The sequence below is a fragment of the Sorangium sp. So ce1036 genome (genome assembly GCF_051369805.1).
Classification (GTDB): Bacteria; Myxococcota_A; Polyangia; order Polyangiales; family Polyangiaceae; genus Sorangium; species Sorangium cellulosum_F.
The window spans coordinates 8394892-8452562 of record NZ_JBBMOX010000001.1 but is presented as its reverse complement, the minus strand read 5'-3'; the positions used below and the strand labels follow the sequence as shown (position 1 = coordinate 8452562).

General features: G+C 72.8%; 45 protein-coding genes and 1 pseudogene (2 of these 46 only partly in view). 22 read left to right on the top strand and 24 right to left on the bottom strand.

What is annotated here, in order from left to right:
* The 6 genes from WMF31_RS31815 to WMF31_RS31790 all read right to left on the bottom strand — a co-directional run.
* Positions 1-848, bottom strand: partial view of a dipeptidase gene (locus tag WMF31_RS31815; RefSeq protein ID WP_436605545.1) — the 5' portion only. It extends 229 nt beyond the left edge of the window; the window shows 848 of its 1077 coding nt (coding positions 1-848); the start codon lies at positions 846-848; the stop codon falls past the left edge of the window.
* Positions 845-2305 carry a serine/threonine-protein kinase gene (locus WMF31_RS31810; protein WP_436605544.1) on the bottom strand — a complete coding sequence of 487 codons (1461 nt, stop codon included), beginning with the start codon at positions 2303-2305 and terminating at the stop codon, positions 845-847. Before WMF31_RS31810 ends, WMF31_RS31815 begins: the two co-directional genes overlap by 4 nt.
* 31 nt (positions 2306-2336) lie before the next feature.
* Complete coding sequence (locus WMF31_RS31805; protein WP_436605543.1) at positions 2337-4877, bottom strand: transglycosylase SLT domain-containing protein; 2541 nt, start codon at positions 4875-4877, stop codon at positions 2337-2339.
* A gap of 357 nt (positions 4878-5234) precedes the next feature.
* A complete protein-coding gene (locus WMF31_RS31800; RefSeq protein ID WP_436605542.1) occupies positions 5235-5639 on the bottom strand; it encodes a c-type cytochrome in 405 nt (134 codons plus the stop codon).
* Positions 5640-5976: 337 nt separating this feature from the next.
* Positions 5977-6441: an SRPBCC family protein gene (locus WMF31_RS31795; protein WP_436605541.1), complete on the bottom strand. Its 465-nt coding sequence runs from the start codon at positions 6439-6441 to the stop codon at positions 5977-5979.
* Between the two features lie 114 nt (positions 6442-6555).
* The gene (locus tag WMF31_RS31790) at positions 6556-7887 is read right to left on the bottom strand and encodes a SprT-like domain-containing protein (protein WP_436605540.1); all 1332 of its coding nucleotides are present in this window, start codon (positions 7885-7887) and stop codon (positions 6556-6558) included.
* Between the two features lie 153 nt (positions 7888-8040).
* On the opposite strand from WMF31_RS31790, the gene WMF31_RS31785 reads away from it, so the two are divergent.
* Both WMF31_RS31785 and WMF31_RS31780 read left to right on the top strand, forming a co-directional pair.
* Entirely contained in the window at positions 8041-10092 is a 2052-nt protein-coding gene (locus tag WMF31_RS31785) for a sulfatase-like hydrolase/transferase (protein WP_436605539.1), read from the top strand.
* Positions 10093-10097: 5 nt separating this feature from the next.
* Entirely contained in the window at positions 10098-12092 is a 1995-nt protein-coding gene (locus WMF31_RS31780; RefSeq protein ID WP_436605538.1) for a sulfatase-like hydrolase/transferase, read from the top strand.
* 222 nt (positions 12093-12314) lie between these two features.
* Here WMF31_RS31780 and WMF31_RS31775 read toward each other — a convergent pair whose 3' ends face one another.
* Positions 12315-13223 (bottom strand): LysR family transcriptional regulator, encoded by a 909-nt coding sequence (locus tag WMF31_RS31775; protein WP_436605537.1) that lies wholly within the window; start codon positions 13221-13223, stop codon positions 12315-12317.
* 118 nt (positions 13224-13341) lie between these two features.
* Between WMF31_RS31775 and WMF31_RS31770 the strand changes: the two genes are divergently transcribed.
* The 10 genes and pseudogenes from WMF31_RS31770 (at position 13342) to WMF31_RS31725 (ending at position 21845) form a co-directional block, all read left to right on the top strand.
* Positions 13342-14052 carry a type 1 glutamine amidotransferase domain-containing protein gene (locus WMF31_RS31770; RefSeq protein ID WP_436605536.1) on the top strand — a complete coding sequence of 237 codons (711 nt, stop codon included), beginning with the start codon at positions 13342-13344 and terminating at the stop codon, positions 14050-14052.
* 129 nt (positions 14053-14181) lie between these two features.
* The gene (locus tag WMF31_RS31765) at positions 14182-15402 is read left to right on the top strand and encodes a formimidoylglutamate deiminase (protein ID WP_436605535.1); all 1221 of its coding nucleotides are present in this window, start codon (positions 14182-14184) and stop codon (positions 15400-15402) included.
* Positions 15403-15553: 151 nt separating this feature from the next.
* Positions 15554-16075 (top strand): hypothetical protein, encoded by a 522-nt coding sequence (locus WMF31_RS31760; RefSeq protein ID WP_436605534.1) that lies wholly within the window; start codon positions 15554-15556, stop codon positions 16073-16075.
* The gene (locus tag WMF31_RS31755; protein WP_436605533.1) at positions 16072-16662 is read left to right on the top strand and encodes a hypothetical protein; all 591 of its coding nucleotides are present in this window, start codon (positions 16072-16074) and stop codon (positions 16660-16662) included. Before WMF31_RS31760 ends, WMF31_RS31755 begins: the two co-directional genes overlap by 4 nt.
* A gap of 689 nt (positions 16663-17351) precedes the next feature.
* Positions 17352-17910: pseudogene (locus WMF31_RS31750) on the top strand (IS5 family transposase); the annotation flags it as partial.
* Positions 17911-18049: 139 nt separating this feature from the next.
* A complete protein-coding gene (locus WMF31_RS31745) occupies positions 18050-18280 on the top strand; it encodes a VF530 family DNA-binding protein (RefSeq protein ID WP_436605532.1) in 231 nt (76 codons plus the stop codon).
* A 654-nt stretch (positions 18281-18934) separates the two neighbouring features.
* Positions 18935-19270 (top strand): RNA recognition motif domain-containing protein, encoded by a 336-nt coding sequence (locus WMF31_RS31740; protein WP_436605531.1) that lies wholly within the window; start codon positions 18935-18937, stop codon positions 19268-19270.
* Between the two features lie 347 nt (positions 19271-19617).
* Entirely contained in the window at positions 19618-19800 is a 183-nt protein-coding gene (locus tag WMF31_RS31735; protein ID WP_436605530.1) for a hypothetical protein, read from the top strand.
* Between the two features lie 197 nt (positions 19801-19997).
* Positions 19998-20138, top strand: a complete 141-nt coding sequence (locus WMF31_RS31730; protein WP_436605529.1) for a hypothetical protein — start codon at positions 19998-20000, stop codon at positions 20136-20138.
* A 963-nt stretch (positions 20139-21101) separates the two neighbouring features.
* The gene (locus WMF31_RS31725) at positions 21102-21845 is read left to right on the top strand and encodes a c-type cytochrome (protein WP_436605528.1); all 744 of its coding nucleotides are present in this window, start codon (positions 21102-21104) and stop codon (positions 21843-21845) included.
* Between the two features lie 230 nt (positions 21846-22075).
* On the opposite strand, the gene WMF31_RS31720 is transcribed toward WMF31_RS31725, so the two are convergent.
* From WMF31_RS31720 to WMF31_RS31710, 3 genes are all read right to left on the bottom strand, one after another.
* The gene (locus WMF31_RS31720; RefSeq protein WP_242515888.1) at positions 22076-22828 is read right to left on the bottom strand and encodes a sialate O-acetylesterase; all 753 of its coding nucleotides are present in this window, start codon (positions 22826-22828) and stop codon (positions 22076-22078) included.
* An 837-nt stretch (positions 22829-23665) separates the two neighbouring features.
* On the bottom strand, positions 23666-24493 hold the full coding sequence (locus tag WMF31_RS31715) for a hypothetical protein (protein ID WP_436605527.1): 828 nt from the start codon (positions 24491-24493) through the stop codon (positions 23666-23668).
* Positions 24490-25695, bottom strand: coding sequence for a DUF5924 family protein (locus WMF31_RS31710; protein WP_436605526.1), 1206 nt, complete (start codon positions 25693-25695; stop codon positions 24490-24492). Before WMF31_RS31710 ends, WMF31_RS31715 begins: the two co-directional genes overlap by 4 nt.
* A gap of 7 nt (positions 25696-25702) precedes the next feature.
* On the opposite strand from WMF31_RS31710, the gene WMF31_RS31705 reads away from it, so the two are divergent.
* Positions 25703-26386 carry a hypothetical protein gene (locus WMF31_RS31705; RefSeq protein WP_436605525.1) on the top strand — a complete coding sequence of 228 codons (684 nt, stop codon included), beginning with the start codon at positions 25703-25705 and terminating at the stop codon, positions 26384-26386.
* On the opposite strand, the gene WMF31_RS31700 is transcribed toward WMF31_RS31705, so the two are convergent.
* The 5 genes from WMF31_RS31700 to WMF31_RS31680 form a co-directional block, all read right to left on the bottom strand.
* On the bottom strand, positions 26284-27552 hold the full coding sequence (locus tag WMF31_RS31700; RefSeq protein WP_436605524.1) for a hypothetical protein: 1269 nt from the start codon (positions 27550-27552) through the stop codon (positions 26284-26286). The two genes, WMF31_RS31705 and WMF31_RS31700, sit on opposite strands and share 103 nt — an antisense overlap.
* A gap of 130 nt (positions 27553-27682) precedes the next feature.
* Positions 27683-30265, bottom strand: a complete 2583-nt coding sequence (locus tag WMF31_RS31695; RefSeq protein WP_436605523.1) for a fused MFS/spermidine synthase — start codon at positions 30263-30265, stop codon at positions 27683-27685.
* A gap of 144 nt (positions 30266-30409) precedes the next feature.
* The gene (locus tag WMF31_RS31690) at positions 30410-32113 is read right to left on the bottom strand and encodes a DNRLRE domain-containing protein (RefSeq protein WP_436605522.1); all 1704 of its coding nucleotides are present in this window, start codon (positions 32111-32113) and stop codon (positions 30410-30412) included.
* 350 nt (positions 32114-32463) lie between these two features.
* Positions 32464-33381 (bottom strand): hypothetical protein, encoded by a 918-nt coding sequence (locus WMF31_RS31685; RefSeq protein WP_436605521.1) that lies wholly within the window; start codon positions 33379-33381, stop codon positions 32464-32466.
* Positions 33354-34247: a DUF455 family protein gene (locus WMF31_RS31680; RefSeq protein ID WP_436605520.1), complete on the bottom strand. Its 894-nt coding sequence runs from the start codon at positions 34245-34247 to the stop codon at positions 33354-33356. The genes WMF31_RS31685 and WMF31_RS31680 overlap by 28 nt, the downstream gene beginning before the upstream one ends.
* 281 nt (positions 34248-34528) lie before the next feature.
* Here WMF31_RS31680 and WMF31_RS31675 point away from each other — a divergent pair, with 281 nt between their 5' ends.
* Both WMF31_RS31675 and WMF31_RS31670 read left to right on the top strand, forming a co-directional pair.
* Positions 34529-34858 (top strand): DUF2325 domain-containing protein, encoded by a 330-nt coding sequence (locus WMF31_RS31675; RefSeq protein WP_436605519.1) that lies wholly within the window; start codon positions 34529-34531, stop codon positions 34856-34858.
* 492 nt (positions 34859-35350) lie between these two features.
* Positions 35351-38251: a DNRLRE domain-containing protein gene (locus WMF31_RS31670; protein WP_436605518.1), complete on the top strand. Its 2901-nt coding sequence runs from the start codon at positions 35351-35353 to the stop codon at positions 38249-38251.
* A gap of 19 nt (positions 38252-38270) precedes the next feature.
* On the opposite strand, the gene WMF31_RS31665 is transcribed toward WMF31_RS31670, so the two are convergent.
* The 6 genes from WMF31_RS31665 to WMF31_RS31640 all read right to left on the bottom strand — a co-directional run bounded on the left by WMF31_RS31665 (position 38271) and on the right by WMF31_RS31640 (position 45151).
* A complete protein-coding gene (locus WMF31_RS31665; RefSeq protein ID WP_129345697.1) occupies positions 38271-38489 on the bottom strand; it encodes a hypothetical protein in 219 nt (72 codons plus the stop codon).
* 440 nt (positions 38490-38929) lie between these two features.
* On the bottom strand, positions 38930-39544 hold the full coding sequence (locus WMF31_RS31660; protein WP_436605517.1) for a hypothetical protein: 615 nt from the start codon (positions 39542-39544) through the stop codon (positions 38930-38932).
* An 840-nt stretch (positions 39545-40384) separates the two neighbouring features.
* Positions 40385-40681 (bottom strand): GIY-YIG nuclease family protein, encoded by a 297-nt coding sequence (locus tag WMF31_RS31655; RefSeq protein WP_436605516.1) that lies wholly within the window; start codon positions 40679-40681, stop codon positions 40385-40387.
* Positions 40678-42987 carry a tetratricopeptide repeat protein gene (locus WMF31_RS31650; RefSeq protein ID WP_436605515.1) on the bottom strand — a complete coding sequence of 770 codons (2310 nt, stop codon included), beginning with the start codon at positions 42985-42987 and terminating at the stop codon, positions 40678-40680. The genes WMF31_RS31655 and WMF31_RS31650 overlap by 4 nt, the downstream gene beginning before the upstream one ends.
* An 11-nt stretch (positions 42988-42998) precedes the next feature.
* On the bottom strand, positions 42999-43868 hold the full coding sequence (locus tag WMF31_RS31645) for an SDR family oxidoreductase (protein WP_436605514.1): 870 nt from the start codon (positions 43866-43868) through the stop codon (positions 42999-43001).
* A 233-nt stretch (positions 43869-44101) separates the two neighbouring features.
* Positions 44102-45151 (bottom strand): LLM class flavin-dependent oxidoreductase, encoded by a 1050-nt coding sequence (locus WMF31_RS31640; RefSeq protein WP_436605513.1) that lies wholly within the window; start codon positions 45149-45151, stop codon positions 44102-44104.
* Positions 45152-45705: 554 nt separating this feature from the next.
* Here WMF31_RS31640 and WMF31_RS31635 point away from each other — a divergent pair.
* Both WMF31_RS31635 and WMF31_RS31630 read left to right on the top strand, forming a co-directional pair.
* Positions 45706-46344, top strand: coding sequence for a hypothetical protein (locus WMF31_RS31635; RefSeq protein ID WP_436605512.1), 639 nt, complete (start codon positions 45706-45708; stop codon positions 46342-46344).
* A 207-nt stretch (positions 46345-46551) separates the two neighbouring features.
* On the top strand, positions 46552-47790 hold the full coding sequence (locus tag WMF31_RS31630) for a YncE family protein (RefSeq protein WP_436605511.1): 1239 nt from the start codon (positions 46552-46554) through the stop codon (positions 47788-47790).
* Positions 47791-47862: 72 nt separating this feature from the next.
* Here the strand turns inward: WMF31_RS31630 and WMF31_RS31625 are convergent, their stop codons facing one another.
* On the bottom strand, positions 47863-49233 hold the full coding sequence (locus WMF31_RS31625; protein WP_436605510.1) for an extracellular catalytic domain type 1 short-chain-length polyhydroxyalkanoate depolymerase: 1371 nt from the start codon (positions 49231-49233) through the stop codon (positions 47863-47865).
* A gap of 199 nt (positions 49234-49432) precedes the next feature.
* Here WMF31_RS31625 and WMF31_RS31620 point away from each other — a divergent pair, with 199 nt between their 5' ends.
* Entirely contained in the window at positions 49433-52444 is a 3012-nt protein-coding gene (locus tag WMF31_RS31620) for a hypothetical protein (RefSeq protein WP_436605509.1), read from the top strand.
* Between the two features lie 36 nt (positions 52445-52480).
* Here WMF31_RS31620 and WMF31_RS31615 read toward each other — a convergent pair whose 3' ends face one another.
* Positions 52481-53290 carry an SDR family NAD(P)-dependent oxidoreductase gene (locus WMF31_RS31615; RefSeq protein WP_436605508.1) on the bottom strand — a complete coding sequence of 270 codons (810 nt, stop codon included), beginning with the start codon at positions 53288-53290 and terminating at the stop codon, positions 52481-52483.
* Between the two features lie 181 nt (positions 53291-53471).
* Between WMF31_RS31615 and WMF31_RS31610 the strand changes: the two genes are divergently transcribed.
* The 3 genes from WMF31_RS31610 (at position 53472) to WMF31_RS31600 (ending at position 56130) form a co-directional block, all read left to right on the top strand.
* Entirely contained in the window at positions 53472-54269 is a 798-nt protein-coding gene (locus WMF31_RS31610; RefSeq protein ID WP_436605507.1) for a class I SAM-dependent methyltransferase, read from the top strand.
* A 195-nt stretch (positions 54270-54464) separates the two neighbouring features.
* Positions 54465-55691: a hypothetical protein gene (locus WMF31_RS31605; protein WP_436605506.1), complete on the top strand. Its 1227-nt coding sequence runs from the start codon at positions 54465-54467 to the stop codon at positions 55689-55691.
* The gene (locus tag WMF31_RS31600) at positions 55654-56130 is read left to right on the top strand and encodes a hypothetical protein (RefSeq protein ID WP_436605505.1); all 477 of its coding nucleotides are present in this window, start codon (positions 55654-55656) and stop codon (positions 56128-56130) included. The genes WMF31_RS31605 and WMF31_RS31600 overlap by 38 nt, the downstream gene beginning before the upstream one ends.
* Before the next feature lie 657 nt (positions 56131-56787).
* Here the strand turns inward: WMF31_RS31600 and WMF31_RS31595 are convergent.
* Positions 56788-57099: a hypothetical protein gene (locus WMF31_RS31595; RefSeq protein WP_436605504.1), complete on the bottom strand. Its 312-nt coding sequence runs from the start codon at positions 57097-57099 to the stop codon at positions 56788-56790.
* 464 nt (positions 57100-57563) lie between these two features.
* On the opposite strand from WMF31_RS31595, the gene WMF31_RS31590 reads away from it, so the two are divergent.
* Positions 57564-57671: the 5' end (the start) of a heparinase II/III domain-containing protein gene (locus WMF31_RS31590; protein ID WP_436605503.1), read on the top strand. Its footprint extends 2121 nt past the window's final position; the window shows 108 of its 2229 coding nt (coding positions 1-108); its start codon is at positions 57564-57566; the stop codon falls past the right edge of the window.

Sequence of the window (57671 nt, the reverse complement as noted above, 5' to 3'; positions counted from 1 at the left end):
TGATCGACCTGCGCGACCACGTCGTCGAGGTCGGCCCTCGGCGTGCCGTTCACGAACGGCGCGTGGAAGTTGAGCCCCGCGACCCCGCCGGTCCGGCCGATGATCCGCAGCTGCTCGTCCGTCAGGTTGCGCGGCCGGTCGGCCACCGCGCGCGCGTTCGAGTGCGTCGCGACGATCGGCGCGCCGTGGGCGGCGGCGATCGGGACGAGATCCGCGAACGCGGCGTCCGAGAGGTGCGAGACGTCGATGAGCGCGCCCTGCGCATAGACGCGCTCGCAGAACCGCTTGCCGAGCTCGGTGAGCCCGAACGCCGCGGGCGCGCCCGTGGCCGACGACGACAGCCGCGTGTGCTTCGCGTGGTTCGGGCTGATGAGCCGCACGCCGCGCGCGATGAAGCGGTCGATCTGCGCGATGTCCGCCGCGAACGCGCCGGCCCCCTCGATCGACAGGAACGTGCTGATCTTCCCCGGCTCGGCCCGCCCCGCGCCGAGCGGCAGGAACACCGGGTTCGCGGCCACGATCGCCTCGATGGTGCCGAGGATCGCCTCGGCGTCCTCGATCTGCGGACCCCCGGCGCGCGCCCGGTCGGGCAGGTAGATCGGCAGCACGATGCCGAGGTAGTGGCCCGCGGCGAGCGCCTCCCTGCGGGCGTGGCCCTCGGCGAGGCGCGCGTCGCGCCCCTTGAAGTGGACCTGCCAGGGCACGTCGACGTGCAGGTCGACGACCTGCACCGGGAGCTCGCGGCCGCCGTCGCCGGGCGGGTCGCCGCGCGTCGGCCGCGGCGCGCCCAGCGCCCCGGCGGCGCACGTGACGGCGAGCAGCGCGCGGACACGACCCCCGGCGCTCATCCGCTCACCAGCACGCCGAGCGCGAAGCCGACGCCGAGGCAGACGAGGCCGATGACCGCCACGAGCCACCAGGCGGCGCCCTCCGGGGCCGCGACCTCCGCGGGGAGAGGCACCTCGACGACCCGCACGTCGTAGTGACCGCCCGTGAGCGTGGGCGTGCCCGCGGGCCGCTGCGCGCTGACGTGCGTCGGGCCGGCCGGCGCCGAGAAGGCCGCCGTGGGCGGGATCGAGGGGGTCGGCTGGGCGTTCGAGGGCGTCCTCGCCGCGGGGGGAGCGTCCGGCCACGGCACGCTCGCCATGCTCGCCGTCGAGCCCGAGGGCGCCTGCGGAAACGGCTGCGGTGGCGGCATCGAGGGCAGGTGCTGCGGCTGCGGCGGCGGCATCGAGGACGGGTGCTGCGGCGACACCGAGGGCAGGTGCTGCGGCGGCTGCGGCGGCAGCTGCGATGTCCGCTGCGGCATCGAGGGCAGGTGCTGCGGCGACACGGAGGGCAGGTGCTGCGGCGACACGGAGGGCAGGTGCTGCGGCGGCGGCGGGGACGACGTCTGCGGCTCGGCCCGCCCCGCCGGGGGCAGGGCGCCCGTGCGTTGCGCGATGGCGGTCAGCGTCTGCGCCATCTCCTCGGCCGTCTGGAAGCGCCGGCTCACGTCCTTCGAGAGGGCGCGCTGGAAGAACAGGCTCCAGGCCGCGAGGTGCGGGGCGATCTGCTCGATCGGGCGCACCTCCTTGGCGAGCACCGCGGTGAGCCGCGCGAACTCGTTCTCGGCCGGGAACGGCTGCGTCCCCGTGAGCATCTCGTAGAAGATCACGCCGACGCTCCAGAGGTCGGTGCGCGCGTCGACGCTCTTCGCGTCCTTGATCTGCTCGGGGCTCATGTAGCCGGGCGTCCCGAGCAGCGTGCCGGCGCGGGTCTTGAGGCCCATGCCGCCGGCCGCGTCCATCACCTTGGCGATGCCGAAGTCGAGCACCTTGACGCGGAACCCGCCGCGGGCCTCGCGCACCAGGAACAGGTTCTCCGGCTTCAGATCGCGGTGCACCACCTTGTGGGCGTGCGCCGCCATGAGCGCCTGGAGCACCTCGTGGACGATCGGTACGGCCTGGTGCGGCGGGAGCGGCTTGCCCTGGACGGTGTAGGCGGCGAGCGGCACGCCCTGCAGGAGCTCCATCACGAGGTAGGGCGTGCCGTCCTCGGCGCGGGCCGCCTCGAAGACCGAGGCGATGTTGGGGTGCACGAACCCCTTCGTCGCCTCCGCCTCGGCGAAGAAGCGCTGGAGGACCTGCTCTTCCTGCTGGAACTCGGGGTGCAGCACCTTGATCGCGCGCTTGCCCTCGCCGCGCAGCCCCTCGGCCTCGTAGACGGCGCCCATGCCCCCTTCGCCGAGGAGACGCACGATCCGGAAGCGCCCGTTCAGCACGGCGCCCACGAGCTGGTGAGAGGGGCTCGAGGGGTCGATCACGGCGGGGGACTCTACCAGAGCTCGCGCGCGGTCAGCGGGCCGCGGTCGCCACGGCCGAGCGGGCCGCCGGGCTCGCGGGGAGCGGCGTGCGCAGGGCCTCGCTCGGCTGATCGGCGGCGTAGAGGTGCTCGTAGACGGCGAGGCTCGCGAGCACGCGCTTCGTGTAGAGCCGCGTCTCGTAGTACGGGATGCGCTCGACCCAGAGATCGAAGCTCTGCGACGGGCGCTCGGCGATCCACCGCTTCGGCGCGCCGCCGCCCGCGTTGTAGGAGGGGATCGCGAGCAGGGGGTTGTCCGGGAACTTGTCGCGCAGCACCGACAGGTAGCGGCAGCCGAGCGCGATGTTGACCTCCGGGCGCTTCAGCGCCGCGGCGCTCCAAGGCAGCCCGAGCGGCCTGGCCATGCGCTTCGCGGTCGGCACGATGAGCTGCATCAGGCCGAACGCCTTCGCGGGCGACGCCGCCCGCGGATCGAACGCCGACTCCTCGCGCATGATCGCGTAGGCGAGGCCCTCCGGGATGCCGTGGCGCTTCGCCTCCGCGGCCACGATGCCGGCGAACGGGCGCGGATAGGCGAGCTCCCAGGCGCCGCGCCAGCGCCCGACCGGGTAGTGGTCCACCCAGTCGCCCGCGATCTCGACGCCGTCCTCCGCGGGCGACCCCGTCATCGCGGCGCGCAGGATGCTGTACGACTGCGGCAGCGCGCCCGCGCGCGCGAGCAGGAACGCCGAGGCCCACATCACCTCGCGCGGCGCCGTACGGTTCGTGACGCCGAGCAGCTCGAGCTCGCGCCGCGCGAGCTTCCCCTCGCCCTGGCGCGCGAGCTCGACCGCGCGCGCGAACGCGGGCTCCGCGAAGGCGGGGCTCCGGAGCTCGGCGTCCTCCGCGCTCTCGTCCCGCGCCACGGCCTCGGCCAGGGCGCGCCGGGCGGCCGCGGGGTCGAGCTCGGAGAGCCGCGCGTGGGCGAGCGCCATGTAGAACGTCAGCGGGTAGTCGCGGATCACCTGCTCGAGCAGCGCCTTGCCCCTGTCCGGCGAGCCGGTCTCGATGTGGGCGCGGCCGAGGTAGTAGGGGAGCCTGCCGGCGGCGTGGTACGCGCGCTCGTGCGGGAACCGTTCCAGGGCGCGCTCGAGCGGCCGGATCGCGCCCGCCCAGCTGTCGCGCTCCATCTCGAACAGCGCGAGCTCGAACAGGCCGTCGGCGACCATGTCGCCCGACGGGAAGTCGTCGGGCATGGCGGTGAGCATCTGCACGAACTGCGCCTCGTCCCCGAGCGCGAGCCGCGCGCGGGCGCCGAGGTAGCGCGCGTCGTCCGCGAGCCGGTGCTCCGGGAACTCTTTCTCGAGCATCGCGAAGCGCGCGGCCGCCTCGGCGTTCCGGTCGACGCTGAACGACGCGCGCGCGCCCTTGTAGAGCGTCTCGGGCCGCCGCGGGGCCGGCGCCCCGGCGGGGGCGCCGGGGCCGGCCGGCGGGGGCGCGGCGCAGCGCTCGATCGCGGTGCCGAAGGTGTCCGCGGCCTCGGCCCTCTTCCGCAGGCGCCCGAGCGCCTCGGCGCGCGCGGCGAACGCGTTGCAGGCGAACGCCGAGGGCGCCTGCGCCTCGGGCAGGGCGATCAGCGCGTCCGTGACGGCGAGCGCCTCCTTGTTCTGGCGCGAGGCGAGCAGGGCGTGCGCGCGGTCGAGCAGGGCGGCGGGGCCCGGGTCGAGGAACGGCTTGCGCCGCGCGAACGGCAGCGTCGAGAGGGCCTGGTCCCGGATGTCCTTCGCCTCCGCCGCGCCGAGGCCGCCCGGGGCCTCGTCGAGGATGCGCCCGGCGAGCCGGATCGCCTCCTCGGCGTGCGCCTCGCCCGGGTGGCGGAGCAGCGCGCGGGCGAAGCGGATCGCCTCGGGCACCCACACCGACGCCGGCCAGCGCCGGCCGAGGAACGCCCGCCACCGCGCGGCCGCGCCCTCGATGTCGCCCTTCTTCTCGAGCGCGCCGGCGACGATGCGATCGAGCTCGTCGGCGATCGCGACGTCCGGGGCGACCGCGCTCGCGCGCGCGAGCGCCTCATCGGGCAGCCCGGCTCTGGCGAGGAGCTCGGCCGCCGCGAACCGCGCGTGGTCGGCGAGCGGCCCGCCGGCCGCCGCGACCGCGTCGTACGCCTTCGCGGCGCCCACGGGATCTCCCGCGAGCGCGCGCAGCCGCCCGAGCTGGTAGCGCCACGACCGGGCGTCCTCCGGCGTGAGCGGCGCGGGCGGCGCGGCGAGCGCCTGGGCCAGCGCGGCGGCCGCGCCGGCGTACGCCTCCTCGGCGACGAGCTTCTGCACGGGCGCGAGCCGCGGATCGTCCAGCACGAGGGCGAGGCGCTCGGGCTCGAACACCGGGGCCTCGCCCTGCTCGCCCGGGACGACGGGCCCCGGCGACGCGGCGGCCTCGGGCGACGTGGCCGCAGGGCAACGCGGCGGGCAGGTCGCCGCCCCGCGCTGCGCGGGGGGCGTGCCGGCGCACGAGGCGCCGAGCGTGGCCGTCAGCGCGAGCGCCGAGGTCAGCGCGAGCGCGGCGGCCCCGGAGCGGGCATCCAGCCTGAGCATGCCCTGCACCATACCCCGGATCGCGCGGCCGCACAGCGTTCGAGGCGCGCGGCGGCCGTCCATGGCCGCCCGCACCGGGGTTGCCGGCGCCCCGGGGCGGGTCGGTGGCGCATCCGGATCCCGGCGGAGCGAACGTCAGCGGAACAACAAATCTGACGCGCTGCTGCCATCGCGTCCTGTCGTGACGTGTGCCGTGTTCATTGACGTGTGCTGCGTTGAAGAGGCACTTCCGCGCTGCGGAGGTGGGGTGTCCCGGGCCGCGCCGGGATGGCGCGCCGGCGGGTGGGGATGGGAAGAAGGGGAGGGGTAGAGAAGGGGAGGGGTAGAGAAGGGGAGGGGTAGAGAAGGGGAGGAGTGCTACTGCGCCGCGGCGTCGCAGGCGAGGTAGACCCGGATGGACTCGATCGTGTCGTCGGGGAGCTTGCCGGCACCGTACGGCATCGTGCCGGCCTCGATCTCCTCCATGATCTCCACCGCCTCTGCGCGGACCCACTCGGGATCGTCGACGTTCATGCCGTCGGGCGCGCCGATGCGGGCCGTGGCGCCCACCTTGTCCGTCCCGTGACAGACCACGCATTCGCGCTGGAGCGCGTCATACCCCGCTGTCTGCTGCGCCGCGGAGTCGGGCGGGCACTCGCCGAGCGCTTCTCCGTCGTGGTTGCTGCTGCTGCTGGAGCCGCCACCGTCGTCACCGCCGCAGCCCTGGAGAGCGGCGATCGCGAAGGGCGCAAGACAGAACAGGAGGATCGAACGAATAGGCATCGAAGCACCTCAACAGCTTGTTTGGAGGAAGCGGGGCAAGCCGCGGATCGGGCCTCATCGAGGCAGGCCGGAGCGCGCGGGCGCGGCGGATGGTGCCTGGCGCCGGGCATCGGGTCAACAAAGACGGACGGGCCTCGCGCGGATGGGGTGATGGCGCAAGGCGGCATGCGCCGGCCGGTGGGGCACGCTCGCCGGTGGGTGGTGCTGGCACGTTGTCGCCCAGGTTCGTCCCGGGGTCGTCGCTCCAGGGGCCTGCGCTCCGGCAAGCCCCTTTGTGGCCCACCTGCGCTCCGGCCCCTCCGCGACGACCCCGGGACGAACCTGGGTGACGCGAGCGCTAGCTCGCGCGCCGCCGCTCCAGGTGCGTCTTCATCGCCTTGAGGTCGCCGTGCACGGCCTTCTTGAAGCTGCCGATGAACAGGCGACCGACCGTCTCCATGAACCAGCCCATCCCGGCGATCTCGCCATCCATCCTGAGCAGCGTGCCCTCGCCCTGGGGCTCGAAGATGTAGCGAAAGCGGTACTCCCCTCGTCCGGTGGTGCCCTTCTGCCCGTCGACGAAGAGGTCCAGCGTCTTGCCGGGCTCCGCCGCCGTCACCTCGAATTGCTCGGTCGATTCCTTGCCGAACATCTTCCGGGTCTCACGCCACATCGCGCCCTTGCCGACGGTGTCGCCCGTGAGCTTCTCCACCCGCACGAAGTTGGGCATCCAGTCGCCGAACGAGTCGATATCGGTCGCGAGCCGGAAGACCTCCTCGGGCGACGCATCGAATCGCTCTTCAATCGTGAATCGGAGCGGCATCTCGTTGTCCTCCTGGGCCTCGGCGCAGACGCGGCCATCGTGCCGGAGCCGCTCCTCCCCCGTCAACGCCGGCGGCGCCCGCGCCCGGCGTCGCCACCCGGGCCGCCCGGGGGCTCAGCCCTTCTTGCCCGGCGGCAGCAGCTTGCCCCGCTCGCCGGTCTCGCCCTGCATCGGGCGGTGCAGGACGATCTTGCGGCCCGCCTCGCGGCCGTGCGCGTGCGCCGCCGTCCGCTGGTTGCCCGCGTGGCGCAGGTGCTGCACGTGCGGGTGCCGCCGCCGGTAATAGCTGTCCAGGTCGGCGTCCTGCACCCAGACCAGCCCTTGCTCGGCGGACGCCTTGCGCTCCGCGTTCAGCTTCTCGAGGAACCCCAGCATCACGCCCGCCAGGAACGTGCGGCGGTCCTTGTTGCCCTTCACGCCGAGGCTCCGCTTGTGCTCGCTCCAGAGCTGCTCGGCCGTGTGGTGCAGGAACGCGTGCACGTAGGCCGCCATCTCGAGGTTCGCCGGGGTCCCGCAGATCTCGAGGACGCTGCCCCGCTTGCCCTCGAGCGGCACGTAGACAGGCACCCAGATCGCCTCGACGAAGAAGTGCTTCCCGAGGATGCCCCCGACGATGCGCTCGCTCTCGCCCACGCGCCCGCTCGGCGTGCCCAGGTGCCGGAAGCCGTACTGCCGCGCGGCGCGCGCCTTCGCGACGTCGAGGTTGTACTTCAGCATCAGCCGCTGCGCGGCGCTCATCGCCGACTGCGCCTCGTTGGCGTTCGGGCTCTCGGCGAGCGCGAGCAGCCGCGCGATGCGGTCGAGGATCCGGGCGTCCGCGCCGGCGCCCTCCGCCCCGCCGTCGCCGCGCCCCGGCCCGCCCGGATCGAACGGCGACGGCCCCGTGGCCGGCATCCCGGACGCGTTCGCGTCGATGCCGAGCTTCGCGCACACGTCGCGGAACGCCGGCCCGTGCGCCGCCTCGTCCGTGACGCGCAGCACCTCGTGCACGTACTGGTGCGCCATCTCGTGCTTGAGCACCTCGATCACGACCCCCCACGGCTGCGAGAGGACGAGCGGCCGCGAGATCTCGATCGCGCGCGCCTCCGAGACCCACCGCCCGAGCCGGCTCGCGGCGTCGGACAGCTCGATGGAGGCCGACCGGAGCTTCCGCCGGAAATGCGTGTAGTTGAGGCTCTGGTAGGCCGCCATGAGCTCGCGCACGAGCGCCGCCTCCAGCTCGGCGCCGAGCCGCTTCGCCGCCTCGTGCGGCGGCGCGGGCGCCTGCGCGTCGGGGGGCGGCGCGGGCGCCTGCGCGTCGGGGGGCGGCGCGGGCGCCTGCGCGCCGGGGGGCGGCGCCGGCTCGGCCTGCTCGCTCGTGGTGGTGGACGGTTCGGCCGGCGGCGCGGCGGCCTCCGCGCCCCGCCGGTCGCCGCGCAACCCGTTCAGGAAGAGCTGCTCCGCCATTCGGACGCCTCTCATGGCACGCCCCGGGCGGCTGTCGAAGGGTTTTCGCGTCCCAGGCGCGCCCGCCCGCCCGGCGGCGCCACCGCGCCGTCACCGCCGCGCCGCAGAAACGTTCCAGATGCGCCACGTCCTGGATAAACTCGCGCGCCTGCCGTGTTCCGCTCCAAGGTGTTGAACGAGCTCCGGGCGGCCGAAGCGGACGCCCCCAGCCCTTCCTCGCGCGACGCGGGCCGCGGGTCGGGCCGCGCCGCGGGCGCGGATCGCGCCGCGCCGCGCGCGCGGCTGCGGGCCCTCGCCCGCGCCCGGCGCCGCTACGGCCGCCTGTTCCTGTCGGTCCCGCTGCTGCTCGTCGTCCTCGTGGACGTCCGGATCCGCGGCGATCGCCTGCTCGACCTGAGCGGCAAGCACGTGGCGAGCTACCTCGGCGCGATGATCGAGAGCGCCGCGCTCTGGGGGCTCCTGCTGTACGCGGCCTCGTCGCGGCGGGGCGCGTACCGGTGGATCGCGGCGCTGCTCTTCGTGGCGCTCGCGACGCTGTCCCTGGGCGGCCAGCTCTACTTCCACCGCCAGTACGCGACGTACCTCAACCTCGACGCCACGCTCTTCGGGACCTCGCTCGCGGCGAGCCTCTTCGGCCAGCTCCGGGCCGACGGCGAGCACTTCCTCCGCGCGGTCCTCCCGCCGCTCGTCCTCGCGTGCGCGCTCGTGTGGATGGGCCGGCGGATCGTCCCGCAGCGCCGCACGCCGTGGGCCCGCGCCGCCCGCCTCGCCGCGCCCGCGGCCGTCCTCGCCGCGCTGGCCCTGCCCTGCTCCTACCGCACGGTGCAGGCCTCCACGCCGGACGTCATCTACTTCCACGCCATCGGCGGCCTCCTCAAGGAGCTCGTCGGCGTCCAGACCACGGCGCAGGTGCGCCCCGGGCTCCGCACGCCCCCCGCGCTGCCGGAGGTGACCCCGGCCGAGGGGCCGCGGCGCAACGTGCTCTTCCTCCTGACCGAGAGCGTGCGCGCCGACGCCTCGTGCTCGGCGCGCCCCGCCACGGGCGACGCCGGCGGGTGCCGGGGCACGCCCCGCATCGACGAGGCGACGCCGGGCAGGCTGCCGCTCACGCAGATGCGCTCGAACGCCTCGACCACGGCGATCGGGCTCGCCGTGCTCTGGTCCGGCCTCCAGCCGATCGCGACCCGCGAGGCGCTCCACACGGCGCCGCTGCTCTTCGACTACGCGGACGCCGCCGGCTTCGACAGCGCCTACTGGACGAGCCACCACATGATGTTCGCCAACTCGCGCCTGTACGTGCAGGACCTGCCGGTCACGCACCAGTGCGGCGCGACCGAGCTCGATCCGCTCGCGGACATCGACCTCGGCGCCGACGACCGGCTGCTCACGGATCGCGTGGCGTCGGAGATCCTCACGCTGCGCGAGCCGTTCTTCGCCGTCGCCCACTTCGGCAACACCCACGTCCCGTACCTGGTCGATCCGGAGGACGCGCCGTTCCAGCCCGCCCTGGAGAGCAAGGCGCCGGACGACAACGAGGCGTACCGCAACTTCTACCTGAACGCGGTCCGCCGGCAGGACGCGGCGATCGCGGAGCTCATCCGCTTCGTCCGGAGCGCCCCCATCGGCGATCGCACGGTGATCCTCTTCACCTCGGATCACGGCGAGGCGTTCCGGGAGCACAGTCAGCTCGGCCACACGGGCTCGATCCTCGACGAGGAGATCCGGGTGCCCGCCTGGATCGACGCGCCGCCGGGCACGCTGACGGTCGAGGAGGAGAGCGCGCTCCGGGCGGCGCGGGACGAGCTCGTCTTCCACACCGACGTGACGCCGACGGTGCTCGATCTGATGGGCCTGTGGGACGAGCCGGCGTTCGCGGAGTACCGTGCGGCGATGGTCGGCCACAGCCTGCTCCGCCCGTCGCCGGGGCCCGCGGCGCTCGCGCTCACGAACTGCACCGGGATCTGGGGCTGCGCGTTCAGGAACTGGGGGATGATGCGCGGCAGGATGAAGCTCGAATCCCGCGCCTGGGACACCACCTGGCACTGCTACGACGTGCTCGCCGACCCCGGCGAGCAGCGCGACCTCGGCCCCGCCGCCTGCGGCGACCTGCCCCGGCTCGCGGACGCGATCTACGGCGGCCCCGCCGGCAAGGTCGATGTCCCGCTCCACCTGCGCGCCGGCGCGGCGGGGCCTCGCCGCGACTGAGCCGGATGCCGCTCCCCCGCGCAGAAGACCGCGGCGCGCGCCGCGAGCCGCCCGCGTCCCCCTCGGCCGGCGCCCCGGCGCGCGCTCCCCGCCCTCGCGCGGCGCGGCGGGCGGCGCGGCGCCGGCGCCGGCTGCTCGGCCTTGCCCTCCTCGCCTCGCCGGCGCTCGTCTTCCTCGTCGCCGACGTGGCGCGGCGCGGGCGGCACCTGCTCACGTTCGACCGGCTGCACGCGGCGGGCTACGCCGCGACCGTCGCCGCGTCGATGGCGTTCTGGGCCGTCCTGCTCCACGCCGCCTCGGGGCGCCGCGGCGTGATGCGCCGCGTGGCGGGCGGCCTGTTCGCCGCCCTGTTCACGCTGGCGTGCGGCGTCCAGGGGGGCTTTCACGCCTTCTACAACATCTACTGCTCGATCGACTCCCAGATCCACTCGCGGTCGATCCCCTGGTCGCTGGTGGGCACGCTCCCGCTCGGCGACGCGCGCGTGATCGCCCACTTCGCGCTCGCGATCGGCCTCTCCGCCGCGGCGCTCCGGCTGTGCCGCCAGCGCGTGCGCCCGCGGCGGCTCTCGCGGCGCATCACCCAGGCCCTCGTGCCCCTCGCGCTCGTGGGCGTGACCCAGATCCCGGTGAGCTACCGGGTGATCCAGTCGTCGTCGGCGGACATGATCTACTTCCACGGCGTGACCGCGGTGGTGAAGGAGCACCTCGGCATCACGGACGACTCCCCGGATCTGCGGGTGCAGCGCCGCGATCCGGAGCGCGTCCCGCGGCTCACGGCGCGGCCCGCGCGGCCGCGGAACGTGCTGCTCCTCCTGCAGGAGAGCCAGCGCGCGGACGTGACGTGCGTCGAGCACGACCCCGCGTGCGACCTGGCGACGCCGTTCTCCAACGCCGCGGCGCCGGGCCGGATGCCGCTCTTGCAGATGCGGGCCCACGCCTCGACCACGGCCATCTCCATCTCGAACCTCTGGTCGGGCGTGTCGCCGACGGAGCGCCGCGAGGTGCTCCATTCCGCCCCGCTGCTCTGGGATTACGCGCACGCGGCCGGGTGGGACACGGCGTACTGGACGAGCCAGAACCTCATGTTCGGCAACGCGCGGCTCTACGTGCAGGACATCCCGGTCTCGCACCGCGCGGTGGCGACCGAGCTCGATCCGGGCGCGGATCTCGATTACGGCGCGTATGACCGGCTGCTCACGGATCGCGTGATCGAGGAGTGGGACGATCTGGTCGAGCCGTTCTTCGCGGTCGTCCATTACTCGAACGTGCATTTTCCGTACGTGAGCGATCCGCGCCATTCGCCGTTTCAGCCGAGCGAGCTGAACAAGACGCCCGAGAAGAACGAGCACTTCCTGAACTACTACAAGAACGTCGTGTACCTGTCGGACATGGCGGTCGGGCGGCTCATCGAGCACATCCGGGCCGCGCCGGGCGGGGATCGCACGGTCATCGTGTACACGTCGGATCATGGCGAGTCGTTCCGGGAGCACTGGCAGCTCGGCCACACGAGCTCGCTGTGGGACGAGGAGATCCTCGTCCCCACGTGGATCGACGCGCCGGAGGGGACGCTCACCCCGGAGGAGCGGGCGAGCATCGCGGGGGCGAAGGACGATTTCGTCTGGCACCTGGATCTCGCGCCGACGTTCCTCGACCTGATGGGCCTGTGGGACGAGCCTTTGCTCGCGCCGTTCCGCGCCCGGATGATGGGGCACCCGCTGACGCGGCCGGAGCGCACGGTGGGGCCGGTGCCGCTCACGAACTGCACGTGGCTCTGGGGGTGCGCCTTCCGGAACTGGGGGATGATGCAGGGGCCGCTGAAGATCGAGGCGCGGGAGTGGGACGGCGAGTTCCACTGCTTCAATGTGCTGGAGGACCCGCTGGAGCTGACCAACCTGGGCGAGCAGGCCTGCGCGCCGCTGCCGGATCTGGCGCGGGCGCTCTTTCACGAGATGCCCAACGTGACGCCGCCGGGGAGGCCGGAGGTCGACTGGGGGGATTAGCCTGTCCGGGCCCCCCAGCGCCCACCAACGTAGACGTAGACGTCTGAGCGTCCATCACATCTCGCCTAACCACGCGAAATCCCTCGCATTCGCCCAGAGAGCAAAGTCCAATCATTTCGAGGGCTTGAGCGAGATGTGACGGATGATGAGACGTTCACGTCCACGACCACTTCACGACCACGGTGGTGATCGGTGGCGCGCTCCGGCAGGCGCGCGTTTCGCTCAGCGGGCCTCGTCCAGCAGCGCCGCCTGGACGGCCCGGAAGCGGGCGCTCTGCGTCGCGCCCTTCCGCCAGGCGAGGTGGATCGTGTTCCGGGCGCCCCGGCGCCCCTTGCCGGGCCGCGGCCGCACCACCGCGACCTCTCCCGCCGCGACCGCGTCGGCGATGAAGTAATCCGGCAAGACCGCGATCCCGACCCCCGCGGCCGCGAGCGCGAGCATCTCGTCGAGGCTCCTGATGCGGCACGCGATCCTCGGCGGCAGGGGCTCCTTCTTGCCGAACGCGGCCCGCCACCACGCGGCGTGCATCGCCAGATCCTCGTCGAAGACCACGAACCTGTGCGCCGCGAGCTCCCGCGCCGTCTCCGGGCGGCCGTGCGCTTTCAGGTACGCGGGCGACGCGACCGCCGAGAACTCCTCCACGTAGATCGGCCGCGCCTCGAGCGCCGGGTCGCCCGGGGCGCTCACCAGGATGCCGAGATCGTCGTCCCCCGCGAGCAGGCGCCGCGTGAGCACCGAGGGCACGTCGAAGCGCACGTCGACGACGAGCTCCGGGTGCGCGCGCAGGAGCCGCGCGAGCCGGGGCCGCAGCCACATGCGCGAGAACGGGCCCGGCCCGCCGATGCGCACGACGCCCCGCACGGCGTGGTGGTCGTCCGACACGGCCGCGAGCGCGTCGTCGATGCGCGCGAACGCGTCGCGCAGCGCGAGCACGAGGCCCTCGGCCGCCGGCAGGAGCCGCGCGCTCCGCCCGACCCGCTCGAACAGCGGGACGCCGAGCTGCGCCTCCAGCGCCTTGATCTGGTGGCTCACGGCCGACGGCGTGACGCGGCGGCGCCGCGCCGCCTCGGTGAAGGTGGGCCCCGTGCCCGCCTCGAGCAGCGTGCGGAGCAGCTCGTAATTGATGAGCATCGCTCATCTATAGCGTGAGATCGTCTCGCTGGTCTGCACGGTCGGGGCGGCGCATGCTCCCCTCCGTCGCCGCGGCCCCGAGCGCCTCGGGGCGTCGAGCGCAGAGGAGCGAGCCCCCATGAACACGAGGATTCTCATGATCGTCACGAGCCACGAACGCCTCGGCGAGACAGGGCAGCAGACCGGGTTCTGGCTCGAGGAGCTCGCGGCCCCGTACCGCGCCTTCGTCGAGGCGGGGGCCGACGTCGACATCGCCTCTCCGGAGGGCGGCAGGCCGCCCGCAGATCCGAAGAGCGCGTCGGACCCGTCGGAGGCGGTGCAGTGGTTCCTCGCGGACGAGCGGGCGCAGGCGAGGCTCGCGTCGACGCTCCGCCTCGACGCCGTGTCCGCCGATCACGACGCGTATTTCGTCGTCGGCGGCCACGGCGTGATGTGGGATCTCGCGAGCGACGCCGCGGCGGCGCGGCTGCTCGGCGGGGCGTTCGACCGGGGCAAGGTGGTCGCCGCGGTGTGCCACGGCCCGGGCGCGCTCGTGGGCGTCCGGCTGGCGAGCGGCGAGCCGCTCGTGAAGGGGCGGCGCGTGAGCGCGTTCTCCGACGAGGAGGAGCAGGCCGTCGGCCTCGCCGGGGTCGTCCCGTTCGCGCTGGAGTCGCGGCTGCGTGCGCTGGGCGGGCGCTACGAGCGCGGCCCGATGTGGAAGCCGTTCGCCGTCCGGGATGGCCGGCTCGTCACCGGGCAGAACCCGGCGTCGTCGGCCCTGGTCGCGCAGGAGACGCTCGCGGCGCTGGCCGAGCAGAAGGGGGCCGCTCCCGGCCGGGTGATCGCCTGAGGCGGCGCGCCGCCGGGAGGTGGTGGGACACGCCGGGGGCCCACCGCCCGGTGGGACTGGCCATGAGCGCTCCGGACGACCGGCGCGCCCCGGGTTGCATCGAGCTTCGAGTCGGGGTGCTCTTCGGCGATGAGCACGACGACGGGTGATCCCCCCGGCGCCCCGGGCGGCCGCGCGGCGATGCGGCTGACCGCGCGCGCCATCGAGCTGCCGGCGCTCGCGAGCGCCCACTCCCACGCGTTCCAGCGCGGGATGCGCGGCGAGGCGCAGCGGCCCGGGCCGAAGGGGGCGGCCGGGGCGAGGGCGGCGGCCGGGGCGAAGGGGGCGGACGACTTCTGGTCGTGGCGAAGCGCGATGTACGCGCTCGCCGACGCGCTCACGCCGGAGTCCATTCACGCGATCTCGAAGGTGGCCTATCGCGAGCTCCGCGCCGCGGGCGTCCGCACCGTGGGCGAGTTCCACTACGTGCACCACCAGCCGGGCGGCGCGCCCTACGCGGATCGCACGATCCTCGCGGACGCGGTGATCGAGGCCGCGCGCGAGGAGGGCCTCCGGATCGCGCTGCTCCGGGTCGTCTACGCGCGCGCCGGCGCGGGCCGGCCGCCCGAGGGGGCGCAGCGGCGCTTCTCGGACGGCTCGCTCGACGCGGCGCTCGCCGACGTCGACGCGCTGCGGGCGCGCTACGCGGGCTGCGACGAGGTGCGCGTCGGGGTCGCGCCGCACAGCGTGCGCGCGGTGCCGCCGGCGTGGCTCGGCGAGGTCTCGCGGTACGCCGCGGCGCACGGGCTCATGCTGCACATGCACGTGGCGGAGCAGCCCGCCGAGATCGAGGCGTGCCTCGCGGAGACGGGGCGGCGCCCGGTGGAGCTCCTGGCCGACCACGGCGTCCTGAGCGAGCGCTTCGTGGCGGTGCACGCGACGCACCTCGCGCCGCACGAGCCGGCGCTGCTCGGCGCGGCGGGGGCGTTCGCGTGCCTGTGCCCCACCACCGAGCGCGACCTCGGCGACGGGCTGCCCGACGTGGGCGCGCTGCTCGGGGCGGGCGTGCGGCTGTGCGTGGGGGTCGACAGCCACGTGCTCACCGATCCGTTCGAGGACCTCCGGGGCGTCGAGCTCGGCGAGCGGCTGCGGACGGGGCGGCGCGTGACGCTGCGGGGCGAGGGCGGGAGGACGCCGGCGGAGGCGCTCTGGGAGATCGGCTCGCTGCGGGGGGCCGAGGCGTGCGGGTTCGCGGACGCGGGGGGCAGCGTCTCGATAGGCCGTGACGCGCCGGCGCTCGCGCTGGTGCGGGAGGAGCGGCTCCTGGATGCGGTGGTGTTCAGCGGGAGCCCGGCGATCGTGGCGGGGTGAGCCGTGCTCTTCACGAGCACGGACGAAGGCTGGTTGCCTCGCGCTCGCTCGTCCGAGCCCGGACCCCGCTCGCAGGCGCACGTGGAGTCCAGTAGACTGCGCGCTCGATGAAGCTCACCCGGCTCACCCTCCGCGGGTTCACGATCTCTGCGTGGCGCTCGGGCTGAAGCCGCTCCGGTCTCGCGGACCCGCGGAGCTCCTCGACCCCATCGAGCAGGAGCTCGGTGGGAAGGTCTTCATGAGGGATGGGCGCTTCTATCTCGACTATCCGGCGGACGACATGGAGGTGACGATGATCGCCTACCTGCTCATCAATGGCTCGCTCTCCGACGATGGTTACTTGCTCTGGGACGAGCCCGAGGCGAACCTCAACCCGAAGCGCGCTCGTCTCACCAGCGACACCGCCGCCGGGCTCGCGCACGCGGGCGCGCAGGTCTTCATCGCCACGCACGACTATGCGCTCACCTCGGAGCTGTCGTTGAAGGTCGACACGGGCGCCCTGCGCCCCGGGGATGCCGCTTTCTTCGCGCTCCGCCGCGACGGGCATGACGTCCTCGTCGAGCGCGGCCAGCGGCTCGCCGAGCTCCAGCACAACGCGATCCTCGATGCCATTGCGTCGCTGCACGAGCGGGAGCAACAGGCCCTCTTCGCGCCGGGTGAGCCCCCGCGGTGAAGGCCATCGACGTGGAGAGGATCCGGTTCGAGCTCGGCGAGAGCTGGACCTTGGCGGAGAAGTGGGACGACAGCCGCGCCTTCCTGAGCGGAGTCGGCAAGCTCCAGGGCGAGTGGACCGACGAGACCACGGGGGCTCTGGTTCGTGTGGGGTCGAAAGCAGTGGATATCGTCGGGGTGCGCGACGACCGGATCGATCTCATCGAGGTGAAGGACTATCGGGGGTATCCCATCGAGACGAAGAGGCGGCAGGTCCACGAGCTGCCTGTCGCCATCGCGTGCAAAGTACGCGATACCATCGCCGGCCTGGTCGGCGCCGGCAAGCTGGGCACCGAGCCCTGGGTGGAGAGCTGCGCTCGGCTGCTCATCGAACGGAAGCCGCGCGTGCACGTGATCGCGTGGATCGCCGATCCAGACCTGCGCGCGGCCGAGCCCATCAAGAAGAGGGAAGTCTGGCAAAAGGAGCGGAGCGACCGGCTCAAGCAGCGTCTCTCATGGCTGACGCCGTACGTCACCGTGGCCAGCCCGTTCGACGGACGCGTCGGAGATGTGGCGGCGAAGAACCTCCCCGGCGCAGGGCAGCGCTGAGGCGCGAGCGCTCTGCGGGAAGGGCGCGTGGGAGATCGCTCACGAGGGTGTGGCGGACGGCCCGAGCGCGTCGCGGTAGATCTCGTCGAGGGAGACGGTGGATCCGGGGGGCGGCCCCGCGCGGCCCCGTGACGGCTGCCCGACGTGATCTCGTCCGGGCCTCGGGCAGACGGGGAGCTGGCCTGGAGCTTACGTCCTGGGTGCGCAAGGGTGACCCCCGCTCTCGGGAGAGCGACGCGGGGGCGCGACGCGGGGGCGGCGGGGGTCGCGGGATGGGGGTACCGGCGCGATCGAGCGGGACCGCGGACGGAAGGGCGGATCCCCCTGGTCGGCAGGTGTCGCCCCCGGCCCGGGGGGCGGGGGCCCCGCGGAAAATGAGGCGTGGGAGGTGGGGGGTGAGCGCGGCGAGGTGGGGGATGAGTCGGGCGAGGCGGGGGATGAGAGGGCGGAGACGGGGACGGCGTGGCGCGTGGCGGGGCGCGAGCGCGGCGAGCCGGGGGGGGCAGCGCCCGAGGCGGGGAAGCGAGCGGCGGAGGTGGGGGCGATCCCGGCAAAGCGTCGGGGAGAACGGAAGGGGCTGGGCGAGGGGAAGGGCGGGCATGGTAGTAAGAGCACCTAACAATAGCCCGATGACCTCGCCCGAACGCCCGTTCGCATGAGACGAGCGGCGCACGCATTCGATTGCACGTATGGGAAAGCTGTTGGTGCCGGACGAACTCTGGAGACGAATCGAACCTCTGTTGCCGAAGACCGAGCCAAAGCCGCAGGGCGGCCGGCCGCGCACGCCTGATCGGATCACCCTGACGGGGATCTTGTTCGTGCGCAAGACGGGGATTCCTTGGGAATATCTCCCGCAAGAGCTCGGCTGCAGCGGCATGACGTGCTGGCGCAGGTTGCGCGACTGGCAACAGGCTGGCGTTTGGAGTCGGCTCCACAAGGCCTTGCTTGATGAGCTCGGCAGAGCCGACAAGATCAATTGGGAGCGTCCAGCGCTGGATGCCTCGCTGGTTCCGGCAAAAAGGGGGTGAAGAGACTGGCCCGAACCCCACGGATCGCGGCCGGCCGGGCGCGAAGGACCACCTCCTGGCCAATCAGAATGGTATCCCGCTCGCCGTCGAGACGATGCCGGCAACGTCCATGACATCCAGGATGTCCACGCCGATGGTGGATCCGGTGCCGCCGATCGCGCGTCCTTGCGGCCGATCGCGGCGCCGCCCGAACAAGCTGCACGCCGATCAGGCCTACGACGACCCGGCCCTGCGCTTGGCTGATGCCGAGGCTCCCGGCGTGGGGGGCCTCCAGAAGGGGCGATGCGGCGGCCGCCGCGCGACGTGCTACACCGCAGGCTCACCCGGCCCTCCGGGGCGATCGCCCCCCGAGCATCGATATGACTCAGCCCCAGCCCAACAATCCTCTTCACGGCATCACGCTCCAGATGATCCTCGAGCACCTGGTCGCGCAGCACGGCTGGGAGCAGCTCGGGCGCATGATCGACATTCGCTGCTTCAAGTACGATCCCAGCATCAAATCGAGCCTGCAATTCCTGCGACGGACCCCGTGGGCCCGGCAGCAGGTGGAGGCGCTCTACCTTCGGGACAAGGCCAAGCCCGGCCCTTGACCGGCCCGCTCGATCGCACGCCGAGCACCGGGATCCGGGAGCGGCTCGGTGTCGTGATCACCGCGAGCCGCGGTTGCTCGGCGGATGGAGCGGGGCTTTCCTGAGGCCAAGGTCGTGGGTTCGAACCGTGGCGGGGGCGCCTGGGCAGACGGCCCGCGTCAGTTGCGTCGGGTGCGTCACACCTGCCGACTCGCGCGAGCACCTGGATGCGACTGCGCGGGAGTACCCTCCGCGTCGTAGCGGGATCATCGGCGGGTCGCGCTGGGGTCTCGACAGCGGCAGGCTCATCCATCGCCGATGACCCGGCGCGGCGCTGCGCGGGCCCCCCACGCCGAGGGTCGAAAGGCGCAGGTTCGCCGCGAGCCGCTGCGGGGGAGGGGGAAAAACGAAAAACCGACGCGGTGCTGCTTGCATGTCGCGTGGTAGCGGAGTACCCTGCCCCTCCCTCACGACGTCACTGGCTCTCGACACGATGCTTTCTCTCTCCCTACTTTACGAGGGAGATTGTTGCTCGCGCGGATGACTGGACGACGCACCGTGTGCTTGCGCAGGTTTCGCTGCGCGGCACGTCACCGTTCGACCCGCAGCGGCTTCATCGAATGGCAGGCGAAGAGCGCTCAGGAGCGCATCTGTAGGCCGTGAAAGCAATGTATCATGGGTAATCGTCTTTACGTTGGCAATCTTTCCTACAGCACCACGCGCGAGTCCCTCGAGACCGCGTTCGCCGGCAGTGGTGAGGTCCGGGAGGTCGCGATGCCGACCGACCGCGAGACCGGCCAGCCGCGCGGGTTCGCCTTCGTCACGATGGGCTCGGCCCAGGCGGCGAACAGCGCGATCTCGCAGCTCAACGGCATGATGCTCGATGGGCGCTCGCTCAAGGTGAACGAGGCGCAGGAGCGCCCGGCCGGCGGCGGCGGTCGCGGCTTCGGCGGCGGTCGCGGCTTCGGCGGCGGTCGCGGCTTCGGCGGTGGCGGCCGCGATCGCTACTGATCGCCCCGCTCGTTCGGTCGACCCCGCTCGTTCGGTCGACATAGGGCGGCGGACCCCCGAAGGTCCGCCGCTTCTCTTTGGGGGCTCATCGATAGAGCTCGCGGGTGAGCCAGTCGCCGGATTCAGGCAGATTGCCGGGCGCGTCGCGGAGGGTGACCTCGCAGGCTCGCGGGTCCAAAATCCATGGATCTTTCCGGCGAGGATCCACGCTTGTTGTCGAGTCCCTCGGTGGACCGTGAGCGGATGCGCTTCGTGCATAGAACCGGTCCGGGTGGAGCTCCCGATGACCGCGGAGCGCTCGCGTCAACCAACACGCCCGTTCGGGGGCGTCCTGGGATGGAGTCATCATGCAACGACAGACCGCGTTGAAGCGACAGAAAGAGCGCGCTCGTATCGAGAAGCAGCGCGAGAAGACGGCGAACCGCCTCGAGCGCCGCAATGACAAGGGGGCGAGCGGCGCCCATGTGCCGGGGGAAGATCCGGATATCGCGGGGATCGTCCCGGGACCTCAGCCGCAGGTGGTCGATTGAGGCCCGCGATCGAGGGGAGCGCGCCGGCCGAGGGCGACGTCACCTCGGAGGTCTCGGCGGCGCGGCGGGCGCTCATCGAGCAAAGCGCCGAATCGCTCGGACGCACGTGGGCTGACGGGTGTCGACAGGAGCTGCTGCGGGAGGGGCGTCGCGCGGCCGGGGGCTGGCCGGGGACTTTGCGTGAGGCACGAGCGCGCGTGGATGGCGCCCTCCACGTCGAGATGCATTGCCGCAAGCTGCCCGCGATCACCGAGGTCGAGCGCGAGCTCGCCGTCCGGACGACATACGCGAGCGCCCGCAGCGCGTGGCGAAAGGGCGTCGACGCGACGACGCGCTGACCCGTTGTTCCCGCGCCCTCCCCAAAGTGGAGCTCGCCCCGAGCCCGATCCCTGCTCGTGATGGGGGGAGCCGCACCAGCTCGCCTCGCTGGCGACGCTGAATGCGGAGTTGCCGGCGAAATCGGGCGAGGCCAGCGCGGTGCGCCCGTCCTCCTCGGTCAGGCGCACGAAGCCGGCGGTGCTCTCCTCGGCTCCGCCCCGCCACTGCGGGTAATGTGACGACCGGGGCCCGCGCGTCGTCCGCGATCGGTCGCGCCGTTGCGCCGTCCTCCTCGCACGGAGTTACGAGGTTCCACCGACCTCCCAGCTTGGCGATTTCTTTCGTGTTCGCCCTCTCCCTTGGGCTGGGGCATCAGGCTCCGCGCGCGCCGCGCCGGCGTCCATCGACGGAGATCCGGTAGCCCCGCTCCCCGCGGAGCCCGGCTCCACGCTCCTCGCGCCGGCCTCGTTCCATAGGACCGTGGCGGGCGGCGCCTCCGCGCCGCGCGCGGACGCCTGCGCGCGTGGCGAGCGCGAGGTGCTGTGACCGAGCCAGCGGTGGCGAGGAGCCCTGCGCGCGGCCCGGGCTCCCGCTGGGAGCCGCGGAATGCCGGGCGCGCGATCCCACGGGAGAGCGTCCACGCGCTCGCGGAGCTGTGATGTTCACGATGGCTCGCGCCCGGCGATCGCATTACATTCGCGCGATGGACGTACGCCGGGACCTCGGGGCATTCCTCGCGGCGAGGCCAGGAAGGCCAGACGCTACTTGAAAGTCAAGCCTCTTGTGGTGGCATGCAATTGTATCGCCTTGTTGTACGCGCGGGTCGGCGTGACGCCCAGTCTGCGATCCACCTGGTTCCATCAGAGGTGGGACGTCGGTGAGCAGCGGCGTTTCGCCTCCGGCACCGGCGTCCCGTACCGTTTCCTGTACCCGACCGAGCTTATATACGACACGAGGAGAAATTTGTGAGACTTATGAGACGCGTGATTGCAGCTGTGTTGATGGTCATCGGGGCTGGCGCCTGCGGCGACGGCGACGGAGGCGGCGCGGGCGGAGAGGTCGACGGCGACGGGGTCCGGGGCGGCGCCCTTTACGACAACTGGTGGGCGGTGATCGGCGCCGAGGCGCCTGGCACCGATCACCCGCTGTGGGCGAGCCGGCCGGACACTGCGAGCAACACGCGCTCCGGCGCGGACACGTGGCGGTGCAAGGAGTGTCACGGCTGGGACTACGAGGGCAAGGACGGCGCGTACGGCAGCGGCGGTCATCGCACCGGAATCGCCGGTGTGCTCGGCACGCGGAAGACGCAGGCCGAGATCGTCGACTTGCTCGCGGATGCAGGCGGGCACGCCTTCGGGGCGGTGCTCGGCGAGCAGGAGCTCAGAGATCTGGCGGTGTTCGTCAGCGAGTGGACGATCGACACGAGCAAGTACATCGGTCCGGACGGCAAGTTCATCCGTGACGCCGAGGCGGGTGAGCAGACGTTCCAGTCGACTTGCGTGAGCTGCCACGGACCGCAGGGGCTCAACACCACGGTCGTCGGCGGCGAGCCGGGGTTCGAGGACTTCCCGGGTCTGATCGCGAACGACAACCCGCACGAGTTCCTGCACAAAGTCCGCTTCGGTCAGCCCGGGACGGCGATGCCGCCGCTGGCCGAAAGCCCGGAGGTGCTGGGCGACCTCGGCGCGTACGCCCAGACGCTGCCCCTGCAGCCGGAGGCGAACTAGCACACCTGCGGGAAATGTGCTCGATCTCCCGGCCGCCGATCTGCCCGCCGCGCCGCCCGAGCGCGCGCATGGGACGACGACAATGCGGTGTCACGGGAGAGGAGCGCTCGACCGGTGGACGGGAGGGCCCGGGACCGCTCGATCCCCCGCCTCGAACGCGAGGAAGGCCGCTCGAGCCCCGGGGACTCGAGCGGCCTCGGTCGCGCGGACGCTCGCCGAGCGCCGCTTCGTCACCACCCCAGCGCTTCGATCATCTTCTCACCATAACGCGTGCCCATGAGGACAACGGACGCATGATCGAAGTGGTACTGATCCATGACCTTGGTCCCCTGCTGACTGACCCAGTATCCATCAGGCAGCATGTCGGCCGCCTGGTGCACGAGGCTGTTATGCCCGCTGCAACATCCGCCTGCAGGCAGCTCCCCGAGGATGAAGGGAACGTCGTAGTCGACACCCCAGGCCGCTTTCACCTCGTTATAGAGCTGAACGACCTTGCCAGGCCATGAGCTCTGGCCATTGTCGGACTCGCCCTGGTGAAAGATAATGCCCGCGAAGCGCGCGTTCTCGGCCGTCTTCGCCTTGGCGATCTTGTTCAAGATCATCTGGTGATGTGAGCCACCAGAGATGAACGTGTTGATCGACTCGCCGCTCTCAGCAGTAGCGACCAACCCGATCGTGTCCCCCTCGGGCAGCTTTTCGAGCAGGGTCTTGCCGAACCATATGCCGGGGTCGACCGCCGTCGACAGGTTCCATCCCTTTTCACCAGGGCAATCGCTGAGCGGCGGATTGGCCAGGTTCCACTGTCCGGCCGGCTGGTTGCATCCGCCGAGGACCTTGAGCCGCTCGTCAGTGTTCTGGTCACTGGCCTGTTTGTCTGCGACGCCAGCCATGTTCGACTGGCCCATGAGCATGAAGATGTGGAACGTCGGACTCGAGCTCGGTGCGCCGCCGGTGCCTGCCGCGCCGCCACCCGATCCGGTCACGCCCGTCGAGGCGCCTCCGGTCCCCGCGTTGGTGCTCCCCGTCGAGGCGCCTCCGGTCCCCGCGTTGGTGCTCCCCGTCGAGGCGCCTCCGGTCCCCGCGTTGGTGCTCCCCGTCGAGGCGCCTCCGGTCCCCGCGTTGGTGCTCCCCGTCGAGGCGCCTCCGGTCCCCGCGTTGGTGCTCCCCGTCGAGGGGCCTCCGGTCCCCGGACCGGCCCCTCCGGTGTTGCCGACATCACCGGTCGAGCCGGGCGAAGAGGACTCGCCACATCCGGACGCGGCAATGATGGCGAGAAATGGGAAGAGGAGGAATCTGGCGGTGCCTCGGAGTGTGCGGTTCATCTGGGTCATGGTCATTGCCTCATCGCGCCGAGGCGCGATCAGAACGGAAGGGCGGAATTGGTGGGCCGGCGGCGCGATGCCGGCAGGGCGAACCTCGCCCGCAAAGAGCTCAGCGCCGAGGCATAATCTATCGCAACTCGGGAGCCTGGCATCCAGGATTCGGCCTGGGGCGACGCGGGGAGAAGGCCGTCATCGATGGATTCTTCCATCGTCGACGGCGGCACGTCCTTCCGTGCGCCGCGAGCGCCGACCGGTCCTTTCGAGGCGAAGCGGTTTCACGGTCCGGGACCGCGGATACTTGAAACGGGCGCGCCGCGCGGGCAACGCAGGGGACTCAACACGAGGCAAACGCGCTGCGTCGCGAAATCGGCGAGCCGCTCGGTGTGCCTGGCTGCTCGTATCACCCAGCGCGCTTGCAGGATCTCGAAGCCGTGGATCGCGCTGGAGCGAGCCGCACACGACGCTCGCGAGCGACGCGGCCGAGGCCGCCGCGGCCGCTCAGCCGAGGGCGCCCGCCACGAGCTGCGCCGCCCGCAGGACGAGCGCCGCCGCCGCCCCGACGCCCCACGCGCGCGCGAGCCACCACTGCACCTCGGCGCCGTTGATCCACGGCGGCACCCACGCAGGCGGCGCCGCCAGATCCGCCGCGGTGAGGACCCGCTCGCGCTCCGGCGCCGCGCGGTAGCCGCGCTCGCCGCCGCGGATGCGCTCCTCCGCCCGCACCTGCACCAGCAGCCGCGCGCCGCGGCCGTCCGCGAGCAGCGCCGCGGCCGCGCGCCGCGCCGCCGGCGCCATCGGAAGCTCGACCGATCCGCCGCGCGCCGTCAGCCGGAGCGCGCCCTCGCCCGCGCGCTCGACGCGGGCCTTGACCCAGCCCTCGTCCCGCGCGCCGCAGAGCAGCGCGCCGAGCGGCGCGAGCGCGGGGCGCGGGCCCGGCCGGGGCGCGCGCCGCCCGGGGAACAGGCGCGCGGCGAGCACCCAGAGGCCGAGCGGGAGCACCGACAGCAGCGGGTGCAGCTCGAGCGCGCTGGCCACGCCCGCCACCCCGTCGAGCACCGGGAAGCCGAACACGCCCGCGGCGGCGATCGCGCCGACGGCGATCGTCGCCCCGAACCCCCCGACCACGCCCACGGCGACGTTGCCGATCGCGATGACGCCGACGGCGACGTTGCCGATCGCGATGAAGCCGCGCGCGACGTTGCCGACCGCGATGAAGCCCGTGACGACGTTGCCGAACACGAGGAACCCGTTCGCGAGGTTGCCGGCGTCGAACCAGCGCGCGCGGGGCGCGCCCGAGGGGCGGTCGGCCCGGAGCGGGGCGCTCATTCCGTGACCTCGAACGAGGTGCGGCCGACGAGCTGGCCGTCCTCCGTCTCGACGTCCACGGTCCAGTGGCCGGTCAGGCGGCGCGGCATGCGCCCGCCCGCGAGCTGCGACTTGAGCCGCACCGCGCCCTCCGGCCCCGGGACGCGCAGCGTCTCCTCGGGCGCGCGGTAGACCTCGCGCCCCTCGTGCCGCCAGACATGGTGCAGGCGGTCGCCGTCGCCGCCGGGCACCACCACGTCCGTCACCGCGAGGAGCTGCCGGATGACCGAGGCGTGGAGCGACGTGACCGACATCGCGAGCCGGCCGTCCGGGAGCACGGTGGGGCCCACGGCCGCGGTCGACAGGTGCATCGGCACCGGCGGGATGAGCTCCCGCGTCCCGTAGGCGAGCCCGACCCCCGCGGCGGACGCGAGGACGAGGAACACCGCGCCCACCCTGCTCCAGAGGGCGCCGAACGGCAGGTGCAGCGTGCAGAAGCCGAGCACGGACACGAGCGCGGCCGAGAGCAGCGTGTAGAGCGTCCGGGTGTCGGGGAAGAGCGCCGGGATGACGAGGTTCAGGCACGCGAAGAGCGTCACCCCGTAAAACACCGAGGCGAGCGTCTTCCAGCGCATGAGCACGCGGTCGAAGACGAGATCGAGCGTCGAGAGCACGGCGCAGGCGCCGAGGAGGAGGACGAACCAGCGGTTCGGCGCGTCGAGGCTGGCGCTCTTCCAGTAGAACGGGAGCAGGAAGAAGAGCATGCCCTGATAGAGGTTCTTCAGGACATAGGTCATCACGAGGAAGCGGAGCCGCGCGCCGCGCCACGCCGTCGCGAAATCCTGGCGGGCGCCGGTGCCGAAGAGCCGGAAGAACAGGAGCACGAGCAGCCACGCGACGCTGACCGAGACGGCGAGGAAGCGGGCGTTCTGGAACCCCTTCTGCGCGAACGCCACCACGAAGGCGCCGAGGCCGAGCGCATAGGCGGTGTGCAGCCACCAGAGCTTCCTGTGGTGTCGCTTGAGGAAGGCGCGGACCGAGGAGCGGAGGTCCGCGGGCGGGCCCTCCTCGGCCCCGGCGCCCGCAGCGGGATCGCTCGAGGGCGCCCTGGGCTCGGCCTTGACGGTCGGCGCGTCATCCTCTGCGGATCGGGCCTGCCGCTCGGGGACCTTGATCGTGCGGTCCTCGGGCTCCGCGCCAGGGGCGGCGGGCCTGGGCGGCATGCGCAGGGTGACGTCATCGAGGGAGCCGCTGCGGTCCTCGGGGGGAGCGGCCCCGCCCGGGCCGGGCGAGCGGGGCGGCGCGTGGCCCGGCGGGCTGCCGGGCTCGGCGCTCGGGATGTACAGGATCGTCGGCGCGTCCCCGAGGGCCTCGCGGACGCGCGTCTGCTGGAGCAGCGTCGGGGCGTCCGAGGACGGCGGCGAGCGGCGCGACGGCACGCTCGGGGACGGCGGCGAGGGCGCGCTCGGGGACGGCGGCGAGGGGCGCGAGGGTACGCTCGGGGACGGCGGGGAGGGGCGCGAGGGCGCGCTCGGGGATGGCGGCGAGGGCGGCGAGGGCGCGTTCGCATGGGCCTCCGGGGCAGAGGCGTCAGGGGAGCGCGGCGCGTGCTGTTTCATGCCGGGGCGCAGCGTACCCGACGTGCGGCCCGCCTTCGAGCGCGGGACGAAGGCCGCCTTCGAGCGCGGGACGAAGGCCGCCTTCGAGCGCGGGACGAAGGCCGCCCGCGCCGGGCCGCGCTCGCCGCGCCCGCAGCGCCGGCGCGGCGAGCGCCTGGACCGGGGCGCGCGTGGGAGCGCCCCGGGGCAGGCCTACTCCGCGGAGACGAACGCCACGCTGCCGGCGAGATCGGGGACGCAGAGGATGCCGCGCTCCGGATCGAAGCCGATGTCCGCGGCCGCGGCGAACCCGTGATCCGCCTTCAGGTCGTAGGCGACCGTCCAGGAGCCGTCGGCGGAGACCCGGTAGATCTTGCCCGAGCTCCACTCCGAGACCAGGTAGTCGTCTCCGTCCTTCTCGACGCCGTCGAACTTGCCGGCGATCTCGCCGAGCGGCGTGACGGTCTTGCCGGCGAGATCGATGGAGAGGACTCTCCCGAGCACGTCAGCGGCCTCGAAGTTGCCGGAGCTCACGGCGATGAGCGCCCCGCCGTCGACGAGGAGCCCGTTCGGGTTGGTGCCCTCGTCGAAGCTCAGGAAGACCTCGGTGTTATCCGGATCGCTCGTGTCGAACCGGTAGATGACCTGCGCGAGCGAGTCGGACGCGTAGCCCTGACCCGTGGCCTCGTCGATGACGACATCGTTGACGAACTGGCTGCCATCGAAGAAGTACTCGACCAGGTCCATGTTCTCATCGAGGGTGATGCCGATGACCCGGTCCTCGTCCGTCACATAGAGGACCCCTTCGAACACCCGGATCCCCCTTGGATTGAGGAATACCGGGGGAGTCCATTCCATCTCGAGCACGGTGCCGTCCGCGTCGAGCCGGCTGATCCAGCCCTCCGCATCTCCGGCCCCCATGCTCGTCACGTACCAGTACCGGTCGATCGGATCCCAGTAGCAGCTCTCCGGGGCGTCGAACCCGTCCACCTTCCTGAACGTGTAAGCCGCCGCTCCGCCCCCGGAGCCCCCGGCGCCGCCTTCGCCCCCCGCGCCGCCGGTGCCAGGCGTCTCGCCGCCCTCACCCCCCGCGCCGCCGGTGCCAGGCGCCTCGCCGCCCTCGCCCCCCGCGCCGCCGGTGCCGGGCGCCTCGCCACCCTCGCCGCCGGCGCCGCCGGTGCCGGGCGCCTCGCCGCCCTCGCCCCCCGCGCCGCCGGTGCCGGGCGTCTCGCCGCCCTCGCCCCCCTCACCACCGGCGCCGCCGGTGCCGGGCGTCTCGCCGCCCTCGCCCCCCTCACCACCGGCGCCGCCGGTGCCGCCGGTGCCGCCGGTGCCGGGCGTCTCGCCGCCCTCACCACCGGCGCCGCCCACGCCCGTGGACGTGGTCGTCGAGGTGTCCTCGGAGTCGTCGCCACCACACGCCCCGAGCAGCGAAGTGAGGCAGATGGAGGCCAGCGCAACGTAGCGTCGTTTCAAGCTCATGATCTCTTCGTTCTCCCCTCAGGTGAGAACGTAGTTACGGAAATTTCTCTCCCAGCGTCAACCGCAAGCACACCTGGAACGTGGACCGCCTCCGGCCCTCGCCCCGGCGGCCGTCTCGCCGCCGCGCGCGTCAGCGGCGCGTGTGGAGGAGCGCCTCTCCGGAACGCGCGATCTCGCCTCGAGCGATCTCGTCGTCCGCGTCGATGCCCAGCGCGTCCTCGAACTCCGCGTGCGCCTCGCGGTGCCGGCCGCGCACCTGGAGCAGCGCGCCGCGCAGCGAGCGGCCGCGCGCCAGAAACCGCCGCTCCGCGCGGTCGCGCTCCGCGTCCGGCCACGCCCGCAGGCCCGCGGGCAGGGCGCGATGCTCGAGCAGCCGCTCGAGGCTCTCCGCCGCCTGGCGGTAGGCCAGGCCCCCGCTCCCCTGCATGTACTCCACCCGCGGGCGATCCTCCGTGTTGAGGGGAGCCCCCGCGGCGAGCGCGCGCACCTCGGCCGGGCCGAGGAGATGGCTCGCCACCACGTCCGCGGCGTCGCGCAGGCCCGTGCCCCTCGCGCCGCCCAGCCTGCGCAGCCCCTCGCGCAGCCGCTCGTGATCCAGCGCGGGCGGCGCGTCCGCGCCCACGAGCGCGAGATAATGCCCCTTCTCCCACGCCTCGACGTGAGAGAACACCCCAAGGAACGTGGCCATCACCGACCGGACCGCGTCGAACGACATCTGATCGAGCGGGAGCCACTCGATCACCAGACCGCCGGGCCCGAGCCGCGCCCGGCTCGCCTCGAGGAGCTCCCGGCTGTACAGCGCCGACGCCCCGGGGCGATAGGGCACGAAGAGCCCCAGCACGATCACGTCGAAGCGCCGCTCCGTGCGCTGCAGGAAGCTCCGCCCGTCGTCCAGCACGACCTCGACGCGCGGGTCCTCCAGCAGATCGCCGTTGTGGTCCGCGAACGCCCCGGCCGCGCGGAGGACCGCCGGCGAGATCTCGACCACCGTGATCGCCTCGACGCGGCCGTCCAGGAGCTGCGGCCGGGCGTGGATGCCCGTGGCCAGCCCGATCTCCACGATGCGCGCGGGCCGGGGGTGCAAGAGGAGGGGCAAGGCGCCCTGGCGGAGCATCGACCGGACCATCGCCGGGTGCGTCGAGCCCCACCGATGGCGGCGATCGGTGACGAGCGTCCGGATGCCCCCCTGCTCCATGACCTCCACGATGCCGCCCGCGTCCTCGGCGTGAAATACGCACCGCTCCCCGGCGCGGCGGGCCGGGAAGAACCACGCCGTGCTGGCGGCCGGCAGGAGCAGGAAGAGCTCCGCGAGCAGCGCGCCGTACGCGACGCGCCGGAACAGGCGCGGCGGGGCGGGGCGCTCGCCCGGCGCCTCCAGGCCGAGCGCGAGCAGGGCGCCGCCGAGCGCCACGGCCGAGAGGAGCACCGTGGTCCTGCCGAAGCCGAGGCGCGGGACGAGGACGAGCCCGGTCGCCACGCAGCCGAGGACCGCCCCCAGGGTGTTGGCCGACAGCACGCCCCCCACGGCCTGCCCCGGGCCGGCGCCAGCGCGGCCCGCGCGCGCCCGGCCCGCGAGGTCGAGGCAGAGCGGCAGGCTCGCCCCGAGGAGCAGCGTCGGCAGCAGCATGGGCAGCGCGGCGAACGCGACCTGCGAGGCCAGGGCAGCGCCCCCCGATGCCGGCGGCCCGCCCGGCGCGGCCTCGCCCAGCCAGCGTGTCGCCGCGAAGCTGAAGAGCGCCGACAGCGCGACCCCCGCCTGGCAGGCGCCGAGCCCGAGCGCCGCCCGCCCGCGCGCGCTGACGCGCGCCCCGGCGAAGCCGCCGAGCGCGATCCCGGTGAGGAACGCGGCGAGCGTGCAGGTGAAGGCGAAGGTGGTGTCGCGCGTCACGGCGGCGAGCACGTGGGTCCAGACGATCTCGAGGCTCAGGGCGACGAAGCCCGACAGGCCCGCGACCATCCACGTCGCGCGGAGCGGCGCCGGCGCGCCGCCCTCGGGACGAACGGCCTCCTCGGGCGGGGTGCCCGGCGCGCGTCCGCGGGGCGGGCGCCCGCCCTGGGCCTCGCGGGCCGCCCCGGCGCGCGGCGCCATCGCGAGGGCGAGGAGCGCGACGAGCGCGCTGAGGGCCGCGGCCGCCTGGCCCGTGCGGGACACGCCGAGCGCCGGGAGGAGGAAGAGCCCCGTCGCGGCCACGCCGAGCACGGCGCCGGCCGTGTTGGCCGCGTAGAGCCGGCCGGCGCCCTCGCCGAGCGGGGCGCGGCGCGAGAGGCACGCCTGCGCGGCGATCGGCAGCGTGGCGCCCATCAGCGTGGTCGGCACGAGCAGCACGGCGAGCGCGCCCAGGAAGCGGACCACGAAGCCGAGCCCAGGGCGCTCGAGCAACGGCTCGTAGAGCCACCCGTAGAGCGCGCCCACCGCGGACAGGCCGAGCGGCACGAGCAGCGCCGAGGCGCCGATCGCCGCCTCCAGCGCGGCGTAGACGCGGAGCGGCGCGCGGAGGCGCGGCGCGACGCGCCCGCCCGCGAGCCCGCCGAGCGACAGCCCTGCCATGTAGGCCACGAGCACCGCGGTCGTCGCGTGCAGGGCCACGCCGAACACCCCGCCGAGCCACCGCGTCCAGACGAGCTCGTACGCGAGCGACGACGCCCCCGAGAGGAACAGCAGCCCGAGCATGCGCGGATTCACCACCGCGCCTCCACCGTGATCCGGATTCATCGATGATCTCACTCCCGGGCCGCCGGGCGAGCGCCCCAGAGGGGCTCTCGGGCTCGTCCGGCGCGCGCTCGCGCGGGGCGCCCCAGGGGCGAGGAGCCCCGCCGTGCCGCGAGGCCTCCCCCTCCGGGCTCGCCCCGCATCTCGTCACTGCACCTCGATCGTGAACTCGTCCGCGAGGCGGCCGTTCACGTCCTTGAAGTAGGCGTGGGCCTTCTTCGGATCGCCGTCGACGTTGAAGCGGATGAACAGGGCGCCGTAGTCGGCGGTGCCCGACATGAGCGCTCCGTTCTTCACCCACTTGTTGCTCGCGTAATACGAGGCCCACCACGTGTCGTCGTCGTGGCTCGCCGCGTTGTAGCTGCGGATGCCCACGCCGCCGAGGCCCGACACGAACACGAAGTTCCGGCTCGGGCCGAGCTCCACGAGGTCGAAGGCGCCGGTCTTGCCGTGGCCGTTCGCCGCGTCGCCGACGTCGGTCAAGGTCAGCGTGCGCGCGTAGGAGTGCTCGTGGCCGGTCGCGACGATGGCGCCGGCGTTCATGCACGCCGTGTACGCGCTCCAGCCCACCTCGTTCGATTTCCCGCCGACCTGCATGTCATGCTGGTTCTTGTGCCACGCGCACACGGACCAGATCGAGCTGTCGGCCGCCAGCGAGCCCTGGATGAAGCTCACCTGATCGGCCGCGTTGGCGGCGCAGCTCGATCGGAGCTCGCTCGTCCCGATGCACGATTGCACGATGAACAGCCCGCGGAAGTTGCACGTCGCCTTGACGCCGAGCTCGCCCGTGCAGTTCATCGAGGGCACGCGCGCGTGGCGCGCCTGGATGTAGCTGGCGTACCCGTTCGCGCCGCCCCAGGCCGCGGCGTCGTGGTTGCCGATGACGGCGAAATAGGGGTAGTTCGCGCCGAGGATGCCGTTGATCCGGTTCTCCCAGGCGGTCGGGTTGCTGGCGTAGTCGAAGTCGCCGTTGTGGATCGTCGCGTCGGCGCCCTCGTCCTTGATCAGGTTGAGGACGTCGTCCGCGTTGCTGCCGTTGCCCTGGTCGCCGATGAACGCGACGAGCAGCCCCGGATCGGTCGAGCCCCCGGGGTCGCCGCCGGGCGGGCCGTAGGTGATCGTGAGCTTCGGCCGGTACGACACGGTCCCGTGCTCGGAGGAGGCGAAGTCGATGCCGTCCGTGTTCGACGAGCTCGCGATGACGATGCCGTCGTTCGAGGTGCCGTCGACCCACGCCTGCACGAGCGCGATGCCCGCCGCGTTGAGCACGATCGTCTTCGAGCCCGCCGAGCCGCTGACGCTGCCGAGGACGCTGCCGCGGTCGCTCGCGCCCTTCGCGCCCGGCGTGGCCCACGCCGTCGACGAGGTCGCGTCGTCCCAGGTGACCGAGGGCTCGCTCCACGAGCGCTTCAGCTCGTAGAGGCTGTACGTGTTCGACGACCCGTTCGTGGCCTGGAGGGTGATCGACGCCGACTGGACGACGCTCCCCGCGGGGATGCCGGAGATCGTCCACCTGAGCAGGCAGGACTTGTCCGAGCCCCCGCCGTCGTCGCCGTCGGCCTCGCAGGTGGTGGCGTTGCCGTAGTTCGTGGTGGCGCTGGCCTCCCGGATCGTCGCGTCCGTCGAGCCCGAATAGGACGAGCTCGGGGACGCGCCCTGCTGGAAGGAGACCGTGGTCAGCGCCTGTCGAGCCTCCGAGATCGGCTCGGCGGCGTGCTCCTCTGCATTGCAGGCCTGGACGACGGCGAGCGCCGGGAGGGCGGCGCAGAGGATGCCCTTCGCCAGTCGGGACCAGCCCGTGTCGCTTCGCTTGTCGTCGGCCGCTTCGTCTCGCGCGCGCGGTGTGTGCATGTCGAACTCCCTCTTCTGCTGGATGGGACGTCGAGTTGGATGAAGCGCGCGCACTCTAGTGGTGAGCGCCATTCGCGAGGGGTTGTGTTTTCGCGACAATCACGCCTCGCTTCGTTGTCCGCCGCCGCGCGATGGATGCCTGTCCGCGCCGCCGCCCTCGGGGTGCTCGATGTCACGGGGTGCCTTTGCGATGCCGCCGCGGCGCAGGGCGCTCGGCGCTCGATGTCACGATAAGGAGACGCCGTGGTGACGATGGACAGGATTTGCATCCTGGCGTTGGCGGCTCGGCGTCGTTCCGTTGAATCCTCTGTTGCGCCGTCGCCGCTCGGCGCCGCTGCGCCGAGCCCTCGTCACCCGTCGAGGTCGGGCCGCGCCGCGCCCATCCCGGTGGCCCACGCCATCGTGTAGCGGGCGTTGATCTCGCACCGCGGGTCCCAGGAGAGGCGCCCGCGCTCGTCCTCCCAGCGGAACGCGTCGATCCCGAACGGCCCGAAATACCCTGCCCCGGCGAGCGCCTCCCCCGCCTCGAGCGCGGCCTCGACGAGCCGCCGGCGCTCGTCGCCGGCGAGATCTCCTGGCCCGGCGAGGGCGGCGCCGAGGTAGGTCCCGCGCGCGTCGCAGCGCTGGACGCACGGCTCGCCGAGGCGCACCGCGCCGCCCTGGGCGACGTGCCCGTGCAGCGAGAAATCCCCGCGGCGCTCGACCCACGGCTCGACCTGCAGGCCGCGGTCCGGGGAGGCGGGGTCGAGCGACGCCGCGACCCACGGCCGCGCGTCGGGCAGGAGCTCGCCGCGGGCGACCCGGCGCAGGCCCCGCCCGGCGAAGCCGAACGGGCGCTTGAGCAGCCAGTGGCCCGTCGGCGTGGGCCCGGCGATCGTGGCCAGGAGCTCGGCGAGCGTGACGACGTAGCGCGCCCCGGGCAGCGTCTGGCCGAGCTCCGCGCAGAAGCGCCGGTGGTTGACGCGGCGGAGCACGTCGAGCGGCGGCGCCTCGGCCGGGGCGACGCCGGCGCGGCGGAGGAGGCGCAGCGCGCGGGGCGTCGGGCACCACGCCCGCCCGACGAGCGCGCTCGCGGGCGGCGCCTGCGGCGCGGGTGGCGAGGGGAGCTCGGGGCTGAGCACGACGTCGCCCGGGCGCAGCAGGGCCGAGACCCGGCCGGCGAGCTCCGGGGCCCGGTCCGCGACCGCGCGGCGAGGGGTGTAGCCCGCGGGGCGGGCCAGCTCCTCGTCGGCGTCGAAGTTCAGGACCCAGGCGCTCGCTCGGTCCATGCGGCCAGCGCGTCGAGGAACCGCTCGTCGAGGCCGGCGCGGGCGCGGTCGCGGCGGTTCATCGGATCGCCGCGCATGAGCAGCGGCGAGAGGGGCGGCGGGATGTGGCGCACCCACGCATCGAAGTCGCCCGGACCGGGCGCGCCGCGATCGGCGCCCTCGCGGCCGTGCGCCGCACCCTCGCGGCCGTGCGTGAAGCGCCGGAACCAGCGGAGCCCGAAGCGCACGTGCGGGATCTCCTCGGCGCAGATCCGCGCGGTCAGCGCGGCGCCGTCGAGGTCGCCGATCGCGCGGAACCGCTCGGCGAAGCGCGCCGTGTGGTCGAGGTTGCCCCCCTCGAGGCCCATCCCCATGACCGCCACGAACTGCGCCGGCGACGCGGCGGCCGGCACCCGCGACCAGAACCAGTCGCGCACCGGGAAGTCGCCGACGCGGTGGCCGATCGCGGCGAGGTAGCCCTCGTAGAGCCGCATGTGCCGCACCTCGTCGAGGGCGATCCGGACCAGGCCGCCGCGGAAGGCGCGCGGCGTCTCCGGAAAGGCGAGCACCGCCCAGGCCATGAGCTCCGCGGCCTGGAGCTCGTGGTGCAGGAACGCGTGGAAGAGCTGCGCGCGGCGCGCCGGGTTGCGCAGCGCCTCCGGCCCCGGGCTCTTCGACGCGCGCTCCGACACGCGCAGCGCGGCGGGCCGCCCCGGGCGCTCGAGGCGGCGCGGCGGCGGCGGCGCGGCGTCGGCCTCCCAGACGGAAGGCACGGGCGGCGGCGCGAGCTTGTGCGCGAGATCGGTCGAGAGGACGTAATCCCAGGCCCAGCGCTCGACCGTTCCCGGCGGAGGCGCGTCGCTGGGGGGTGCGGGAGGAGACAGCATGGCGCGGCAGGACAGGGCAGCGCTGCTCCCTACCACAGCGCGGCAGCGACGGCGCGCGGAGCCCGCGGCGCGCGGAGCCCGCGGCGCGAGGAGCCGCGCCGCGCCGGGGCCCGGGCCGCCCGCCGCCGGCCGGCGGCCGAGCCGGCGCGCTCGCCGTGTCACGATGACAGAGCCCCCCGCGAAGCGGCGACAATTTGCCGGGGAATAAACCGGGACGGCGGTGTTTGCGCGGGAGATGGCGAGTCGCGAGCGTGGCTTGCTCCTTGCTCGATGAAGATCGCATGAAGGCGGAGAAGCGTTCCCAGGCGGTCGACAGGAGGCGCGCGGAGCACACGGTGCTGGTCATCGGCGGCAGCGGCGGCATGACCAGCCGTTACCGCGATGTGGTCGAGCAGCACGGCCTGTCGATGCGACACTACGAGAACCGGCTCCCCCCGGGGGCGCGCCACAGCGTCGGCAAGATCGCGCTGATCGTCATCATGGTGACCATGGTCTCCCACGCGCTCCGCGACCAGATGCAGCGCCTCGGCGTCGAGGGAGCGCCGGTCGTCTATCTCCGCAGCGCCTCGGTCTCCGCGCTGCGCGCGGCCCTCGAGCAGCAGGTCGGCTGACGCCCGCGCGCGCCGCCCCCGCCGGCAAGCAGCACCCCGCGGCGCTGTCAACGCCGCAGCACGATCCCGTGATCGCTCGCGCCCGCGCGCACCCCTGAAGTCCGCTCGCGCCGAGGTCCCGCGATGCGCCGTGTCCCGCGCTGGGCCGCTCCTCCCGACCCGCTCTCCTGACCCGCTTCACGATCTCGCCCGGCGCGCGTCCGCCCCTCGCGCGCGCCTCACCCGCGCGGCGCGCCCTCTCGGCGCCCGGCGCGCCCTCTCTCTCGGCGCCAGGGGCACGCACGTGCGAGACGGCCCCGGCAGCGCGCCGTCACGCAACCGTGACATGGGCCGTGGCACCACTCTGCACGATGTCTGCTGAAACCGTCGCGATGTCGACACTTATGATACGTGTGTTCTCAAGGATCGGACTCGCACCTCAAGCCCCCGCGCGCTCCTGTGGGAGCGCGCCAAGATCAAGGAGGGTCTATGCGTCGTCGCGGCAAGATTGGCATGTTTCCTGCGCTTGGCCTGGTGCTCGGTTGCGCGCTGCTGCCCGGCGCAGCGCGCGCGGCCACCACGGCAATCACGTACACGATCGCACACGCGGACTGCGGCATGAACAGCTTCGCGCTCTACATGAACGGCGCGCTGGTCGACACCGTGCCCGCCACGAATGCCTGCGCGTGCAACAGCTCGCCGCTCCAGGTGACCATCACCGACCCGGTGTTGCTCGAGCTCTACGACCCCGCGCGCTGCAACGACTTCCAGGTCGAGACGGTCGGCGACGACGATGTGATGTGGGGCTATGTGCGCGTCGATGTCGCGTCGGACGAGGGGGCGGCGTCGGCGTGCCTGTTCGACGCTGCGCCGCGCAACGTCGGCCCGGCCTGCGCCGACCGCGAGCTCTGTAACGGCTATGACTACCGCCTCCTCTCCGTGGGAGACGCGGACCCGGACGGCGACGGTCTCGCGGCGGGCGTGGGCGCGGGGTGCGACAACTGCGGCTCGATCGCCAACGCCGACCAGGCCGACGGCGACGGCGACGGCGTAGGCGACGTGTGCGACAGCTGCGCCGACGCGCCCGACCCCGGCCAGGAAGACAGCGACGGCAACGGCATCGGCGACGTGTGTGACGCCTGCTACGCGGCCGGGGCACCGGACTGGGACGCCGACGGGCTCTGCGCGTCGGAGGACAACTGCGTGGGCCGGAGCAACCCCGACCAGGCCGACAGCGACGGCGACGGCTTCGGCGACGCGTGCGACGGGTGCGCGGGGGTGGGGACGTACGACAGCGACGGCGATGGCGTCTGCGACGGGGGCGACAACTGCGCGTACCGCGAGAACCCGGACCAGGCCGACCGCGACGCCGACGGCGTGGGCGACGCGTGCGACAACTGCGTGGGCACGCCGAACCCCCTGCAGGAAGACGTCGACCAGAACGGCCGCGGGGACGCCTGCGACGCCTGCCATGCGATCGGGTCGGCCGACCTGGATCACGATAGAGTCTGCGACTCGGTGGATAACTGCACGGACACGCCGAACCCCGACCAGGTCGACAGCGATGGTGACGGCTTCGGGGATCCCTGCGACGACTGCGTGGGGCCGGGGCAGCTCGACAGCGACGGCGACGGCCTGTGCGATGGAGCGGACAACTGCGTGGTCCGCGAGAACCCGGATCAGCGCGACGCCGACGGCGACGGCTTCGGGGACCTCTGCGATCACTGCGTGGGGCCGGGGGCGCAGGACACGGACGGCGATGGAGTCTGTGACGCGGTGGACAGCTGCGAGCACGTCGCCAATCCGGACCAGGTCGACAGCGATGGTGACGGCCTCGGGGACCTCTGCGACCACTGCGCGGGCCCGGGGGCGCAGGACACGGACGGCGATGGGCTCTGCGACGGGGCGGACAACTGCGTGTCCGACCCCAACCCCGGCCAGGAAGACAGCGACGGCGACGGCATGGGGGACAGCTGCGACGTCTGCGGCGTGATCCTCGACAACGGCACCCTCCAGCTCGGCGTCCACTGCGAGGGCCACCTGAACGTCCCGTTCGAGGATCCGCTGGGCTACGGGACCCTGGGGCTGCGCTACGTGCCCACCGGCAATCCGGCGATCGAGCCGGGCGAGCCGGCCGAAGGGTGGGGCGTCGGCGACGCCCTCTCCGGGGTGGCCGGCTACGCGAGCCGGTGGCCGGACGGCGGCGCCGTGAACATGACGGTCGTGAGCTTCTCGGCGACGTCGAGCGCCGCGGTCTCCACGGTCCAGGTGGGCTCGACGTTCCTCGTCACGCACGACTACCACCCGTCGGCGCTGACCCCCTGGCTCTACGAGGTGGTCGTCACCATCCAGAACATCAGCCCGGATCCCGTGGACCTGCGGTACCGGCGCGTCGTGGACTGGGACGTCGTCCCCTCGCCGTTCCTCGAATACGTGACCCTCGACATGGGGACGGCCTCGGAGCTGTTCCGGACCGACACGAACGGATTCAACAGCGCGAACCCGTTCTCGTTCGTGAGCTCCCAGCCTGGCCCGGTGACCGACGCGGGCCCGAACGATCTCGGCGCGCTCTTCGATTTCGACTTCGGCGGGCTCGCGCCCGGCGAGCGCAAGGTCTTCAGGACGTTCTACGGCGCCGCCGGCACCGAGGCCGACGCGCTCCGCGCCCTGTCGGCGGTCGGCGCCGAGGCCTACTCGCTCGCCCAGCCGAGCACCCCCGCCGGATCGAGCCTGGGGGCGCCGAACACGTTCATCCTCGCGTACGCGAGCGTCGCCGCGGTCTGCGGCGACGGCGTCGTCGAGGCCGGCGAGGCGTGCGACGACGGCAACGGCGTGAGCGGCGACGGCTGCAACGCCGACTGCACCGTCGGTTGCCCCGACGCGGACGGCGACGGCTCCTGCGATGTCACGTGCGTCACGATCCGGCGCGGCGCTCACGGCCAGGCGGCGGACGCGACCGTCTGGGCGCTGTACCCGCGCTACAACGACGGCAGCTCATCCTACGTGCACACGGGCCTGCGCGACGGCGCCGAGAAGCAGGCGCTGTTCCGCTTCGATCTGGGCGCCATCCCGTCCTGGTCCACGGTCGAGTCCGCCACGTTCCGCGCCACGCTCTACGGCTCCCGGTCCCACGAGATCCGGGCGCACCGCGTCACCGCTCCCTGGGTGGAGTCCACGGTGACCTGGAGCAGCCTCGCGGGCAGCTACGATCCGGCGATCGAGGCGACGCTCCTCGGCGCGTCGTCCGGCGTCGGGACCCTGGACCTGACCGCGCTCGTGCAGGCGTGGGTCGACGGCGTGCACCCGAACCACGGCCTCCTCCTGGAGGCGGACCCGACGGCGCGCACCGCGTACCGCTCGAGCGAGCACCCCAGCCTGGACCACCGCCCCTCGCTCGAGGTGTGCTTCTACTGACCCGCCGCCGGCGCGGCCCTCAGCGCACGCCGACCAGGCGCTGCATGAGGCGCTGGAACTCGGGGACCGAGAGGTCGACGTGCTCGACGACCCGCCCGTAGAGCGTGGCCGTCGGCACATTGCGGCCGGGAAACTCCCGCTCGAGCACCGAGAGCTGCCAGAGGATGACGCGCTCGGCGCGGGTCAGCCCGTCGCGCACGTCGGGCAGGTTGTCATACGGGGATCGCCTCGGGACCATGCTCAAGCTCCCATCCTGGCCGCCGCAGGCCGCGGCCTTCGCGCTTCGTACCATGCCGCCGCGGCTCACCGCATGTCCAGCGGAGCCGCGCGGGCCGCCGTGTCCCCTCGGAGACGGGCCACGAGCATCCTTCCCGTGGTGAGCAGCATTCCCATGATCGGCAGGCTGAGAGGTCGCCGGACGGCGTGGGGGGCGGGGGCGGGGCATGGGCGGCGGCGCGGCGCCGCTCGCGCCGCCACTGCGGCCGGGCGTCGTTGCAGCGAACAGCGCCGCCCGGGGGGAGGGAGCGACGGGCGGCCGCTGCTCGATGCTATCCTGGCACACAGGGGCGCGGGGCTCGGACCAGCGCCCCCTCCTCGTGGGGCGCCGCGGGGTCACGACACGCCGCCGGCATCACCGGCCGGACGCGGCCCCACTGCGGCCTCGCCCGCTGTTGCAGCTCACTTCTGCGGGTAGATCGGCGACTGCTGCGACGGACACGACGGGCAGAACTTCGACGGCCCCTTCTGCACAGACGGGCAGAACTTCGACGGCGCTCCCTTCTTCGTCGGGCACTGCCCGTATTGCCCCACGCCCTGGGAAACTCCGAGCTTCCCTTGGCCGACGAGCCCCGTCTGGGAGCCGACGAGACCGGTCTGGAGCCCCGTCTGGGAGCCGACGAGCCCGGTCTGGAGCCCCGTCTGGGAGCCGACGAGCCCGGTCTGGAGCCCCGTCTGGGAGCCGACGAGCCCCGCCTGGGAGGAAATGAGCCCCTTGTGAGGGTTGGTGAGCCCCTTGTGAGGATTGATGAACCCCTTCTGGGGATGCTCGAACCCCTTCTGAATGATGCCCTGGCTCACCGGCGCCGCCCCGAGCCCCGCGATCTGCTGAGAGCCCATCTGGGGATTCATGATAGCGGCCCCGTCCGCCGTCTCGAGCGCCTCTTCGCTCGAATCGACCATCTCGATGTCCTCGCCCATCTCGCCGTCGGACAGGTCCGCCGACTCGACGGCGCACCCCGCCATCGCGGCCGCGACCAGCATCAGCAACGACGTTCCATAGTGAATCGAGCTCATGTCGCCTCCTTCGATGTCCCGTGATGGCCACCTGGCCCACGAACATCCTGCCTCGGGTGTGAGCATGTGGCGTGCCTGGGCAGGTCTGTGCACGGTGCGCCTGTGCCGGTCTTGGCGTCTGTCCCACCCTCGGCCAAGAGGCATTTCATGGAGCCGCGCTGACACCGGTGCTCCCACCGAGCGTCCGCGTCCGCGTCCGCGCGACGGCGGCCGCCTCCTCGCGGTCGGGCGAGTTCGGGGCGACGGGCCCGCGATCGCCTGATGGACATGACGAGCGTCGACGCGACAGAGGTGTGATCGCCATCGAGGGATCGAGCGTGGCCGCGCAGAGCGGCTGTGCAGCAGACGGCGCACGGACGGCGCGAGACGGTCAGTCGGCGCGGACCGCGCACGGGGGATGTCGCTCGCCGCGTCGTCCACGCGCTCGGCGCTCCCCGGAGGGCCGACGCCGCCCGATGGCCGGCTCCGCCTCGGGGCCATCGCCGCTGCGCAGAGGCGCCGCGCGCTCCCCGGGCGCGCGCGGCGGGCGCGTGATGCCCGTCAGGGAGAGATTAGTCCCAGACGCATCTCGCCCTGTAGGCGCATCGCCGCGGGAGCGTTCGGGGCGCAACGTGATGTTGCTCCGCCAGGGCGCGTGGAGCGGCGTGTTGCCTGGGACTGCGCGTCGTCCGCGCTGTTTCGTTTTGTCCAACGAGGCTCATCATATGCTGGAAACATCATGGGTCCGATGTGGCCGATCCGCACCTCCCCCGGCGCCGATGGCGTCTCCCCGCGCCGCTGAAGCAGAACGTCGAGGACGCCAGCGGGCGTCTGGGGCATCGCCTCGTCGTGGCCTGGGCTTCAGCCTCGGAGCGCCCCGCCCGCGCCCCTCGCGGGGCGCCCGCGGCCGCTGGCCGCGAGCTCCTCCTTGCCGGCGCGCCCCATCCTCCGGATCGCCGCTTCCCGCCGCAGCGCCTCGCCCCGGTCCGCCGCCGCCTCGACGTGCACCAGCGCGAGCGGGCCCCGGCCGCGCGTGTAGCGCGCCCCCCGCCCCGACGCGTGCTGCGCGAGGCGCGCCTCCACGTCGCGCGCGATCCCCGTGTAGAGCGACCCGTCGCCGCAGCGGAGGATGTACACGTGCCAGGCCGCCGCGGTCACTCCTTCGGCCCCTCGTTGTAGCCGCGCGGCCGGTACTTCGGGTCCACGCCGCCGTGCTTCGCGCCGTTGTCGAGCGTGTCGGTCGCGAGGTACGCGAGCCACGTCCCCGGGTGCGCCTCCGCGAGCGCCCTGAGCTCCGCCTCGTGCGCCGCGAGCCGCTTCTCGTCGTACAGGCACTGCAGCGCGAGGGCGATCAGGCTGAGCTCGTTGGGCCCGAGCTCCATGCCCCGCCGGTAGTGCGGGAACGCCTCGTCCGGGCGGTGCATGCGGCAGAGCGTGTCGCCGGTGTACACGTGGGCCATCGGCCAGCTCGGGGCGAGCTCCGCCGCGACCCGGCTCTCGGCGAGCCGGGTCTCCAGGTCGCCGCGGGCGCCCTTCATCACCGAGTAGTTCAGGTGCGCCTTCGCGCTGTTCGGGACCGCCTCCTTCGTCGCCGCCCAGAAGTCGAGGTCGTTCCGGTAGTCCATCGCGTGCCGGTACGCCTGCGCGCACTGGAAGCCGAAGAAGAGCGCGAACAGCGCCGGCGTGAGCCAGGCCCGGAACGTCCAGCGCGCCCGGGGCGCGAGGTCCGAGCCGGCGAGCGCCTCGTGCAGCCACGAGAACGCCACCGCGAGGAGCAGCGACGACCCGATGGCCGGGAAGTACCAGAAGCGCTCCGCGCGCACGGTCGGCAGGACGACCGGGATGTTCGAGTGCGGGAAGTAGCTGACCACGATCCACACGAGGCCGATCGCCGCGACGCACAGCCCCGCGTACCCGCGGCGGAGCGGCACCCAGGCGCTCCGGTCCGCCGTCGCCGGGCAGGGCAGGGGGCGCGTCCCCTCGACGAGCATCCCGAGCCCGACCACCAGCGGGGGCAGGAACGGCAGCGGCCACAGCGCGAGCGGCAGCGCCCGGAGCAGCGGCAGGCGCCCCGCCGGGCGGAGCACGTGCCAGTCATACGCGGCGAGCCCCGCCGCCGCGGCCGCGAGCGCCGCCCCCGCGAGGATCAGCGTCCACCGCCGCGACGTCGCCTGCCCGCCGTCGACGAGGAAGGCGGCGCGCACCGAGCGCCGCTCGCCCCGCTCGCGGTGCTCGCGGCGGAGGGCCGCGAGCCAGAGCGCGAGCGAGCCGAGCGGGGGCAGCGCCATCATCACGGCGCCGGCGACGCTGCCGAAGAAGACCAGCCGCTCGGGCACCGGCTCCGCGGGGAACGAGTAGTCGCCGCTCAGCCTCCACGGGAACACGAGCTGCGTGAGGCCCCGGAAGTAGACGCGCAGCGCGCCCGCGACCCGGTGCGGCGTGTCCGCGGTGCTGAGCGGGTTGTTGAGCGGGTCGCGCGGCAGGGGCGCCTGGTGGAACCAGACGAGCGCGTCGTGCAGGAGGCGCCTCGCGAGCGGCGCCCCCTCCGGGAGCGGCGCCGCGAGCTCGGCGGGCAGCGGCGACGGGAACCAGCGCCGCCGGAGCTCGACGTAGAGCACGAACGCCGCGCCGGCCCCGAGCAGCGCGAGCAGCGCGCGGACGAGCCGCGCCGGGCGCGTCGGGTGGGTGAGCGGCGCGGCGACGAGCGCGGCGAACGGGATGAGCGGCACGCAGACGAGCGCGCTCTCCTTGGAGAAGAGGCCGAAGAGCACCGCCGCGAACACGCCGAAAGGCATCGCCCACGCGGGCAGCCCGAGGGCGGCGAGGGCGGCGATGGCCCCCATGCCCCCGAGCACGTCGGCGATGCCCACGATGCCGCTCACCGCCTCGGTGAGCACCGCGCAGCTCACGAAGAGCAGCCCCGCGAGGTAGGCGAGCCCGCGCCGGCGCGTGAGCCAGAACGCGACGCACGTGAGCAGCGCGCCGTTCACCGCGTGGAAGAGGACGTTGTAGAAGTGGTGGAAGAACGGCTGCTTCGACAGCGCCCAGAGCGCGCGCCAGAGGAAGTTCGGCAGCGGGCGGTACGAGCCGACGCTCCGGTCGGGCGGCAGCCCCCAGAAATCGCGGTGGATCGCGTCGAGGAAGCCGAGCCCGCCCTTCGCGTTCACGTACGGGTTGGCGAGGAGCGCCTCCTGCTCGTCGAAGATGTAGTTCGTCGACGGCGCGCGCGTGAACAGGACGATGGAGACGAGCGCGAGCGGCGCGAGCGCGGACCAGAACGTCGGGTCGAACGCGAGGAAGTAGTCGCGCACGCGGCCGGCGGCCCGCTGGAGGCGCGACGGCTCGAGCGGCACGGGCGGCGGCCGCTCGGACAGGGGCGGCGCCGCGGGGGCGAGCGGCGCGCCGGGGCCCACGGGCTCCGGCGCGGCCTGCTCACCGGCGGGGTACGAGGGCGGGGAGGTCACGCCCGGCCCCTTCAGCCCCCGGCCTCCGGCGGGCCGGCCGCCCGCTCGGGCTCGGGGCCGGCCGCCCGCTCGGGCTCGGGGATCGACCAGATATCGCCCCAGAGCGGCTGGCCGCCGTCGATCCCGTACACCGCGCCGGTGATGAAGTCGTTCTGGTCGCTGGCGAGGAAGACGATGAGCCGCGAGACCTCCTCCGGGGTGGCGAGGCGCTTGAGCGGGGTCGCGCGGCGCGCGAGCTCGAGGAGCTCGTCGCCGTACTGCGCCGTGCCGCTCGAGCGGATGTTGTTGCCGGGCGCGACGGCGTTCACGCGGACGCCGAACGCCGCCCACTCGACGGCGAGCGAGCGGGTGAGGTTCTCGACGCCGGCGCGCGCGGCGCCCGTGTGCGCCATGCCGGGGAAGCCGCGGCTCACGGACGCGGTGACGTTCACGATGCGGCCGCGCCGCGCCGGGATCATCGCCCGCGTCGCGACCTCGCGGGTCATGAAGAAGGTGCCGTTCAGGTTGTTGCGGACGACCGCCTCCCAGCCCCTCGGGGTCATGTCCATGGCCGGGCTCGGGAACTGGCCCCCGGCGTTGTTCACGAGGACGTCGACGCGGCCGAAGCGCTCGAGCACCTGGCCGACGAGGGCGGCGATCTGCTCCGGATCGCGGATGTCGCAGGGCGCGGCGAGCACGTCGGCCGCGGCGACGCCGTCGCCGACGAGCGCCCTTTGCGCGGCCTCGAGCTTGTCGGCCTTGCGGCCGCAGATCGCGACCTTCGCGCCGAGGTGCGCGAGCTCGCGCGCGCACGCGAGGCCGATCCCGCTGCCCCCGCCCGTGACGAGGGCGACCTGATCGTCGAAGAGTCCTCGGGCGAAGATCGAGCGCACCTGGGTCACGCCCCGCGTTTACAACGGGTCAGGGGGCGGCGCCACATGCGCGCGCTCCCCGGGGTGCGCGGCGCCGGAGCGCGCAGCGGCCGGGGGTGCCACGGGCCGCGCGCCACCCGGAGCGCCCGGCGCCCGAGGCAGAACGGCGCGCGGCTGCCCGGCGCGGGGCGCGCCGGCCGCGTCGCGCCGCGGGCCCGGCGTCGGGCCGCGCGTCCACGGCGGCGCGCGCCGCGGCGGCCAGGTCACCGGGCCTGGGCGCCCTTCACGGCCTCCGAGAGGAGCTCGTAGGACCGCAGCCGGGCGCCATGATCGTGGATCTGGGCGACCACCATCAGCTCATCGGCGAGGGTCTCGTCCACGATGGCCTGGACCCGCTGTCGCACCGTCTCCGGGCTCCCGGCGACCGAGTAACGCAGCTGTCGCCGGATCGTGGCCTCTTCGTGGGGGGCCCACAGCGCGTCCATGGCGTCCACCGGGGGAGGGAGCTGGCCCGGGCGGCCGCGGATGAGCGACAGGAACTGCTGCTGCTGCGACGTCGAGAGCCGCCGGGCCTCCTCGTCCGTGTCGGCCACCACGACGTGCAGGCCGATCATGGCGTGGGGCCGCTCCAGCGCGTCCGAGGGGCGGAAGCCGCTCCGGTAGAGCTCCAGCGCGGGCAGCAGGTAATCCGGCGCGAAGTGGCTGGCGAAGGCGAAGGGCAGGCCCAGGTGGGCCGCCATCCGGGCGCTGTAGCCGCTGGAGCCGAGCAGCCAGATGGGGATGTTGAGCCCTTCTCCGGGGATGGCGCGCACTCTGGCCACGCCGGGCGGAGGCGCGCGATCCAGGTAGGCGCGGAGCTCGCTCACGAGCTCCGGGAAATCGTCGCCGTCGGTGCCCAGCGATCGCCGGAGCGCGCGGGCGGTCAGCGGATCGGTGCCCGGCGCCCGCCCGAGGCCCAGGTCGATGCGGCCCGGATACAGGGACTCCAGCGTCCCGAACTGCTCCGCGATGACGAGCGGCGCGTGGTTGGGCAGCATGATGCCGCCGGCGCCCACGCGGATCGTCGTGGTGCCCGCGGCCACATGGCCGATCAAGAGCGACGTGGCGGAGCTGGCGATGCCCGGCATGTTGTGGTGCTCGGCCAGCCAGTACCGGCGGTACCCCCACGCCTCGGCGTGGCGCGCGAGGTCGAGGGTGTTGCGGAAGGCGTCTCTCGGCGTGGCGCCCACCACGACCGGCGCAAGGTCGAGCACCGAGAGGGGGGTGTCCTGGAGCGCTCTGGATCGCGGATGCGTCGTGGGGTGTTCAGGCATGGTGGTGATTCCTCCTCGGAGGGCGACCGTGACGACATAACACGCGGAGGGCCCACGCACCCGGGGAGAGGCGCGCGGCCGTGATCGAGCGCCAGGCGCGCCGCGGCGCCCCCGGATCCGCGCGACGACGTCCGCCTCGGGAGCGGGGTCCAAAGGAGGTCTCGTCGGGCTCGAACTCGCGAGGACGATTGACAAGATGGCGGAAAGTCAGACCGGCTACCCGGCGTTGATGGCGGCGGACCGAGGGCAGGCGCGGGGGCGTCGCCGGCGGTCTCCGGCGGAGCGCGCCGATCTGCGCTCGTCTCCATTGCGGTCAGCGACCGCTGGCCTGGATATCGAGAGGGGATTCATGCTGGCCTGTCATCGCTCTCGCCGTGTTTGCCTCGTCGTTTTGATGATCACGCTCGCCACGTTCTCCGCGGCCGGCGCCGCCCGCGCCGAGGAGGCGGGCGCGCGCGCGCGATCCGGCGGGATCCCGCTTCGGGGGGGCCGGGCAGGTCGCCCTCGATCACCTCGTCGGGTTGACCACCAACGGCGGTCATCTCGGGCCGAACATGACCGCCGGGAGCCCGCTCGACGGCTCCTGGGGCGCGATGGGGTATACGGGGGTGCTCGGCTACACGTTCTCGGAGACCCAGAGCGGCGGCCAGGGCGCGCCGGACGGCCTCTCGTCCAGGACCCACGCCGCCTGGGTCTCGCCGTCGGTCGAGGTGTTCGTGACCGACCGGTTCTCCGTCGGCGGCACGATCGGCTTCTCCTACACCAGCCACGCGTTCCGGCTGCCCGACACCGGCGGCGCAGCGACACGAATCGAGGGCGACTCCTTCGCGATCTCCGTCGTGCCGCGCGTCGGTTATGCCATCTCGCTGGGCGAGCCGCTCGCGCTGTGGCCGCGCGCGGGCTTCGGGTACAGCGCGAGCCAGGCCGACTCGACGTCGACGCAGGGGGTGTCGAGCTCGATGAGCGCGTGGATCGGCGTCGTCGATCTCGGCCTCGTCTACCGGCCCACGGAGCACATCTATCTGCACATGGCCCCGGAGCTCGTGCTCAGGATCTCGAGCATCCAGGGATCGCGCGGCGTGACCCTCCAGCGGCGTGACCCTCCAGCAGAGCGGCTCGCTCGGGCTCGGCATGACCGGCGGGGTTGGCGTCCTCCTTGGCTCCTGATCAGGAAATGTTCATCGAGGCGGTAGAGCCGGCGTCGATGATCGGCGCCGGGGCGCGAAACCCGAGGGTCCGGAACGAGCGTGGTGCGCCGAGCACCGCGCGATCGCCGCGCCGCCGGGCGCCTCCTGGGGCGCACGGGCGGCCGGATCCGTGGTAGGGCGAACCCCGTCCAGCGCGGGCGGCTGGTAGAATGCGGCGTGTCCGGGCTGGCGGCGCTCGTCTCGAGGTCATCCATGGTCATCGCGCGATTCCTGGGTTGCGCGCTCGCGGCGGCGACGCTGGCGAGCTGCAGCGGCCCCGATCCCATCCTTGAATACCGCTACGGTGCTTACGAGGGCGACGCCTATCCGAACCGGCGTCCGGAGATCGTGATACCGGACGGCGGCATGGGCGTGGTGACCGACAGCCTCTCCGATACGATCTCCCTCATCGCGCTCGAGACCGGGGAGCGGTTCGGCGTCCGCCCCGTGGGCCGCGATCCCGTGACGATCGATGGGCCTCACCGGGTGGCCGTGGACGCCGCGGGCGGCGCGCTCTACATCGCGCTGTCGTATCCTGACGTCGCCGGCGCGAGCGGCCCTCACGCGGTGCACGGCGGGAGCGTGATGGCCGGCTACGTCCAGAAGCTCGCGCTCGACGACCTGCGCATCCTCGGGCAGGTGCGCGTCGAGGCCAACCCGGGCGACGTCGTGATCTCGGAGGACGGCGGGCGTGTGGTCGTCTCCCATTTCGATCTCAAGCGCTCGCTCGACAACCCGGGGGACCTCGAGGCGGCGCGCTCATCGCTCGCGGTCCTGGAACCCGACGCGGTCTCGCCTCATGGCTCGGCCGCGCCGACGCTCATCCCGGTCTGCCGGGCCGCGAACGGGATCGCCCTCTCGCGGCCGGACGGCGCCCGGGCCTACGTCGCCTGTTATGGCGACGACGCCCTCGCGATCGTCGACCTGACGGATCCGGACGCCGAGGTGAAGCTCGTCCCCGTCGGGCCGGACCTGTCGTCCGACGCCCACGCGTCGTCCTACGGTCCGTACGCCGTCATGATGTCGCCCGATCAGAAGACCATCGCCGTGAGCAACACGGACAGCAGGGAGGTGCGCTTCTTCGATGTCGCGTCGGGGACGTTCGACGAGTCCAGGACGATCTTCACGATCGGCGCGCCCTACTTCGGCGCGTGGACCGCTGACGGGAGCGTCCTCTACGTGCCGACGCAGGTGCCCGACACGATCGTGCGGATCGGCGTGACCCCGGACGCCGGCGCCCCCGTGTCCCGGAACATCCGCGACGAATGCCTCCGGCCGCACCTCGCGGAGCTCGACGAGGAGCACGGGCTCTTCATCGTCTGCGAGGGCGATCAGACCGTGACGCCGGGCAAGGTGCTCCGGCTCGATCCCGAGACGCTGGAGACGCGCAGCGAGGCCGAGGTGGGCCTCTTTCCCGACGCGTTCGCGCGCGTCGCGGCGGGGGCGCGGTGAGGGCGCGAGCAGGTCGCGCGTCCGCGCTCGCGAGAGCGCGGACCTCCCCGCGAACGGTGGAGTGAAGGCGCCCTAGCGCCTCGTCCTGGCACTCCGATTCCGGCGACGGAACGTCAGCAGCGCGAGGCCCATGGCGACGGCCGCTGCGTGGGCGCTCTTCGGCATCGCATTGCCGGCGGCATAGGCGCAGCCGCCCGAGTCAGATACGGGATCTGAGCCCGCCCCAGGGTCGGTGTTGCCGCCGGCGCCGCTCGGGGCGCTGCCGCCCGTCGCGCCGCCTGCGCCGCCCGCGCCGCCGCCAGCGGGCTGCCCGCCAGAGCCGGCGCTGGCGCTGGCGCTGGCGCCCCCGTCGGCGCCTCCGCCGTCGCCCGCGGCGCCGCCGCTCCCCGCAGCAGGTCCGGCGCCGCCGACGTTCTGATCGCCCCCGGCGCCGCCGCCCGAGCCGTCCGAGCCGCCCGTGCCGCCGCTGTCGCCAGGACCCGAGCAATCGGTCTCCGGATCGGCACCACCGGCCTTGTCGAGCCCGAAGAACGCGACGATGGCGTCGTGCTCGTACGGCATGGAGTGCGCGCCGTTCTGTCCTGACCAGGCCTCGAGCACCGTGTGGCCACATTCGTTCTTCCAGAACTGGCGCTCATAGGTGGTCCCGTTCGAGGTCGTGGTGTCGGTCGAGGTCGGGCCCTCGCTCAACCCCAGGACGTTCGTCCATTCCTTGATCGCCTCGCCCTGGTTCTTGTAGCTGATCGTCGCGTCCGCCGTGCCGTGGAAGAGCTGGAGGCGGGGGCGATGTCCCGTATAGCCAGGATACATCGCGCGGACCTGATCTCCCCATTGCTGCGCCGTCTTGCTCGTCCTGCCGCCCGCGCAGTTGCCGCTCCACTGGTTGCTCGGGTCGAAGCCGTCCGCCCAGCACCCGGCGGGCACCCCCGCCCTCGCCGAGCCAGCCCTGAAGATGTCCGGGTACACCGCCAGCAGGGCTTGCGTCATCATCGCTCCGGATGAGCCGCCCATCGCGTAGACGCGCTCCGGGTCGCCGTCGTACTTCTCGAGCGTATACTTGACCATCTGAGCGACGGCCTGCGTGTCGCCGCCGCCGTCGTGGGTCAGGGATTTCGTCGAGCCCACGTCCCAGCAGTTTCGGCCGGTGGCCTCCGGAAGGATGATGATGAAGCCGTTCCTGTCGGCCGCCGCGCGGACACCCGAGATGCTGTTGAAGAACCCGCTCACCGGCGTGCTGCACGAGTGGCTGGCCACCACGATGGGTGGCTTCTCGGCCAGCTGGTCCGGGACGTAGATGTTCATGTTGACGTAGTCCGGGACGCCGCTCGCTCCCCAGGTCGCCCGGCTCACCGCCACCACGGACGCCGCGCGCGCTGGCATGGCCGCGAGCAGTCCCAGAGAGATCGACGCGACCACGAAGGCGCGATGCTGAAATCGACGCATGTCCGAGTTCCTCTAGCGCTGGCGCCGCCGACGAGGGCGCGCGTTTGTCGTGCCGATGCTATCGATAGGAGGCCTTCGGCGCAAGCCGCTTCGGGTTCTTTCGCTGAGAGAAAATTGAACCAATTCAATCCGTCGGTAGACGTGCAGCCCGGGCGCGTGCGATCATGCAATCATGTGACGATCGCTTTGCCTCCCTGCGTTGTTCTCGTGCTTGTCCGCCGCGCTCGCGATGACGGGCTGCGGGACGGAGCGGCAGCAGCCGACGGCGGAGGCCGCGGCCGCGCTCGAAGTCCGCGTTTCAGGGCCGTTCGACGCGGAGCCCTACCCGACCGACTTCTACCCCGTGCCGCCGGGCACATTCAAGCTCGCGTGCGGGTCCCACCGCTGCCTGGCGGTGCACAAGCTCTCCAGCTCGAGCTCCACCGTGCTCGCGACCCGCGTCGACGGGACCGGGGCGCTCGTGGACACGCCGCGCATCCGGCTGGGGGTGGCCGAGCTGGTGCTGGGCGTCCTGGCGCGCGACGACGAATTTCTGGTCGTGACCGCTCGAGACCGGCCGGACCCCGACGTCCGTTATCATAGAATCCGCGGGAGCGACGGCCGCGTGCTCGAGGATCCGACGCCGCGCCTGCCCGCCGTTCCGCCGGCGCACATGGCTACCACGGGCGCGAGCTACCTCTTCCTCGTGCCCACCGCCGGATCGGAGCGCGAGGCGCGCCTCTACGACGCGGAGTTGAACCCCGTGGGGGATCCCGTCATCCTCCCTTCGAGCCTGGCGCGCTCTCTGACCCCGGGCGCGGGGCAGTACCTCGTGGCCGGCTACGGACAGGCGCTGCGGATCAGCGAGGCCACCGGGGCCGCCCTCGACCCGGCCCCGATCGAGTTCTCTCGCTACAACGGGAGTGACTCGCCGCTTGGCGTCTACAAGGACGGCGTTTACCAGCTCGTGTGGGCGGACCAGAGCGCTGTCTACGGCTCGCGCATCGATGCCGCCACGGGCGAGCCGCTCGATCCCGACGATACGTTCAACGAGCTGTCGGGAGTGAAGGTGATCCGGCGCCTCGAGCACCGACTCACGGGCAAGTTCGACGTGACGATCATCGGCGGGGACGTGGTGGCGAGCTGGGGCGAAGACCTCAGCGAGGTGCATGCCCAGCGCATCGACCTGACGACCGGTCTGCCCATCGGGTCGAGGCCTACCTTGCTGGCCTATATCCCGCAGACGCTCTACAACTACCCGACGCTGGATTTTCAGACCCTCGGCGACAGCGTCTCTTCGTCAACAACGAGACCTTCCTGCGCCCGGGCACGCGCTCCGCCGATGAGCGCATCGCGACGTTCGGCCAGGACAGGGACGTGGCTTTCAGGAGCCGCGCCCGCTATGCGCCGGCGGTCGCCTCGAACGGCAATGGCTACCTCGTGGTGTTCGAGCGGCGCTCGCCCGAGGACGGGCAGGCGCCGGAGATCCTGGCGACGCGCATCGATCCGGCGACCGGCGCGTACCTCGACGCCCCCCCTCGCGATCGGCGTCGGCTGGACGCCCACCGTCAGCTCCGACGGCAGCAGTTACCTGGTCATGTGGAGCTCGAGCGACGCGAGAGGGACCTCGAGTCACGCCCGCCAGGTGCGCGCCGACGGGACGCTCGGCGCGGAGAAACGCTGGCTGGTCTTCGATTCGGGGCAGACCTTCAAGACCCAGGTCACCTGGAGCGGCAGCTACTACGGCGTCGCGTGGGGGAGCCGTCACGGCCGGCTCGACAACGACGGCGACCTGGTCGCGCCCGACCCGCTGCCTGCGGGCGAGTCGGCGATCCGAGGTTTCGGCGTGCGCTGGCATCGGGAGGTCTCCAACTCGCGTCCGCGGGTCGTCGCCGACTACGCGCTCCCGCCCGAGCGACGCACCTTCCTCTATGTCGGCGAGGCGGAAGCGTCTGGGCGGATCACCCCGGACGTCGTCGCCGTGCGCGTGCGCTCGCGCACCGGCGCGCTGCTCGGCGGCACGCTGATCGCCGAGAAGCACGCGACGCCGTTCGCTGCGTCGGACGGGACCCGTCTCGCCGTGATCAGCCGCGATCTCGACACGGGCGACTGCGAAGGGGTGTTCGTCGACGCCGAGAGCGGGTTGCCCGTGGCCGGGACGGAGAAGGTCCTCGTGCGCGGCGCCGCCGACCGCGCGGTCTCGGAGTTCTTCTTCGACGGCGAGGCGTTCTGCGTCGTGCTGTACCAGGGCGAAGACAGCGGGTCTTCCCTGCGCCTCCGGCGCTTCGATCGCGCGCTCGATCCGGTGAAGGGCGACGTCGCGGACGGCGCCCGCGTCACCTTCAGCGCGAGCCGTGGCTGGGACTTCGGAGTCGCCTCGTCCGGCAACGCGCGCGGGCTCCTCGCGTACTCGCGGTCCGATGTCGACAGGCTCGGGACGGCGATCAGGCTGAGCTTCCTCGCAGCGGATGGGTCGATGCCGCCGGAGCCGCCGGTCTCCGGAGCGGGCGGCGCAGGCGGCAGCGGCGGTCATGGTGGCGCGGGCGGGAGCGGGGGTGCGGCCGGGGCCAGCGGCTCCGGTGGTGCTGCCGGCAGCGGCGGCGCGGGTGCGGCCGGTGGAGGCGGCGCAGGCGCGGCCGGCAGCGGCGGTACGGGGGCGGGCGAAGGCGGTGCAGGCGCGGCCGGTGGAGGCGGTGCGGATGCGGGCGAAGGCGGTGCGGGCGCCGGCGGTGGAGGCGGTGCGGATGCGGGCGAAGGCGGTGCGGGCGCGGCCGGTGGCGGCGGTGCGGGCGCGGCCGGTGGCGGCGGTGCGGGCGCGGCCGGTGGCGGCGGTGCGGGCACGGCCGGTGGCGGCGGTGCGGGCGCGGCCGGTGGCGGCGGTGCAGGCGCGGCCGGTGGAGGCGGTGCGGGCGCGGCCGGTGGCGGCGGTGCGGGCGCTGGCGGTGGAGGTACAGGTACCGGCGGCGGCATTGCCGGCGCAGGCGGCGACCCGGCGGCGGGTGCCGGCGGCGGAGGAGGCGGCGAGCCCGGGGCCGGTGTTTCGACGGCGAGCAGCGGCGGCGGCTCGGGCAACTCGTCGGATGGCTGCGGCTGCCGGACGGCCGGCGGTGAGGAGCGCGCTGGAGGCGCGGCGCTCTTCGCGCTTGCGCTCGCCGCGCTCGCAGGGCGGCGCCGCGCGCAGCTTCGCGCGATGAGGAGCGACCTCGAGGCGCCCCTCGGCCCGTCGCCGTGATCAGGCGCGCCCGTGCTCCCGGCGGCGGGCGCCGCGTCAAAGCACCTTGCGCAGCATCCGGGGCAGCACGACGTCGTGCAGCAGCTCGGGCACGGCGCGCTTCAGCCGCCAGGCCCAGCGGCCGTCGCGGTGGGGCATGGCGTAGAGGCGGCCGGCGTCGACCGCCTCGATGGCGAGCCGCGCGACGTAATCGGCCTGGAGGCCCTTTCGCCCCATGAGCTTCTCGGCGGCGCTCCTGGCGGCGGCGTCGAGGCCGCGCCCGCTCTCGACGATCCGCGTCTTGAAGAAGGTCGGGCACAGCACGGTGACGCCGACGCCGTGCTCGGCGAGCTCGAGCCTCAGCGTCTCGGAGAGGGCGACCACGCCGGCCTTGGTCACGCAGTACGGCGCGAGCCCGGGCACGGAGATGAAGCCGGCGGCGGACGCGATGTTCAGGATATGGCCGCTCCGCTGTTGCCTGAAGCGCGGCGCGAACGCGTGACAGCCGTGGACGACGCCCCAGAGGTTGACGCCCATCACCCACGCCCAGTCCTCGAGGGGGATCTCGCCGACCTGGCCGCCGACGCAGACGCCCGCGTTGTTCACGAGGAGATCGACCCCGCCGAGCGCGCGATCGGCCTCGCCCACGAGCGCGGCGACGTCATCGCGTTGGCTCACGTCGCAGCGGACCCCGTGCGCCTCGCCCCCGGCCGCGGCGACGAGGCGCGCGGTCTCGCGGGAGCCTTCCTCGTCGAGGTCGGCGAGGAGGAGCCTCGCCCGGCGCCCCGCGAGCTCGAGGGCGAGGGCGCGGCCGAGGCCCGAGGCGGCCCCGGTGATGACGGCGCGGGGGTGCGTGGGGAGCGGCATGGAACGACGCATAGCACGGAGGCCTTGGCATGAGAGGCCTCGGCGAGGAGGCCATTGCCCGCGACGCGCGGGCAGCGTCCGTCTCCGGCGACGAAGCCGGACGGCCCGCGATGACCGCGCTCCGCGCGGACCCGGATCCGGCGCCGGTGCGCAGGCCCCGCGGCCATGTTACGTGGCGCGGGTGAATGCCCTCCTGCAAACCCTGCTCCGGCGGCCGCCCCTCGGCCGCGCGGCGCGGGCCGCGGCCGACTGGGTCGATCTGCAGCTCACCCACGTGGTCGACTCGCTCGCGCGCCTCGCCCCCCGCGCGCGCGGGCGGCTGCTCGACGTGGGCTGCGGCGACAAGCCGTACGAGCGCCTGTTCCGCCCCCACGTGCGCGAGTACCTCGGCGTGGAGCACCAGGCCACCTTCGACGCCACCGCCGCCGTCTCGCGCGGCAAGGCCGATGTGCTCTACGACGGCGAGCGGCTCCCCTTCCCGGACGCGAGCTTCGACACCGTGCTGAGCGTGCAGGTCCTCGAGCACACCCCGGAGCCGGGGGCGCTCGTCGCCGAGATGGCGCGCGTCCTGCGCCCCGACGGGCTCCTCATCCTCAGCGCGCCCTTCTCCTTCCGGCTGCACGAGGAGCCGCACGACTACTTTCGCTTCAGCCCCCACGGCCTGCGGGCGCTGTGCGGCCGCGCGGGCCTCGTCGTCGAGGAGATTCACCCCCACGGCAGCCTCTGGAGCCTGCTCGGCCACAAGGTGAACAGCTACCTCGCGCTGAACGTCGCGCGCCTCGGCGGCATCGCGCAATCGATGGGCAAGCTGGGCCACGAGGCCGCGACAGGCGGCGGCGCGCGCGCCTGGACGCTGCCGCTGGTCGCGCCCGCCATGCTCGCCGTGGCCGCGGGCGCCCGCGTCCTGGACCGCGCGCTGCCCGATCCCACCGAGGCGCTCGGCTTCACCCTCGCGGCGCGGCGCGCGCCCCCGCGGTGATCCGAGGTCGTGGAACGAGCACCTGAGGTCGTCTCCTTGTCCGCGTGGGCTGCGGCCCTGGCGAGCGGTACGGTTCCTGGTGCCTGAGTCGCTGGTCGTCGGCGCGCACCGCGCATGTCATGGTGCCGATGTCGCCATCGTCTCGGCTCGTCGCATTCCGCGGGTTTACCCCGCTGCGGCTCAAGGCCGGCCGAGTTGTTCGAGGAGTTGCGCGCGCGGCTCGCGAGCACATTTCGCGGTACGGGGAGCTTCAGCCCCGACTCCGTCGAAGACCTCGCGAAGTGCAGGAAAATCGTGCGCGAGCTGCTCGACTCAGATCGATTCGGTTACCTCATCGACCTGACTTCGCCCAGCTCTCCCGCGCCGGCGAGGATCCACTTTGTTCCCGCTGGCCACTTTGACGAGGCGCACGCGGAGCGAGCGCGCTGCTTCGATTGGCAAGGGTTCTATCAGGAATTTTCTGAAGTGTTCGGCCTTCTTCGGGCAGAGTGGCGGCGCCGCTACGACTATGTAATGCTGGATGCCCGCACCGGATTGACCGATATTGGTAGCATCACGACTGTTGTTTTGCCGAGTCGCCTCGTCGTCGTGTTCTCTCCCAATAATCAGTCGCTGTCCGGAGCCGTCGAGGTTTCTCGGCAGGCATTCGAGATGCATCGACGGATAGCGCCCGAGCCACTCGCGATCTTGCCCCTCCTGGCTCGCGTGGAGCCTGGAGAGAAGGCGCTCCGAGGCGAGTGGGTGCAACGTGCCGCTGGTGCATTTTCCAAGCTCTTTCTTGAGCTCTATGGGAACGAGGGCTGTGATTGGGTCCGGTACTTTGAGTCGCTGCATGTTCCCCATGGTACCTACTATTCGTACGATGAGCGGATCGCCGTGGTTGAGCAGCTGGAGCGCGGGCTCGGTTCGCTCACGGAGGCTTATGAGGGCTTTCTTGAATGTGTGCAATGTGCGAGTGTTGCTGAGTGGGAGTCTCGGACCAGGAGTAAGGCTCATGTCGTTGATGTGGATCGAGCCGTATTGATGCAGTTTGATGCCCCATTTGAGGCCCCAGCGTGGCTCTCCGTTGAACGCGTGATCCGCATCCCGGATCCCCAGGTGCGCGCCGGCGTCACCGCGGTAGAGCTGCGGCAGGTGCCCGTATCGCGGGCTGCCTGGAGCCGAGCGGTCCGGGAAATTGAACTAGGCATCGAGCGGGACCGAGCCGGGCTTCGGGGCGCTCCGCACGTGTTCGTCATGTCGCCCTATGCGGCCGCCGTGCTGCTAGGACGGAAGCTTGACCAGCTCGCTCGTGCCGTACCTCTCTACCTTTATCAGTTTGATACCGCGGCCGGTGACTGGATGCTGTTCTCGGCACCTGCGGCCCATGTGTCAATTCCGGCGATTGAGCCTTTTTCAGAAGCTGGACCAGATCACGCTTGAGCACGAGAGTCCGGATGTCATCTTCGTGATCGAGGAAATCCGCTCGATCCAGGAGGACGGTGTACTGCGTCTCGCGAGGGACGTGGGGGCTGGTCGCATCGCCTGCTTGCGCCAGCGATCGGCGTCGCCGCAGAGCACGCCCGCCGAGGCCTACAGCGCTGGCGAGGCCGTCCGCAGTGCGCCCGAAGAGTTGCGAAAGCAGAGCCCATCAGCTGCTTTTCATATCGTCAGCACGGCACCTCTCGCGCTGTTGGTGCAGCTGGGACGATTTTTGACTCCCAGCGTGTATATGTATCGTAGCGCGCTCGTCTATCCGTACGACCCACGGACGGCGTCCTACGCACCGGTGCTAGATGTAATTGATACAACGGAACCACCACAGGGCGGCGGAAGCGAAGAATGCGAGGCCCCTCGAACACCGGGGAGCGGCGGAGCTTGACAACCAGGGAGGAGGGCCCTGACATCGGCTCGATCTCGAGGGGCTGGCTTGGTGAGGCCCACCGTTGCGTGAGCGGCGGATGAAAATCGGGTGAATTGCCGGAAAATCCGGGGCCGGACAACCGGCAGCCAAGGTCGACACGGAGGATTGGATTCCAAGGGGTCGACAAGGTTCAGAGACTAGGGTCCGAGCGAAAGCGGTAATGACCCCACGAGCGCCCGACATCTCCCTTGTGGCAACCACTGGGAGATGATGAGATAGTCCGGTCTACCGAAATAATCCGATGGGCTTGAAACGGTAGAAGCTCGGGATAAAGAGCCCGAGCGATAACAGTGCTTCGGCTACGAGGAGAACCTTCGAGGTCTGTCGCTCATAGGGGGTGTGGGCCGTGATACGTGATACGCCGCCCTCGTCACCCTGGGCGCGCCGCCCTCGTCGAGGCGCAGCGCGCACCTCGTCCCGTCGCGGGCCGTGCGTTCGCAAGGGCGCGCTCCACGAGCGCGCGGCGGTGGGGACGCTCGCTGCCACCCGCGCCATGGAACGCGCGCCGTCGCGCGCTCGACCTCTGCGCTCCGGACAGCGAAGGGCGAGAGGCATGCCCGGAGACCGTGATCTCCCCGGCGCCTCTCGCCCTTCCGTTCGTCCGACGGGCGCCGCCTAGGCGCTGCCGCGCGCGCCGGCTTGCCGTTCGCCGCTCAGCCGCTGCCCGAGGAGCAGCTTCGCGCGCTCCGCGAGGCGGAGATCCTCCTGCCGCACCTCGCTGAAGAACGAGGCGAGCTCGTCATCTCCCTGCTGCTTCGCGTCCTGGATGTACCTGGCGTAGGTCTCCGCGCCCTGGAGCGCGTGGTAGAGCACGCTGACCAGGTTGTAGTCCTTGTCGGGGATCACGCTGCTCTCGGTGCGGCCTTCCTGCATGCCGGCCCCCTGCTGTCCCTGATTGCGCATTCCCTGCTTCTGCTCGGTCGCCATTCCAGACCTCCTCGATTTCCCCCAGCACCGCCGGGCAATGCAAGGGGGAGGCCGCACAGCAGAGCAGCCTGGGACATCGAGGATCCCGCGGGACAGGTCCCTTCGCTCCATCGCCCACGTCGCGTTCTGCCACAGCAGGCGGACGCCCGCGCAGGATCGCACCATCCAGGGCGGTTCCGCCCCTCACAGCCGGCCGATCGCGGGCGCGCGTGCTCGCGCGTGCTGGAGACCACGTCGCTGGCCTGCACCGAGCGCGGCCTTTCCAGCGCGCGCGGTCACGCGCGATCCTGCGAAGATTGTCATGGACGGGAATGCGGTGATCGGCCCCACGGCCGCGTGCCGCGCGCAGAGACCCGGGACCGCACGAGCTGATACGCTGTGCCACGTCGCAGCCACTCCCCCTCTTCCTCATCGGTCCTCGACTCGCCGCCATGCGCTCACGATCCCACGGCTCACCTCGTTCCATGACGTCTCTCCGCGGGGCGCTCACGACGCTCGCGCTCGCGCTCGCCACCGCCGCGTGCGGCGCGGGCGACCTCGATCCCGGCGGCCGGCAGGGCGCTGGCGTCCAC

Excerpts from the sequence above, each read along its gene's own strand:
- WMF31_RS31615 (WP_436605508.1), bottom strand. The coding sequence starts at position 53,290 with ATGCCGCTCCCCACGCACCCCCGCGCCGTCATCACCGGGGCCGCCTCG.
- WMF31_RS31710 (WP_436605526.1), bottom strand. The coding sequence starts at position 25,695 with ATGCCGCCCAGGCCCGCCGCCCCTGGCGCGGAGCCCGAGGACCGCACG.
- WMF31_RS31780 (WP_436605538.1), top strand. The coding sequence starts at position 10,098 with ATGCCGCTCCCCCGCGCAGAAGACCGCGGCGCGCGCCGCGAGCCGCCC.
- WMF31_RS31805 (WP_436605543.1), bottom strand. The coding sequence starts at position 4,877 with ATGCTCAGGCTGGATGCCCGCTCCGGGGCCGCCGCGCTCGCGCTGACC.
- WMF31_RS31715 (WP_436605527.1), bottom strand. The coding sequence starts at position 24,493 with ATGAGCGCCCCGCTCCGGGCCGACCGCCCCTCGGGCGCGCCCCGCGCG.
- WMF31_RS31685 (WP_436605521.1), bottom strand. The coding sequence starts at position 33,381 with ATGGACCGAGCGAGCGCCTGGGTCCTGAACTTCGACGCCGACGAGGAG.
- WMF31_RS31745 (WP_436605532.1), top strand. The coding sequence starts at position 18,050 with ATGACTCAGCCCCAGCCCAACAATCCTCTTCACGGCATCACGCTCCAG.
- WMF31_RS31675 (WP_436605519.1), top strand. The coding sequence starts at position 34,529 with ATGAAGGCGGAGAAGCGTTCCCAGGCGGTCGACAGGAGGCGCGCGGAG.
- WMF31_RS31640 (WP_436605513.1), bottom strand. The coding sequence starts at position 45,151 with ATGCCTGAACACCCCACGACGCATCCGCGATCCAGAGCGCTCCAGGAC.
- WMF31_RS31695 (WP_436605523.1), bottom strand. The coding sequence starts at position 30,265 with ATGAATCCGGATCACGGTGGAGGCGCGGTGGTGAATCCGCGCATGCTC.
- WMF31_RS31775 (WP_436605537.1), bottom strand. The coding sequence starts at position 13,223 with ATGCTCATCAATTACGAGCTGCTCCGCACGCTGCTCGAGGCGGGCACG.
- WMF31_RS31680 (WP_436605520.1), bottom strand. The coding sequence starts at position 34,247 with ATGCTGTCTCCTCCCGCACCCCCCAGCGACGCGCCTCCGCCGGGAACG.
- WMF31_RS31635 (WP_436605512.1), top strand. The coding sequence starts at position 45,706 with ATGACCGCCGGGAGCCCGCTCGACGGCTCCTGGGGCGCGATGGGGTAT.
- WMF31_RS31625 (WP_436605510.1), bottom strand. The coding sequence starts at position 49,233 with ATGCGTCGATTTCAGCATCGCGCCTTCGTGGTCGCGTCGATCTCTCTG.
- WMF31_RS31740 (WP_436605531.1), top strand. The coding sequence starts at position 18,935 with ATGGGTAATCGTCTTTACGTTGGCAATCTTTCCTACAGCACCACGCGC.
- WMF31_RS31660 (WP_436605517.1), bottom strand. The coding sequence starts at position 39,544 with ATGAGCTCGATTCACTATGGAACGTCGTTGCTGATGCTGGTCGCGGCC.
- WMF31_RS31770 (WP_436605536.1), top strand. The coding sequence starts at position 13,342 with ATGAACACGAGGATTCTCATGATCGTCACGAGCCACGAACGCCTCGGC.
- WMF31_RS31665 (WP_129345697.1), bottom strand. The coding sequence starts at position 38,489 with ATGGTCCCGAGGCGATCCCCGTATGACAACCTGCCCGACGTGCGCGAC.
- WMF31_RS31790 (WP_436605540.1), bottom strand. The coding sequence starts at position 7,887 with ATGGCGGAGCAGCTCTTCCTGAACGGGTTGCGCGGCGACCGGCGGGGC.
- WMF31_RS31690 (WP_436605522.1), bottom strand. The coding sequence starts at position 32,113 with ATGCACACACCGCGCGCGCGAGACGAAGCGGCCGACGACAAGCGAAGC.
- WMF31_RS31800 (WP_436605542.1), bottom strand. The coding sequence starts at position 5,639 with ATGCCTATTCGTTCGATCCTCCTGTTCTGTCTTGCGCCCTTCGCGATC.
- WMF31_RS31700 (WP_436605524.1), bottom strand. The coding sequence starts at position 27,552 with ATGAGCTTGAAACGACGCTACGTTGCGCTGGCCTCCATCTGCCTCACT.
- WMF31_RS31795 (WP_436605541.1), bottom strand. The coding sequence starts at position 6,441 with ATGCCGCTCCGATTCACGATTGAAGAGCGATTCGATGCGTCGCCCGAG.
- WMF31_RS31670 (WP_436605518.1), top strand. The coding sequence starts at position 35,351 with ATGTTTCCTGCGCTTGGCCTGGTGCTCGGTTGCGCGCTGCTGCCCGGC.
- WMF31_RS31595 (WP_436605504.1), bottom strand. The coding sequence starts at position 57,099 with ATGGCGACCGAGCAGAAGCAGGGAATGCGCAATCAGGGACAGCAGGGG.
- WMF31_RS31630 (WP_436605511.1), top strand. The coding sequence starts at position 46,552 with ATGGTCATCGCGCGATTCCTGGGTTGCGCGCTCGCGGCGGCGACGCTG.
- WMF31_RS31765 (WP_436605535.1), top strand. The coding sequence starts at position 14,182 with ATGAGCACGACGACGGGTGATCCCCCCGGCGCCCCGGGCGGCCGCGCG.
- WMF31_RS31735 (WP_436605530.1), top strand. The coding sequence starts at position 19,618 with ATGCAACGACAGACCGCGTTGAAGCGACAGAAAGAGCGCGCTCGTATC.